Here is a 55,615-nt window from a genome sequence, read left to right on the forward strand (position 1 = left end):
CGACGTCTACATCGGCGTCGACAGCGACACGGTCCTGCACGCGCACGCGTTCGCCGAGCTGCTGGCGCCCATGTCCGCCGACAAGAGCGTGACGGGCGTCACCGGGATGGTGCTGGCCTCCAACTACAAGGTCAACGTCCTCACCCGGCTCATCGAACTGCGGTACGCCAACGCGTTCCTCTACGAGCGCGCCGCGTACTCGGTGCTGCGGAGCGTGCTGTGCTGTTGCGGCTCGCTGGCCGCCTACCGGGGCTGGGTCGCGCACAAGTACCTGGACGACTTCCGCACCCAGACGTTCATGGGGCAGCCCGCGGTGGTCGGCGACGACCGCCGGCTGACGAACTACTGCCTGCTGGAAGGGAAGGTCCTGCTCCAGAGCAGCGCGCTGGCCGAGACCGCGGTGCCGGAACGCATGGGGCACTACCTGCGCCAGCAGTCCCGGTGGAACAGGTCCTTCTTCCGCGAGACGCTCTGGTGCCTCAAGACCTTCCCGTTCCGGCGGCCGGTCGCGTTCGTGCTGTCGTTCATCGAGATCGCGAGCTGGCTGGTCTTCACGGCCACGCTGCTCTACTCGCTGGTGATCTTCCCGCTGGTGCACGGCAGGTTCCTGCTCCCGCAGTACTCCGCGATGATCGTGTGCTTCGGCTATCTGCGTTCGGTCCGCTACCTGGACCTGCCCCGGCCCGGCATCGGCCCGTTCGGAAAGCTGGGGATCTTCATGCTGGCCCCGCTGTACGGCCTCATGCACATCGTCCTGCTGCTGCCCATCCGGGTCTTCTCGCTGATGACCCTCCAGACCGCGAACTGGGGGACGCGCCAGCAGGTCGAGGTCGCGGTCGAGCCGGCGGCGCACGCCGAGCCGGCTCCGCTGCCGCCGCTGCCGCTCCCACCGGAGCCGCGGTACGCGCCACCGGTGACGGCGGAGGGACAGTTCGCGCCACCGCCGGGGCCCGCTGGAGCGCCACCGAACGCGCGGCCCACGGGAGCGCCACCGAACGCGCGGCCCGCTGGAGCGCCACCGAACGCGCGCCCGCGACCCACGGCCGCGGCTCCGACCGCGCCCCAGCCTGTGGTGACCGAGCCGCGGCACCAAGCCGCATTCGAGGAGTTCTGGACACGATGACCCGGGGGAACGAGCATGAGTGACGGCAAGGCGGCCTGGGGGCCACGTCTCCAGGCCCTGGCCGCGGTCGTCGCAGGCGGGCTCCTCGCCGTGGGCACGGCCGTCCATGTGGTCGGCGACTCGGGCGGCCGGACGGTGCGCGCGCAACAGGACTCGGACGCACCCAGACCCGCGACGAAGGGCGCGTCGTCGGCCGTGGACCCGAACACCAGGCTCCCGCGCCGGGGCTGGAAGGTCGTCTGGTCCGACGAGTTCGGCGGCCGGGGCGCACCCTCGCCCGGCAAGTGGTTCATCCAGAGCGGAGACCGCGGCGGCTGGGGCGTGGGCGGGCTCGCCTACTACCACCAGGCCAACGTGCGCAGGAACGGGCGCGGGCAGCTCGTCATCGCCGCGACGAAGGACACCTCCGGCACCAAGTGCTGGTACGGCCGGTGCCAGTACCGGTCCGGCCGGATCCAGACGGCCGGTCACTTCTCGCTGGCGTACGGGCGGTTCGCGGCCCGGATCAAGTTCCCCACCGGCAAGGGGATCTTCCCGGCGTTCTGGCTGCAGAGCCAGCACGCCCGATACGGCTCCAAGCGGTACGCGGAGATCGACATCGCGGAGATCTTCGGGGCCCGGCCGCAGCAGGTGCTCGGCGCCGCCCACCACACCAGGCGGGTGCGCAACCTCACGGCCACGCTGTCCCGGCCGGTCGACTCGGGCTACCGCCTCTACGGCGTCGACTGGAGCCCGACGGAGATCCGGTGGTGGGTCGACGGCAAGGTCTACGGCCGGATGAAGCGCTACCCGGGCTGGTCGTTCGACCAGCCCATGCAGATCATCCTGAACCTGCAGGTCGGCGGCAAATGGCAGGGCCCGCCGGACGCGAGCACGCCGTTCCCGGCCGCCATGTCCGTGGACTGGGTGCGGGTGTACGAGTCCCTCCGGGACTAGGCGGAGAAGGCGCGGCGATGACGGTAGTGATCATTCCTACGTTCAACGAGCGGGAGAACCTGCCGTTGATCGTGAAGCGGGTGCGGGCGGCCACGCCGGACGTGGACGTGCTGGTCGTGGACGACAACAGCCCGGACGGTACCGGCGAACTGGCGGACCGGATCGCCGCGGACGACCCGAAGGTGCACGTGCTGCACCGGACGGCCAAGGACGGGCTGGGCGCCGCGTACATCGCGGGATTCCGGTGGGCACTGGAACGCGGCTACGACGTCATGGTCGAGATGGACGCCGACGGCTCGCACCGGCCGGAGGAGCTGCCGCGGCTGCTCGATGCCCTGGAGTCGGCGGATCTGGTGATCGGGGCACGGTGGGTGCCCGGCGGCCGTGTGGTCAACTGGCCTCGCCACCGTGAGGTCCTCTCACGCGGGGGCAACACGTACGCGCGGCTCATGCTGGGCTTCCACCTGCGTGACGCGACCGCGGGCTACCGGGCGTTCCGGCGGGTGGCCCTGGAGAAGATCGTTCTGGACTCGGTGGACTCGAAGGGCTACTGCTTCCAGATCGACATGGCGCTGCGCGCCGTCCAGGCGGGGCTCACGGTCGTCGAGGTGCCGATCACGTTCGTGGAGCGGACGCACGGGGTCAGCAAGATGAGCGGCTCGATCGTGGCGGAGGCCATGTGGCGGGTCACACAGTGGGCGCTGACCCGCCGCCGGGTGCGGGCCGAGGGGAATTTCGGGCGCTGACGTGGGCGTTTGTGTCCCGGTGGGGGATGTGCGGCAGCGTCTCAAATGGCGGACGGTGTTTCCGTGACGCGGATGGAATCTGTTAGCTTGGCCAGCGTGTTGCGTGAGCTGCTCCTCCTTAGCGGCCGCAGCGGGGGCCTGTAACAGGTCGGCTCCCTCGCTGCGGGACTTTGACGTGGACGTCGGCCGCAGGATCTGAGCAGAGGGAATCGGATGTATCCGCAACAGCAGTCTTCCGGTATGCCGTTCGAGCGTTATCGGCCGTTTGAAGCGATCAAGCTCACGGACCGGACCTGGCCGGACAAGGTGATCACCGAGGCGCCCCGGTGGTGCGCGGTGGACCTGCGCGACGGCAACCAGGCCCTGATCGACCCGATGGACCCCCAGCGCAAGCTGCGGATGTTCGAGCTCCTGGTACGGATGGGCTACAAGGAGATCGAGGTCGGGTTCCCGGCGGCCAGCCAGACCGACTTCGACTTCGTACGGCAGATCATCGAGGAAGGCCGGATCCCCGACGACGTGGTGATCCAGGTGCTGACCCAGGCGCGGCCCGAGCTGATCGAGCGGACCTTCGAGGCCGTACGGGGCGCCAAGCAGGCCATCGTCCACCTCTACAACTCCACCAGCACGCTGCAGCGCCGGGTGGTGTTCGGCCAGGACAAGGACGGCATCACCGCCATCGCGGTCGAGGGCGCCAAGCTGTGCAAGAAGCTGGCCGACGACATGGGCGACACCCAGATCTTCTTCGAGTACTCGCCGGAGTCCTTCACCGGGACGGAGCTGGAGTACGCGGTCGAGGTCTGCAACGCCGTCAACGACGTGTGGCAGCCCACGCCGGAGTGGAAGACGATCGTCAACCTGCCGGCGACGGTCGAGATGGCCACGCCCAACGTCTACGCCGACCAGATCGAGTGGATGAACCGCAACCTGGCCCACCGCGACTCGGTCATCCTGTCGCTGCACCCGCACAACGACCGCGGCACGGCGGTCGCGGCGGCCGAGCTGGGCTACCTGGCCGGGGCCGACCGCATCGAGGGCTGCCTGTTCGGCAACGGCGAGCGCACCGGCAACGTCTGCCTGGTGACGCTGGGCCTCAACCTCTTCACCCAGGGCGTGGACCCGCGGATCGACTTCTCCGACATCGACGAGATCCGGCGGACGGTCGAGTACTGCAACCAGCTGCCGGTCCACGAGCGGCACCCGTACGGCGGCGACCTGGTCTACACCGCGTTCTCGGGCTCGCACCAGGACGCCATCAACAAGGGCTTCGACCACCTCCAGCGCGACGCCGACGCCGCGGGCGTGCCGGTGGACGAGTTCACCTGGGCCGTCCCGTACCTGCCGATCGACCCCAAGGACGTCGGCCGCTCGTACGAGGCCGTGATCCGGGTCAACAGCCAGTCCGGCAAGGGCGGCGTCGCCTACATCATGAAGACCGAGCACGCGCTGGAGCTGCCGCGCCGGCTGCAGATCGAGTTCTCCCAGGTGGTGCAGCGGCACACCGACAGCGAGGGCGGCGAGGTCTCGGCCGACCTCATGTGGGAGATCTTCGAGAAGGAGTTCCTGGTCAGCGGACCCCGCGTGGGCCTGCTCGCGCACCGCGCGACGTCCCGGGTGGACGAGAAGGACGTGCTCAACTGCGACATCCGGATCGACGGGGAGATCCGCGAGATCGAGGGCGTCGGCAACGGCCCGGTCTCGGCGTTCGAGGAGGCCCTCGCCGGAGTCGGGATCAACGTCCGGGTGCTCGACTACAGCGAGCACGCGCTGAGCGCCGGCGGCGACGCCCGCGCCGCCGCCTACGTCGAGTGCGACGTCGACGGCACGACCGTCTGGGGCGTGGGCATCGACGGCAACATCGTCACCGCCTCCCTCAAGGCCATGCTGTCGGCCGTAAACCGAGTGGCTCGTTCTTAATGGCTTTCGCGGCCTCGGGATCCTCGCCTGGCGGCTCGGACCCCGAACCGCAAAAGCGGCGAGTGCGACATCGCTTCGCGATCTTCACGCGAAGCTTCGCTGGCGCTCGCTCCGGCTCAGGTAGCGCACTCGCGGTGCGCGGCAGGGCCGCTGAAGAAGCTTTCCTTGCCCCCGTGGGCTGAGGAATGCGGAGCCCGGTCACAACGGTGTGATCCATGCGTGTGATCGCTGTTCAGACCCGGCCGTGACGACCTCACGGCCGGGTCTGTCGTACTTTCAGGACGGGCGGCCCAGCACGTGGTGGACCAGCTCGCGGAGGGGGCCGTTCAGCTGTGCCTCTCCGACGGTGGCCGTGTCGCCGTCGATGTCGATGTCGTACAGGAACTGGTCGGGAATGCGCCCGGGCGGTGGGACGGCGTCGAGGTCGACACGGTCCACCAGCCGGCGCAGCAGCGGATCGCTCGCGGTGTCGGACTCGCCCCGCGTCTCGATGCCCGCGAAACCGCCGCTGCGGACCACTTTCACCCTCACGCTGTCACCTCGGGTCGTTCGTCACGCCTGGACGCCTACCCCCGACCACGCCTCTTGTATCGCACTGGTCTCGGCTCCGTCGGCCCCGTACAGCTCCGTGGCGGTGGCGATCGTGGCTGCCGCGAAGCCTGCGAAGTTCTCATCCACCTTGATGTTGCCGCCGGTGAGCGTGTCGTACCAGACCCGGCCCGCCTTTTCCCAGGCGTTGCCGCCGATGGCGACGGACGCCAGGTAGAACGCGCGGTTGGGGATGCCGGAGTTGATGTGGACGCCGCCGTTGTCGCGGTGCGTGTCGACGTAGTCGTCCATGTGGCCGGGCTGCGGGTCCTTGCCGAGCCGGGGATCGTCGTAGGCGGTCCCGGGCTCCTTCATCGACCGCAGCGCCTTGCCGTTGACGCCCTCGGCGAGCAGGCCCTGCCCGATCAGCCAGTCGGCCTGGTCGGCGGTGTGCCCCAGGTGCCACTGCTTGACCAGCGACCCGAACACGTCGGAGACCGACTCGTTGAGGGCGCCGGCCTGGCCGTAGTACTCCAGGTTGGCGGTGTACTGCGTGATGCCGTGCACGAGCTCGTGACCGGTGACGTCGAGCGGCCCGGTGAACGCGGTGAACAGCACCCCGTCGCCGTCTCCGTAGACCATCTGACTGCCGTTCCAGAAGGCGTTGTCGTAGTCGCGACCGTAGTGCACCGTGGAGATCATCGGCAGGCCCCCGGCATCGATCGAGTTGCGCCGGTAGGCGGCCTCGAAGAAGTCGAAGGTGACCCCGAGCCACTCGTACGCCCGGTCGACGATCTTGTCGCCGGTGGCCGGCGCGCCCTCGGCGCGGACGGTCTCGCCAGGCAGGACCTCGAGCTGCTGCGCGTCCGCGACCGTTCGGTTGGGGACGAAGTCCTCGGTGGGGGAGGGGGCCTCGACCGGCAGGGTGCGCCGTTCGGTGCGCAATGCCGAGCTCAGCGCCAGGGTGTGGCGGGCGATGTCGCGGAGGGCGGGGTCGTCGGCGTCGCGGACGACCTGCTCCAGCATGTGCGGAGGCACGATGGTGCATCTCATGAACCTACGCTGTCAGGTGGTTGTGATTCAGGCCACAGCTTTGCCGGTTCCTGTGCGACCGGTTGCGGTCACTGACGGTGATGGACGCCACCTGTCCCGGAGTACGGGAGAATGGGCGGGTGACGCTCTACCGGGACGAAGGCATCGTGCTGCGCACCCAGAAGCTGGGTGAGGCCGACCGCATCGTGACGGTCCTGACCCGGCGCACGGGACGCATCCGCGCCGCGGCCAAGGGCGTCCGCAAGACCAAGTCGCGGTTCGGGGCGCGGCTGGAGCCGTTCACCCACGTCGATCTGCAGCTGTACGAGCGGCGGTCGCTCGACCTGATCACGCAGGCCGAGACGCTGCGCCCGTACGGGGAGGGGCTGGTCACCGACTATCCCCGCTACACGGCGGGCACGGCGATGCTGGAGACCGCCGAGAAGCTCACCGCCGAGGAGCGCGAGCCCGCGCTGCGGCAGTTCCTGCTGCTGGTGGGCGCGCTGCGCACGCTGGTGGAGCGTGACCACGATCCCCGGCTGGTGCTCGACGCGTTCCTGCTGCGGTCGTTGTCGGTGGCGGGCTGGGCGCCGGCGCTCGACGAGTGCGGCCGCTGCGGTGACCGCGGCCAGCTGCGCGGCTTCGCGATCGCGGCGGGCGGCGCGGTCTGCGCCCGCTGCCGTCAGCCGGGCGCCGCGACGCCCGCGCCGCCGACGTTCGGGCTGATGCTGGCGCTGCTGCGCGGCGACTGGGAGTACGCCGACGGGAGCGAGCCGCGCCACCGGGTAGAGTGCAGCGGCCTCGTCGCCGCCTACCTGCAGTGGCATCTGGAGCACGGCATCCGGTCGCTCCGGCATGTGGAACGCGACGAGAAGGGAACGAGTTTGCGCAGGGAGAGAGCTTGAGAAGGGCCGTTCAGCCGCCGTACCCGCATCCCGGCGGCGCCCGCCCGCCCGCGATCCCGGCCGATCTGGTGCCCCGGCACGTCGCCATCGTCATGGACGGCAACGGGCGCTGGGCCAAGGAACGCGGGCTGCCGCGCACCGAGGGCCACAAGATGGGGGAGGACTCCCTCTTCGACGTGATCATGGGTGCGATCGAGCTGGGCATCCCCAACCTGTCGGCGTACGCCTTCTCCACCGAGAACTGGAAGCGCTCGCCCGACGAGGTGCGCTTCCTCATGGGCTTCAACCGGGACGTGATCCGGCGGCGCCGTGACCAGCTGCACTCGATGGGCGTGCGCGTGCGCTGGGCGGGGCGGCGGCCGAGGCTCTGGCGCAGCGTCATCAAGGAGCTTGAGGACGCCGAGGAGATGACGCGCCACAACGACGTGCTCACCCTGCAGTTCTGCGTCAACTACGGCGGCCGGGCCGAGATCGCCGACGCGGCCGCGGCCATCGCCCGGGACGTCAAGGCCGGCAAGCTCAACCCCGACAAGATCACGGAGAAGGTCTTCGCTCGTTATCTGGACGAGCCGGGCATTCCCGATGTCGATCTGTTCCTGCGCTCGTCGGGCGAGCAGCGGATCTCCAACTTCCTGCTCTGGCAGTCGGCGTACGCCGAGATGGTCTTCCTCGACACGCTGTGGCCCGACTTCGACCGGCGCCATCTGTGGCACGCCTGCGAGCTCTACGCCAGCCGTGACCGCCGTTATGGAGGGGCCGTCCCCAACTCGGTCGAACCCACGACCATCCGCTAGGAGTCTTTTCCTACCGGCTTTGTTGACTTTTCGGCGCCGCCTGCGTAACTTCGTGCGCATGAGTCGCAACGACCTCACCCTTCGCCGCCACGTGGATCTCTGCCGCGTGGCCGCGTCGTTGTGTTCCGTCACGGGATGACGGCGCCCGGCTCCGGCGAGTCTCTCCGGTGATCCGCTGGGCGTCCCGTCCCGAAGTCCGAGAACGCGTGGTACTCGTCGACAAGGAACCGGTATGTCCCAGCAAACTCTCGTACGCCCGTCCGCCCTGGAGCTGAGCCCGGTGAGCGGCCGGATCGGGGCGGTCGTCTCGGGCGTCGAACTCTCCGGCGATCTCGCGGCGGAGACCGTCGCCGAGATCCGTCTCGCGCTCCTCCGCCACAAGGTCGTCTTCTTCCGGGGCCAGCACCAGCTGGACGCGCGCTCCCAGGCGGCCTTCACGCGGCGGCTCGGGGAGCTCGTCGATCCCGACACGGTCATCCCGTCGCTCGACGCCTGGCACAGCGACGCGACGTTCCTCGACCGGCCGCCGCTCGCCTCGGTCCAGCGCGCGCTGGAGGTCCCCGCGCACGGCGGCGACACCGTGTGGGCCAACACCGTCACCGCCTACGAGGACCTTCCGGTGGAGCTGCGCGACCTCGCCGACCGGCTGTGGTTCCTGCATTCCGCCGCGCACGGCGCGCTGGAGACCAGGCATCCGCTCGTACGGGTACATCCCGAGACCGGCGAACGGGCGATCCTGCTCGGCGGGTTCGCCACCTCGGTCGTCGGGCTGAGCCACCGCGCCGACTCCGAAGCGCTGATCAAGCTCTTCCAGGAGTACGTGACGCGGCTGGAGAACACCGTCCGCTGGCGCTGGGCGGCGGGCGACGTGGCGGTCTGGGACAACCGCGCGACCCAGCACCGCGTGGTCAACGACTTCGGAGACCGGCCGCGCCGCCTGCACAGCGTCACCATCGCGGGCGACGCGCCGATAGCGGTCGGCGACTCGTCCGCCCAGCACTCCGCCTAGGCGGCCCCTGATGTTCGTCGGCCTGACCGGATTGCCGGTCGGCATGCTCGCCGGGGCCGTACTGGCGGTCGCCGCCGGCCTCGCCCGGCTGGGCGCGGACGTCGTCGGCGGCCCGACCTTCCTGCTGCGACTGATGCCGCCACTGGCATTGGTACCGGTCGCCGTCGTTGAGCAGTCCACGGTCATGCTGGTGACGCTGACCGCCGCCGTACCGGTGTACGTCACCACGCGGGCGGCGGTAGGCGGCGCCGACCCCCGCCATCTGGAACTCGCGCGCTCGGTAGGGCTTTCCCGGCGGTCCCTGCTCCGCCGGGTGATCCTGCCGGGCGCGCTCCCCGGCTTCGTCACCGGTATGCGTTTCGCGATACCCGTGGCCTCACTCGTGCTGGTGATCTGTGAACGTCGTTCATGAGCACGTCCGGACGGCGGTGCGCGTGCGCGGCCTGGACCGCCGCTTCACGTCCAGGACCGTCCTGTTCGGCCTGGACCTCGACATCGCACCCGGCGAGTTCGTCGCGGTCCTGGGCGACACGGGCGCGGGCAAGAGCACGCTGCTGCGCATCCTGGCGGGCATGGACCGCGAAACGTACGGCCGGCTCACCCTCCCGGAGCGGCGGGCTTACGTCTTCCCCGACGCCCGCCTGCTGCCCTGGGCGCGCGTCCTCGACAACGTCATACTCGGCCTGAACGACAGGCGGCGCGGGCACCTGGCGCTCGCCGAGGTCGGACTGGCCCATCGCGCCGACGCATGGCCATCGGCGCTGTCCGAAGAGGAAACCCATCGAGTCGCTCTCGCCCGAGCCTTCGTCCGCGATCCCGAACTGCTGCTGCTGGACGAGCCGTTCCGGACCCTGGGCTCACCGGGCCGTCTCCGGATGCGCGAGCTGCTGCGGTTCCTGCTCGCGAAGCACCGCCCCGCCGTCCTGCTGGCCACCCAGGACCCGGACGAGGCGATCGACCTCGCCGACCGCGTCCTGGTGCTGCACGAGGGAGGTCTCGTGCCGGACGGACTCGGCAAGGAGTGAAGCGGAACCGCTCCGCGCCCGCCGCAGCGGACGCGAAGCGGCTCCATGACGCCGCCAGGCCGTTCAGGCGAGCGCGGCGTCGAGGGTGATCTTGGTGCCCGTGAGGGCCTTGCTGACGGGGCAGTTCTCCTTGGCGGTCTGCGCCGCCTTCTCGAAGTCGGACGCCGACAGGCCCGGCACGCTGGCGCGGACCGTCAGGTGGATGCCGGTGATGCCCTCGCCCGGCTGGAAGGTCACGTCGGCCTTCGTGTCGACCTTCTCCGGCGGGGTGCCCGCCCCGGCGAGGCCGTGCGAGAGGGCCATCGAGTAGCACGTGGAATGGGCGGCGGCGATGAGCTCCTCGGGGCTCGTCCTGCCGTTCGCCTCCTCGGCCCGCGACGGCCAGCTCACCTCGAACTCGCCGGCGTTGGAGGAGTCCAGTGAGACCTTGCCCTGGCCGCCCATCAGCGGCCCTTCCCAGTGCGCGTTCGCGGTACGTGTCGTAGCCATGGTCTGATCTTCGCTTATTACCGGCCGGTCGGCGTCATCCGACCCCCGTCTTTCAGCCTGTCCTGGCAGGAGCGGCACAATCCGAGCAGGTTCCGAAGACTTCGACCGTGTGGGTGATCTCTACGAAGCCGTGCTCGGCCCCGATGGCGTCGGCCCACTTCTCCACGGCCGGGCCCTCGACCTCGACCGTGCGGCCGCAGGCGCGGCAGACCAGATGGTGGTGGTGCTCCTCGGTGCGGCAGGCGCGGTAGACGGCCTCGCCCTCGTCCGTGCGGAGCACGTCGACCTCACCGGAGTCGCTCAGCGCCTGCAGCGCCCGGTAGACGGTGGTGAGACCGATCTTGGAGCCGTCCGCGCGCAGATCGGCGTAGATGTCCTGGGCGCTGCGGAAGTTCTCGCAACCGGCCAGAGCCTCCCGCACCGCGTTCCGACGGGCCGTCATCCCCCAAGCACCTCCGCCTCGGCTTCCACGCTGGCCCGGGCCGGTCGATCGGCGGTCGCCGCGACCGTACGGGTCCGCCGGCGTCGCAGGACCGTGCCTGCGACCACCGCGGCCACGAACACCGCCAGCGCCAGCAACACGATCGAGGGCCCCGGCGGCAGATCGTACTCGAACGACCCGGCCAGGCCGGACACCGCCGACAGTACACCGATGCCCATCGCCACGAGCATCGTGCTCTTGAATCCCCGGGTGAGCTGCTGGGCGGCCGCCACGGGCACCACCATCAGCGCGCTCACCAGCAGCAGCCCGATGGCGCGCATCGAGATGACCACGGTGACGGCGGCGGTGGCGGCGATCAGGATGCTGAGAAAGCGCACCGGCAGGCCCGCGGCCCGCGCGACCTCCTCGTCCTGGCAGAGCAGGAACAGCTCGCGCCCGAACAGCGCCACGATGCCGAGGACGGCCACCGCCAGCCCGGCCACCACGTACAGGTCGGTCGCCGACACGCTGCTGATGGAGCCGAAGAGGTACGACTGCAGGCTGGAGCCGCCGTCCTGGCCGTTGGTGAGCAGCACGCCGCCCGCCAGGCCGCCGTAGAAGAGCAGCGCGAGCGCCACGTCCGCGCCGCTGCGGCTGCGGGCGCGGAGCACCTCGATGGCGACCGCGCCGAGCACGGAGACCAGGAGGGCGCCCAGGACCGGTGATCCGCCGGTGAGCAGGCCCAGGCCGATCCCGGTCAGCGCGATGTGGCCGATGCCGTCCCCGAGCAGGGAGAGCTTGCGCTGCACGATGAACGTGCCGACCGCGGGCGCGGTCAGCCCGATCAGCACCGCCATCACCAGGGCGATGCGCATGAAATCGTACTGCAGCATCTCGGTCACGCGACGGTCCTGCTCTCCTTCGAGGGGGCGCTGTCGTGGGCGATGCGGCCGTGGTCGAGGACGACGTTCCGCGTGATGAGGGGCTCCAGCGGCCCCATCTCGTGGGTGACGAGGACCACGGTGCGGCCGGCGACCGCCAGCTCGCGCAGCGTCTGGGCCAGGGCGGCCTGGCTCGCGGCGTCCACGCCGGCGGTGGGCTCGTCCATCACGAACACGTCGGGCTCTCCGGCCAGCGCGCGGGCGATGAGCACCCGCTGCTGCTGCCCGCCCGACAGCAGGTGCGCCGAGTCACGGGCACGATCGGCCAGTCCGACCGCCTCCAGCGCGGCGTCCACCGCGGCCCTGTCGGCGGCCGAGGCCGGGCGCCAGCGCGACTGCCGTGCCACGCGTCCCGACGCCACGACCTCGCGGACGGTCGAGGGAACGCCGCCGCCCATGGGCAGCCGCTGCGGCACGTAGCCGATCCGCTGCCAGTCCCGGAAACGGGCCGGGGCCGCACCGAAGATCGCGGTGCGGCCGGCGGCCAGCGGGATCAGCCCGAGCAGGGCCTTGACCAGGGTGGACTTGCCCGCCCCGTTCGGCCCCGTGACGGCGAGGACGTCGCCGGGCGCGACGGTCAGGTCGATGCCGCGCAGCACCTCGCGCCCTTCGAGCCGGACGTGTCCGCCGGTCATCTCGAAGGGCGCCGAGCGTGCGGCGTAGGGACTCATGCCTTTCATGCGGGTGCCAATGCGGTGCGGAGGGTCTCGAGGTTCTTCTTCATGATCGATATGTAGTCGTCCGAGGAGCCCTTCGCGATGCCCTCGACCGGGTCGAGCACGGCCGTGTGCACCTTGGCCTCGCGGGCGAGGCTCTCGGCGACCTTCGGGCTCACCAGCGTCTCGGTGAAGATCGTCGTGGCGCCGGTCTCGCGGACCTCGTGCGTCAGCTCGGCGATGCGCTTGGGCGACGGCTCGCTCGTCGGGTCGACGCCGGCGATCGAGACCTGCTTGAGGCCGTACCGGTCGGCCAGGTAGGCGAACGCGGCGTGCGCGGTCACGATCGTCTTGCCCTTGGCGGGCTTGAGGCCCGCGCTGAAGCTCTGGTCGAGCGCCGTGAGCTTGCCGGCGAGCGCCTTGGCGTTGGCCTTGTAGTCGGCGGCGTGGCCGGAGTCGGCGGCGGCGAGCCGGTCGCCCAGGGCGGTGGCGATCGTCGCCATGCGGCTCGGGTCGAGCCACACGTGCGGGTCGTAGGTGAGCTCCGCGCCCTCGTGCTCGTGCCCCTCGGCCTCGTGCTCGTGCTCGTCCTCGGCGACGGGGAGCGTCTTGACCACGCTGGCGGCGTCCAGGGACTTGTCCTTGGCGTGCTTGGCGACGGCCTCGTCCATGGCGGGCTGGACGCCCTTCACGTACACGGCGAAGTCGGCGTTCCGCACGTCGGCGATCTGCCGCGCCGTCAGTTCCAGGTCGTGCGGCTCGGCGCCCGGCTTGGTGAGCGTGTCGACCGACACGTGGGCACCGCCGACCTCCCCGGCCAGCCAGGCCATGGGGTAGAACGACGCGACGATCTTGGTCTTGCCGGAGCCGCCGTCCGAGCCGTCGGCGCCGGCGCCGCCGCAGGCGGTGAGGCCGAGCAGCGTGGCGGCGGCGAGGACCGGCAGCGCGAGGGTTCTGAGGAGCTTCGGGGAGGTGAACACACCTCAAGTGTGTACGAAGATGAAAACGGTTGTCAAAACCGGCTAGAACCCGCCTACCACGTGTGCTACCGCGAAGGCCGCCAAAAGCCCCATCGCGACCACCCGCAGGACCCGTCCGGAGGGGTCCAACGCGGGCCAGTTGAGGTAGGCGAACCAGGTCAGGAACACCAGCAGGACGAGCAGTCCCGCCGCGCCGACCCAGCCGTTCCCCCACATGCCGACCACCAGCAGCGCGAAGACCGCGACGAGCAGCACCCAGCGCGGGAGTGTGTGCAGGAACACCACCGGCTTGGCGCTCAACCGCTCCACGGCGCCGCGCATTCCCGGGGTTTCGCTCTCAGTGTCCACGGGGCCAAACGTAGCCTCTCGGCTGGAAGGATGGGCCGATGATCGCTATCACCCGGTACCGCGTGCCGAGCCAGGAGGCCGACGGCTTCGCCGCGCAGATGACCTCCGTGCTCGACGCCCTCGCGGCGAGCCCGGGCTACCTGTCCGGACGGCTGGCGCGCACGGTCGACGACCCCGAGCTCTGGGCACTGGTCACCGAGTGGGACGGCGCCGGGTACTACCGGCGGGCGCTCGGCGCGTACGAGGTCCGCCTGGTCTTCATCCCCCTCGCCGCGATGGCCGTGGACGAACCGGGCGCCTACGAGGTCGTCAGTCAACGTACGGCAGGCTCCGGGAAAGAACCTATCTGAAGCCGTTTCGCTTCTCTCCCGGATGGTGATCAACGCCGCTGACGGGCAGGGCGCCCGGTGCATCGGGGGGAGAAGTGATGCGGCATGCGGCCGTACTCAGTGGACTGCTCGGGGTGGCGGGTGTCGCCTCCTTCGTCACCGGTCTCCAGCCGCCCACCGCGCGGCCCGAGGCCGTCCCGGCCGCCGCGCTGACCCAGGCCCGCACGGCCCAGTACCGCGGCGTGCGGCTCCCCGTACCGGACGGCTGGGACGTGCACCGGCTCGACCTGGACCCGGCGCGGTGCGTCCGGCACGACCGTCGTGCGATCTACCTCGGCCGGCCCGGCCCGCAGCCCGACTGCCCGGCGCGGCTGTTCGGCGGTGCGGAGACGTTGCACATCGAACCGCTCGGCGAAAGGTCCGGGGATGCCGCGTCCGCGCAGCGCCGCCGGACACCGGTCGTCCGGGCCGGAAAGCTGGCGCGCTTCACCGTCCGGGAGAACGTCGGCAACCGGGTGCGGATCGAACTGCCCGAGGTGGGCGCCGTGGTCACGGGCGTGTACGGCGGCGACCCGCTGGCGTTGCAGTCCGTCATCCGGTCGATCCGGCTGGCCGGGAAATGGGTCGCCGAGCCGCCTCCGCGCACGCGCGGCGGCGGCATCGCGCGGGACGAATCCACGGCCGCGACGTTGAACTCGGAGGACAGCGAGTGGACGAAGGGGAAGGGCTTCGACACCTGTACGGCGCCGTCCCTGCGGGCCATGGCGGCCTGGCGCCGCGCGTACCGCATCGCCAACATCTACATCGGCGGCGCGTCGCGCGGCTGTGCGCAACCCAACCTCACCAGGTCCTGGGTACGCGCCGTCCGCCGCATGGGTTACCGGCTGATCCCGACGTACGTCGGGAAGCAGGCGCCCTGCAACATGGACGCCTTCCGAGTGCACTTCAAGGCCGAGGCCGCCGCCCGGGAGGGCCGCCGGGCCGCCGCAGACGCCATCGCGAAGGCGAGGGCGCTCGGCATACCGCCCGACAGGCCGATCTACTTCGACATGGAGTCCTATCCCAGCGGCAAGACCAGATGCCGCCGGGCCGTGCTGACGTTCCTGGACAACTGGTCGCGTTCCCTGGAAGCCCAGAACTACGTGTCCGGCGTCTACAGCAGCGCCTCGTCGGGCGTACGCGACCTCGGGCGGGCCAAAGGAATCACCAAGCCGCAGGCGATCTGGTTCGCGCAGTGGGACAACAAGGCCAAGGCCTACGGCGGCCCGTACCTCCGCAACCGCTGGTGGCACCCGCACCGCCGGATCAAGCAGTATCGCGGCGGCCACAGGGAGAAGCACGGCGGGGTAGCGCTGTCCGTAGACAACAACTACGTGGACGGCCGCGTCTACTGAATCGAGTCGTCACTTTGCGTACTCGCACGTATCCGTGGGGTTGACGTTCGGGTGGCGGTGCCGGTGCCCTAGACTCGGAAACGCTCTTGGAACGCCGGACACGCCGTCGCGGACCGGCCCTTTCGAGGGCGTCACAGCACCGGGGATCACATCTCGCCTTCCACCGCGCCGCCGGGGCGGCGCGCGGGGCGTACGAACAATCCCGCCGACCGCCAGCCGGATGGAGAACGCTCATGGCACGCCGTTCCGACGTGATGGACACGATCGTCAACCTCGCCAAGCGCAGGGGTCTGGTCTACCCGTCGAGCGAGATCTACGGCGGCCTGCGCGCTTCCTGGGACTACGGGCCGCTCGGCGTCGAACTCAAGAACAACGTCAAGCGCCAGTGGTGGAAGTCGATGGTGCAGGGCCGCGACGACGTCGTCGGCCTCGACTCCTGCGTCATCCTCGCCCGGGAGGTCTGGGAGGCCAGCGGGCACGTCCAGGCGTTCGTCGACCCGCTGACCGAGTGCCAGTCGTGCCACAAGCGGTTCCGCGCCGACCACCTCGAAGAGGCCTACGAGGAGAAGCACGGCAGGCCGCCCGCCAACGGGCTGGCCGACATCTCCTGCCCCAACTGCGGCGTGAAGGGCTCGTTCACCGAGCCGCGGATGTTCAACGGCCTGCTCAAGACCTACCTCGGCCCCGTCGAGGACGAGTCCGGCCTGGCCTACCTGCGGCCCGAGACGGCGCAGGGCATCTTCATCAACTACAAGAACGTCGAGCAGTCGGCCCGCCGCAAGGTCCCGTTCGGCATCGGCCAGATCGGCAAGTCGTTCCGCAACGAGATCACGCCCGGCAACTTCATCTTCCGGACGCGCGAGTTCGAGCAGATGGAGATGGAGTTCTTCGTCAAGCCCGGCACCGACGAGGAGTGGCACCAGTACTGGATCGACGAGCGCCTGCAGTGGTACGTCGACCTGGGCATCAACAAGGAGAACCTGCGCCTCTACGAGCACCCCAAGGACAAGCTCTCGCACTACTCCAAGCGCACCGTGGACGTGGAGTACCGCTTCGACTTCGTCGGCAGCGAGTGGGGTGAGCTGGAGGGCATCGCCAACCGCACCGACTACGACCTGGCGACGCACTCCAAGGCCTCCGGGGCCGACCTGTCGTACTTCGACCAGGAGGCCGGCGACCGCTTCGTCCCGTACGTGATCGAGCCGGCGGCCGGGGTCGACCGCTGCACGCTGACGTTCATGATGGACGCCTACGCCGAGGACGAGGCCCCGAACGCCAAGGGCAAGCTCGAAAAGCGCACGGTCATGCGGCTCGACCGGCGGCTGGCCCCCGTCAAGGTCGCGGTGCTGCCGCTGTCGCGCAACGCCGACCTGTCGCCGAAGGCCCGCGACCTCGCCGCGCAGCTGCGCAAGAACTGGAACGTCGACTTCGACGACGCGGGCGCCATCGGCCGCCGCTACCGCCGCCAGGACGAGATCGGCACGCCGTTCTGCGTCACCGTCGACTTCGACACCCTCGACGACGACGCGGTGACCGTGCGCGAGCGCGACACCATGAGCCAGGAGCGCATCGCGATCGGCCAGGTCGAGTCGTTCCTCGCCGCCCAGCTGATCGGTTGCTGATACCGCTGGGCCCGCACACCAGGTGAACGGCCGCGTGGTCACCGGCAAGGTGATCACGCGGCCGTTGTCAGGTGGGAGCGAGGATCACGGGTTGGTGCCGGTCACGTACAGGGATTGGGTGAAGCTGCCGGAGCCGGGAGCGGACTCGCCTAGGAGCTGGTAGGTGGCGTTGACGGTCGCCGTGGACGGGCAGAGGAAGCTGCCGCCCGACTGCCGGTTGACGGTGGCGTTCGAGACGCCGACCTGCGCCTGGGAGTTGGACGTCACCGGGCGGGCGGGATTGTCGCCGTTGAAGCCGTTGGCGGTCAGGTTGCCACCGAAGTAGCAGGTGATCCCGCCGAAGATGTCCACCACGGCCCTGATCTTGAAGTTGGCGATGGTGACGCCGGCGTCCCGGCCGCCGGTGTGGGCGGGATCCCACGTGACGCTGCCGCCGGTCCAGGGCGTGTTCTGCGCGGTGATCGTGGCGCTGGCGGTGCCGGTGCAGGGCCCGCCGTTGGTGTTGAACGTGGCGGACGAGATGCTGAGGGCGGAGCCGTTGGACTGGATCGAGCCGTTCATCACCGACTGGTTGCACGTCCCGTTGCCGATGGACGTCGAGACGCTGGCGTTGCCGAGCAGGGTTGCCCGGACGTTGCCGGCGTAGGGGTCGGCCGTGGCCGAGCCCTTGCGGACGGTCGTGGTGACGGCGGAGGCGGGCGGGGCGGCCACGGCGACGAGCGCGAGGGCCGCGACGCCGATCGTGGCGGTCTGTCTGATGCGTGCCACCGGAAACTCCTTTGTCCGGTTCGGGGGTGGGCATCGTGAAAGTAATTCGTCTTTTACCGGGTCTGCAATGCCTTGTTGAGACCTTGGTCTGGCCGGATTGAGACACCGTGGCGTTTTCCGAGGTGGCGGCGCCCTGTCCGGCTCCGGCGAAAAGGATCAGTGTGGCCGGGCCGTCCGGTAGCGTGGCGGGATCGGACGGCCGGCAGGGACGGGGAGGACGCGCGTGAGCGACGCTCAGCGATCCGTTCCGCCTGCCTGCGAAGATCGCGGGCGGGTCGCCCGGCTGCTCCTCATCGTGCTCGGCGTCCTCGGCTTCGTGGTCCTGCCGGGGGCGGCACCGGTGTCCGGCGGCGCCGCCGTCGGGGTACGCGCCGGCACCGCCGCCCAGCCGGGCCAAGCCGATCTCGGGAGCCGGGGCAAGAGCTCCAAGCCCTGTCCCGTCCGTTCCGACACGGCGGCCATCTCGGCCTCGGCGCGGCAGATCACCGCCGCGCCCGCCCCGGCGCCCGTCGCGGCGGTCCTGCCGCCCGGCGTCGACGTGCGGCCGTCCAGTGTCCTCGCCGGACGTCCGGCCGAGCGGTCCGACTCCGCCGAGTGCGGCCCGCGCGGCCTGCCACGCGGGCGCGCGCCGCCGCTCGCCACGTGATCTGACGACCCTCACCTCAGACCTCGTGGAAGGCCTTTCCTTTGACTCGCGCCAACGTGGTGCGGGCGATCCTGGCGTTCGCCGTGCTCGCCGCATCGCTGTACTTCGCCCTGTCCAAACCAGCCCGCCTCGGCCTCGACCTGCGCGGCGGTACCCAGATCGTGCTTGAAACCCAGGACTCTCCGGGCGCCAAGGCGACCCGGGAGAACACCGACCGTGCCAAGGAGGTGCTGCACCGCCGCGTCGACGCGCTCGGCGTGGCCGAATCGTCGATCACCCGGTCCGGTGAACGGCGGATCATCGTCGAGTTGCCCGACGTCCAGGACCCCCGCCGGGCCGCCGATGTGATCGGCAAGACCGCCCAGCTCACCGCCCACCCCGTCCGCACCAATGACGGCAAGCCCGCGAAGGGCGAGCAGGTCATCGCCGACGAGCAGGGCCAGCCGATCCTGATCGGCCCGGCCGCGCTGACCGGTGACGGCATCGGCTCGGCCGACGCCTCGTTCGACACCCAGAACGCCACCGGCTGGTACGTGACGATCGACTTCCGCGGTGGCGGCGGCAAGGCCTGGCAGCAGGTCACCGCCAAGGCCGCCTGCGCCGCCGGTGACGAGCGGCGCATCGCCATCATCCTGGACGGCAAGGTGATCTCCTCGCCGGGCGTCGTGCAGGACGTGCCCTGCAACGTCGGCATCGCCGGCGGCTCCACGCAGATCACCGGCGACTTCAGCGCGGACGAGGCCAAGGACCTGGCCGCCCTCGTCCAGGGCGGTTCGCTGCCCGTCCCCGTCAAGACCATCGAGCAGCGGGTGGTCGGCCCGACCCTCGGCGACGCCGCCATCGACGCCAGCGCCAAGGCCGCCGTCATCGGCGTGATGCTGACCGGCCTGTTCATCATCGCCGTCTACCGCCTCGTCGGGGCACTGGCGACCATCGCGCTGGCCTGTTACGCGCTGATCTCCTACGCCGCGCTCGTCGCGATGGGCGCCACCCTCACCCTGCCGGGACTGGCGGGCTTCGTCCTCGCGATCGGCATGGCGATCGACGCCAACGTCCTGGCGTTCGAACGAGCCCGCGAGGAATATCAGGAGACCCCCAAACGCGGCGTCCGCACCGCGCTGACCATCGGCTTCTCCAAGGCCTGGTCGGCCATCGCCGACTCCAACATCACCACCCTGCTGGCCGGTGGCCTGCTGTTCTTCCTGGCCTCCGGGCCGGTGAAGGGCTTCGGTGTGACCCTCACCATCGGTGTGCTCGGCTCGCTGATCTCGGCGATGCTGCTGAGCCGCGTCCTCACCGACGCCGCGCTCAGCCGCCGGTTCATCGCCAAGCGTCCCGGTCTCACCGGCCTCGGCTCCACCGGGCGGCTCCGTACCTGGCTGGACCGCCGCAACCCCGACCTGATGAAGCGCCGCAAGCTCTGGCTGGCGATCTCCGGGCTCGCCGTCGTCGTCGCCGCCACGGGGATCTTCTCCAAGGGGCTCAACTACGGCGTCGAGTTCACCGGCGGCCGGCTGGTCGAGTACTCCACGAGCAAGGCCCTCGACATCGACGACGCCCGTTCGGCCGTGGCGAGCGCGGGCTTCCCGCGCGCGGTCGTGCAGACTTCCGGCAAGGACGACATCTCCGTCCGCACGGAGAACCTCAGCAACGCCGAGGTCGTCAAGATCCAGGACGCCCTCGCCGAGAAGGGCGGCCAGACGACCAAGCAACGCGACGAGCTGATCGGGCCGAGCCTCGGCGAGGAACTGCGTCAGAAGGCCCTCATCGCCCTCGGCGTCGCGCTCCTCGTCCAGCTGGCCTATCTGGCCATCCGCTTCCGCTGGAGCTTCGGCGCCGGCGCCGTCCTCGCGATGTTCCACGACGTGATCATTGTGACGGGAGTGTTCGCCTGGCTCGGCAAACCCATCGACGGCGTCTTCCTCGCCGCGCTGCTCACCGTCATCGGCTACTCAGTCAACGACGCCGTCGTGGTCTTCGACCGCATCCGTGAGCTCTGGGGGGCCCAGCCCAAGACCCGCTTCTCCGAGGTCGCCAACCGCGGCGCGCTCCAGACCGTGCCCCGCACGGTCAACACCGGCATGGGCGCCGTCTTCATCTTGGCGGCCCTGGCGTTGCTCGGCGGCGACTCGCTGACCGACTTCGCCCTCGCCCTCCTGATCGGCATCGGTGTCGGCACGTACTCCAGTGTCTTCACCGCGACCCCGCTGGCCATCGAGTTCGAGCGCTTCGTCAAGGCCCCGGCCCCGCGCCCGAAGACGCTCAAGCGTCCGCCCGCCCGCCAGCCCGGCGAGTCCGGCGCCGTCGTCTGACCGCGCGACGAGTCGCGCCAAGCCCGCTCCGTGCTTGGCGCGACTCGGACCGCCTTTATCGGATCCATAACGGCTCGATAGGGCCCCCCGTTAGCTTCGGCGGCATGAAGAGATCAACGGCAACGACCATCATCGCCGCGCTCGCCGCCGCGCCCTTGGCGGTCCCACTGCCCGCCAATGCCGCCGCCCCGGCGCCCGCCGCGCCACCCGCCGCCGAGGCCACCGGCGGCACGGGCGGAAAGCCGCCGCCCAAGGAGCGAATCCTCAAGAACGTCACGTGGGAGCGGCAGAAGCACCTGTGGTACTGCGGTCCGGCGGCCGCGCGGATCGCCTTGACGACGTGGGTCCGGAAGCCGAAGAGCCAGGACAAGCTCGCCAAGGACATGGTCTCGGGGCCCCCGTGGAACCGCCAGACGCCCAACGTCCTGTTCGCGACCATTGCCATGAACAAGGCGCTGGCCGGCAGCGGCAAGGGCAGGCCTTATCGCAGCAGGTTCCTCCACGGTGGCCGCCCGTTCGACTACAGGCGGGCGAAGTTCTTGGCGGACATCAAGCGCACCGTCGGCACCCGGGGCCGAGCGATGGTCATCAACATCCGCTCGACGAAGTCACGCCAGATGATCCGCGCATATCCGAACCGCGATGTCTACCACTACGTGGTGGTGTACGGCTACTCCAGCAACAACCGCATCTACATCGCCGACCCGGCGTCCGGGCTCAAGGATTACAAGGGCGTCCCCAAGAAGTACTCGGTGACCATCTCCCACCTGACCCGGCTCCTGCACGCTGGCGACAAGAAGCACCCCTACCAGTACCTGGACTAGCGAGAAGGATGGAGCGCTTGAGGGCCCAGGGCTTGGCGTCACCGTCTGGTGGCACAGCCACGAGTGGCGACGATAGGGGACGCGGATCGCAAAACGGGCGGTGTTGTGATTTTGTGACCGTTCATCTGGTGATGATCTTGGGGATGCTGGGTGGTCATGTGGGGGTGATCATCTTCTGTCGCTCATGTGCTTCTAGCGACAGGATCCCCCTTGTTCGGAATGTTCGGGCGCGCGGCCGTGGCCGGTGCTCTTGTGGTGGGCGCCGCGGCGCCGGTGGCGGAGGCCGGTGTCGAGCCGGTGGACGTGCAGTTGTTGTCGATCACGGATTTCCACGGGTATCTCCAGCCGGGCAACGACCAGCTGCAGATGCCGGACGGCAGCAAGGTGGCGGTGGGCGGGGCGGCGTACAACGCGGCGCACCTGAAGCGGCTCCGGGAGGGGCGGCGCAACTCGATCCTGTCGGCGGCGGGCGACAGCTTCAGCGGCTGGCCTTTCGAGGTGGACGCGTTCTGGGACGAGCCCACGATCGAGGTGCTCAACAAGTTGGGCGTGCGGTTCTCCACGACGGGCAACCATGAGCTGGACGTGTCGGCGGGGTTCCTCAAGGACCATATGATGCGGGGGCGCTGCTTCGGCAAGGTCGATGTCGACAGCTGCTTCACCGACTCGACGGGACGGCGGTTCCGGGGGGCGAAGTTCCCCTTCTACAGTGCCAACATCGTGGACGCGCGGGGGCGGCTCATTCTGAAGCCGTACAACGTGGAGTGGGTCAGGGGGCCGCGCGGGAGGATTCCGGTCGGGTTCATCAACCTGACGGTGCCGGACACGCCCGTGGGGTCGACGTCCTACCAGCCGGGGCTGCGGTCGTTGCCGATGGTGGAGACGGCCAACAGGTACGCCAAGGAGCTGCGGCGGCGCGGTGTGCGGGCGATCGTGGCGAACGTGCACGACGGGGGTTCGGCGGACGGGGCGGGCTTCAACGGGTGCAAGAACCCGTGGGGGCCGGTCATCGACTTCGCCAAGGCCGCGTCCCCGGAGATCGACGCGATCTTCACCGGGCACTGGCACGCGGGGTTCAACTGCCAGATCGCGGACCCGGCGGGCAAGGTGCGGCCGGTGATCGAGGGGCTCAACCACGGCAAGCTCATCAGCGAGATCGGCCTGAAGCTCGACCCGCGTACGGGCGAGGTGCTCAGGGACCGGACGACCTCGGTCAACCACCCGGTGACGCGGGACATCGCGCCGGATCCCGAGATGAAGCGGATCGTGGATTACTGGAAGGCGCGGGGTGACCGGCGCGCTGGTGAGGTGGTCGCGGAGCAGACGGGTGACTTCACGAGGGCCCTGAACGCGCACGGTGAGAGCACGATGGGCGACCTGGCGGCGGACGTGCAGTACTGGGAGGCCGCACGGAACGGCAAGGTCGACCTTTCGCTGCTGGCCATCAAGCCGGTCAAGGGCTCGGTGGCCGTGGCGCGGGACCTCCCCCAGGGGGACGGGCGGCTCACCTATGGGGAGGCCTGGCCCGCTTATGGGTACGGCAATCCCATTCTCACGGTGACCGTGACCGGCGAGCAGATCCACCAGGCGCTGGAGCAGCAGTGGCAGGGCGGCAAGTTCGCGCCGTTCGCGGTGTCGAAGAACGTGCGCTACCGGTACGACGCGAGCCGGCCCGAGGGCGACCGGGTGGACCCCGAGGACGTGCTGATCGGCGGGAAGCCCCTCGACACCGGGCGGCGTTATCGGCTGGCCGCGCTGGCCTACACGTTGATCGGAGCCGATGGGTATCCGGCGCTGGGCGGCTTCACCGATGCCCGGCGCAACGCGCTGCCCGACCATGAGGCGTTCATCGCCTATGTGAAGGCGCAGAAGAAGATCGCTCCGGCGCCGCTGGAGCGGGTGAACGGCTGAGCGGACGCCGTGGCCGGGGCGGACCCCGGCCACGGCGGTTCAGGCCAGCGGGGGCGGGTTCTGGTCGTCCTCGGCCTGGATCACCTGCATGACCGCGTTGATGAGCGCCAGGTGGGTGAACGCCTGCGGGAAGTTGCCCAGGTGCCGCCCGGTGTGCGGGTCGATCTCCTCCGCGTACAGCTGGAGCGGGCTGGCGTACGAGAGCAGCTTCTCGCAGAGCGCCTTGGCCCGTTCGAGCTCACCGATCATGACCAGGGAGCTCACCAGCCAGAACGAGCAGATGGTGAACGTGCCCTCCTCGGACTCGAAGCCGTCGTCGGTCTCGGTGGCCCGGTAGCGCAGCACCAGGTCGTCCTCCGACAGCTCGTCGGCGATGGCCAGGACCGTCTCGCGGACCCGCTTGTCGTCGGCGGGCAGGAAGCCGAGAAGGGGGATCAGCAGCGCCGAGGCGTCGAGGGCCGTGGCGCCGTAGTGGGCCGTGAAGACACCGCGTTCGTCCAGGGCGTTGGCGAGGACGTCGGCGTGGATCTCGTCGGCCGCCGCCTGCCAGCGCTGGGCCCGCTCGTTGTCGCCGCGGATGCGGGCCAGGCGGGCGCCGCGTTCGGCCGCCACCCAGCAGAACACCTTGGAGGACGTGAAGTGCTGCGGCTCGCCGCGCACCTCCCACATGCCGCAGTCGGGCTGCTGCCAGTTGTCGAGGGCGTCCTCCACCTGCTTGACGACGATCTTCCACAGCCGGTCGTCGAGGCGGTCGCGCTTGCGCACGAACAGGTAGATGGAGCCGATGATGGCGCCCCACACGTCGTGCTGGGCCTGCATGTAGGCCTCGTTGCCGATGCGGACCGGCTTGGCGTTGTCGTAGCCCGACAGGTGGTCGAGCGTCGACTCGGGAAGCTCCTCACGGCCGTCGAGCCCGTACATGATCTGGAGCTTGCCCTCGGCGGCCTCGGCCACGTCGGTGATGAAGTAGAAGAAGTCGTTGGCCTCCCAGTCGTACCCCAGCGTGTAGAACGCCCACAGGGCCATCGTGGAGTCGCGGATCCACGTGTAGCGGTAGTCCCAGTTGCGGTCGCCGCCAGGAGTCTCCGGCAGGGACGTCGTGGCCGCGGCGGCGACCGCGCCCGACGGGGCGAACGTCAGGCCCTTGAGGGTGAGGGCGCTGCGCTGCAGGTGGCTGCGCCACGGGTGGTCGGGGAATCGGCCCCGGTCGAGCCAGTGCTGCCAATGGTGAACGGTCCACACGAGACGTTCGTGGGCGTCCTCGTAGCTGTGCGGCGGCTCGTGCTCGCTCCAGGAGAGGGCGACGAAGCGGGCCTCTCCCTGCTTGAGGAGCGTGCGCGAGGTGGCGAGCGAGCCTTCGAAGCCCACGTTCATGTCGGTGGTGAGGCGCAGCGAGACGCCGTTTCCGCGGGCGACGGCCTCGTGGTAGCCGACACCGGTGTGCTCCCACCGGGCGGGCGCCCGGCCGTAGTCGAAGTTCGGCATGCAGTCGAGCCGGACCTGCACCTGCCCGTTCACGCACCGCACCATGCGCAGCAGCACGTGGTCGGCGTCATAGTCCGTGGGCGCGCGCCGGTGCGTGTGAGATCGCTCCGTCTCGTGGTGCCAGGGGCCCATCAGCAGGGCGTCGGTCACCACCAGCCAGCCGCCGTGGGTCCACCACGTGGTCTCCATCACCATCGTGCCGGGGATGTAGCGCTGGGCCGCGGGCACCTCCACCCCGGCCGGGCCGACGCGGAAGTACCCCGCGTCCCGGTCGAGGATCGATCCGAACACGCTGGGGGAGTCCATCCGCGGCAGGCACATCCACTCGATGTTCCCGCTCGGTGCCACCAGCGCGGTCGTCTCACAGTCGGACAGGAACCCGTAATCGGCTATGGGAGCGAACGGATCCCCCGCCCGGCCTCCGGCGACCATCGGCCTCACAACCTCACCTCCTTGATCCATCATTCCCTCTCCATCGCCATGGGTACGCCATGTGGCTGAGCGGTTTCCGACGTGACTTGTCTGGAATGTCCGCATTGGAATAGACCATTAAAGTGCTTTTGAGCTGCGAAAACGTGCCCCGGTGGCCGGGGCGACGAGCGAAGGGCCACTTCGCGGGTACAGTCCCCGCAAACAGGGCATAGGGCTTCCACGGCCAGGCGGATCGCGGCGCAGCGTTCTCCCGTCCGGGGAGACCCGGCCGTCCGGGGAGACCCGGGCGCCCTGTGCGTGGGTGGAATCGGAGCGTGAAGGAGCTCCTCGTGCCGAAGTTCGTCTATGACTTCACTGAGGGAAACAAGGACCTCAAGGATCTGCTGGGTGGCAAGGGCGCCAACCTGGCCGAGATGACCAATCTCGGCCTGCCAGTGCCGCCTGGGTTCACGATCACAACGGAGGCCTGCAGGTACTACCTCGAGCACGGGACCCTTCCCGAGGGCCTCGAGGCCGAGATCGACACCCATCTGACCGCGCTCGAGAACACGATGGGCAAGCGCCTCGGGCAGGCCGACGACCCGCTGCTGGTCAGCGTGCGCTCCGGGGCCAAGTTCAGCATGCCGGGCATGATGGAGACGGTCCTCAACATCGGCCTGAACGACGAGTCCGTCCACGGCCTCGCCGCCCAAGCGGGGGACGAGCGTTTCGCGTGGGACTCCTACCGGCGCCTGATCCAGATGTTCGGCAAGACCGTGCTGGACATCGAGGGCGACCTGTTCGAGGACGCGCTGGAGGCCGCCAAGGAGCGCAAGGGCACCAAGGACGACGTCGATCTCGACGCCGGCGACTTCCGGACGCTGGTCGGCACCTACAAGGACATCGTGCGCGAGCACGCCGGCCGCGAGTTCCCGACCGACCCGCGCGAGCAGATGAACCTGGCCACGATGGCCGTGTTCGAATCGTGGAACGCCGACCGCGCCATCCTCTACCGCCGCCAGGAGCGCATCCCGGTGGACCTCGGCACCGCGGTCAACATCTGCTCCATGGTGTTCGGCAACCTCGGCATGGACTCGGGCACCGGCGTCGCGTTCACCCGCGACCCCGCGTCCGGCCAGCAGGGCATCTACGGCGACTACCTGCAGAACGCGCAGGGCGAGGACGTCGTGGCCGGCATCCGCAACACCGTACCGCTGGTGGAGCTCGAAAAGATCGACAAGGCGTCGTACGACCAGCTGCTCGGCATCATGGAGACGCTGGAGAACCACTACCTCGACATGTGCGACATCGAGTTCACGATCGAGCGCGGCAAGCTCTGGATGCTCCAGACGCGAGTAGGCAAGCGGACCGCCGCCGCGGCGTTCCGCATCGCCTGCCAGCTGCTCGACCAGGGGCTCATCGACGCCGACGAGGCCGCGCGCCGCGTCACCGGCGACCAGCTCGCGCAGCTGATGTTCCCGCGCTTCGACGCCGCCAAGGCGCGCGCCGCCAAGAAGCTGACCAAGGGGATGAACGCCTCGCCCGGAGCCGCCGTGGGCAAGGTCGTCTTCACCTCCGAACGCGCCGTCGAGTTCGCCGCGCGCGGCGAGGACGTCATCCTCGTCCGCCGCGAGACCAACCCCGACGACCTGTCCGGCATGGTCGCCGCCCAGGGCGTGCTGACCTCGCGCGGCGGCAAGACCTCGCACGCGGCCGTCGTCGCCCGGGGCATGGGCAAGACCTGTGTCTGCGGCGCCGAGGAGCTCGACGTGGACGTCAAGGCCCGCTCGTTCACCGCGCCGGGCGGCGTGACGGTCGGCGAGGGCGACGTCATCTCGATCGACGGCACCTCCGGCGAGGTCTTCCTCGGCGAGGTGCCGGTCGAGGACTCGCCCGTCGTGCGCTACTTCGAAGGCGAGCTGACGACTTCCGACGGCGGCGAGCTCGTCCAGTCCGTGCACCGGATCATGAAGCACGCGGACGAGCGGGCCCGGCTCAGTGTCCGGGCCAACGCCGACAACGCCGAGGACGCCGCGCGGGCCCGCCGGTTCGGCGCGCAGGGCATCGGCCTGTGCCGCACCGAGCACATGTTCCTCGGCGAGCGGCGCCTGCTGGTCGAGAAGCTGATCCTCGCGGAGACGCCGGACGAACGGCAGTCGGCGCTCGACGCTCTCGAACCCCTGCAGAAGCAGGACTTCGAGGACATCTTCACGGCGATGGACGGCCTGCCGGTCACGATCCGGCTCATCGACCCGCCGCTGCACGAATTCCTCCCTGACCTCACCGAGCTCTCGGTCAAGGTGGCCCTCGCCGGTGACAAGGCGGACCCCCAGGACCGAAGGCTGCTCGAAGCCGTCCACCGGCTGCACGAGCAGAACCCTATGCTTGGACTCCGCGGCGTGCGGCTGGGTTTGGTGATTCCTGGCCTGTTCTCGATGCAGGTGAGGGCGATCGCCGAGGCGGCGGCCGAACGCATCGGGGCCGGCGGCGACCCGCGGCCCGAGATCATGATCCCACTCGTGGGCGCCGTCCAGGAACTGGAGGCCGTCCGCGAGGACGCGCTGCGGATCCTGGCCGAGGTCAAGGAGGCGTCGGGCGTCGACGTTCCCGCGCTGATCGGCACGATGATCGAGCTGCCCCGCGCGGCGCTGACGGCCGGGCAGATCGCCGAGGCGGCCGAGTTCTTCTCGTTCGGCACCAACGACCTCACCCAGACGACGTGGGGCTTCTCGCGCGACGACGTCGAGGCGGCCTTCTTCTCGCGCTACCTCGAACTCGGCATCTTCGGCGTCTCCCCGTTCGAGACGCTGGACCGCGACGGCGTCGGCCGCCTGGTGCGGATCGCCGCCGAGGAGGGCCGCAAGACCCGGCCGGGGCTGAAGCTCGGCATCTGCGGCGAGCACGGCGGCGACCCCGACTCGGTGCACTTCTGCCACGAGGTCGGGCTCGACTACGTGTCCTGCTCCCCGTTCCGCATCCCCGTCGCCCGTCTAGAAGCAGGACGAGCAGCGTTGTAGTTCCACGCGCGTGCCGGGCCGGGGACTCGGCTCGGGTCCGGCACGTGAAAGCCGGCGGACCGAGGTGAGGTACACGCCACGCCGGTGGTTGTGAACTTCAGGCAGGTGGCGGACCATCTAACCTAACGTGTCCGATGCGATGACGTTGGAAGTGGAGTTGCCCGAAACCGAGCGTTCGGAGGAGCCGGAGGACCGCTCTGACGAGCGTCCCGGCACCGGGCGGAAGCGCGGGCGCCGGCCCCGGCCGCGCTGGTTCGTCCTGACGATGAGCGTGGTCCTCGGTCTGGTCGCGATCGTGGTGCTCACGCCGCTCGCGGTGGGCTGGCGGGTCTGGTACCAGGCGCGCCAGGACGAACGCCCCACGTCGGACGCGATCATCGTGCTGGGCGCCGCCCAGTACAACGGCGTGCCGTCCCCGACGCTGAAGTGGCGGCTGCAGCACGCCCTGGACCTCTACCGGGCCGGGGTCGCGCCGCGCATCGTCACCGTCGGGGGCAAGCAGCCGGGAGACAACTTCACCGAGGCCGCGTCCGGCCGCCGCTGGCTGGTCGACAAGGGCGGGATGCCCGCCGACCGCGTGATCGCGGTGCCCGTGGGCCGGGACACGCTGGAGAGCATGAAGGCGGTCGGCCGGGAGTTCAGGAGGCTCGGCCTGGACTCCGGCGTGATCGTCACCGACCCGTGGCACGGCCTGCGCTCCAAGCGGATGGCCGAGGACAACGGCATCGAGGCGGCGGCCTCGCCGACGCGCAGCGGCCCCAGCGTGCAGACGCGTGACACGCAGCTCCAGTACATCGTCCGCGAGGCCGGCGGCTACCTGTCCTACGTCCTGCTCGGCAAGAGCTGGAAGCCGCCGAGCGAGACCATCAAGGGCAGTACGCCGCCCGATCCTTCGTGATCCCCCCGGGATGCCGCGCGGCTTGCATACCCTGGTGACGATGAACGCGTATTCAGCCCATGACCGGGAACGATGGGCTCCGGAGCCGGCCAAGCGGCGTGACCGCACGGCGTTCGAGCGCGACCGCGCGCGTGTGCTGCACAGCGCCGCCCTGCGGCGGCTGGCGGCCAAGACGCAGGTGGCCTCGCCCGGCTCGGACGCGGCGGCCGACAACGTGCAGAGCCTGCGGACACGGCTCACGCACTCGCTGGAGTGCGCCCAGGTCGGGCGCGAGCTGGGCAAGTCGTTCGGCTGCGATCCCGACCTGGTCGAGGCCGCCTGCCTGTCGCACGACATCGGGCACCCGCCGTTCGGCCACAACGGCGAGACCGCCCTGGACGTGGTCGCGCGCGACTGCGGCGGCTTCGAGGGCAACGCGCAGAGCCTGCGCGTCCTGACCCGGCTGGAGCCGAAGTCGTTCGCCCAGGACGGACCGCCCCTCCACGGCCGCAGCGTCGGGCTCAACCTGACCCGCGCCGCGCTCGACGCCTCCATGAAGTACCCCTGGCCGCAGTCCGAGGCCGTGAACGGCAAGTTCGGGGTGTACGAGGACGACGCCGACGTGGCCCGCTGGGTGCGCGAGGGCGTCGTCGAGCGGCAGACCTGCTTCGAGGCGCAGGTGATGGACTGGAGCGACGACGTCGCCTACTCCGTGCACGACCTGGAGGACGCGCTCGTCGCCGGGCACATCGACTTCGTGCGGCTGGCCGACCCCGCCGAGCGGCGCCTGGTCGCCGCCACGGCGATCAAGCTCTACTGCGACGACGCCGACCTGGCCGAGCTGGAGGAACGGTTCGCCGAGCTGCTGGCCGAGCCGTACTGGCCGGACCGCTACGACGGCACGCCGCGTTCGCTGGCCGCCCTCAAGAACCTCACCAGCACTCTGATCGGCCGGTTCTGCCTGGCCGCCGAGGACGCCACCCGGGCGCGCTACGGCGACCGGCCGCTGACCCGCTACGCCGCCGACCTGATCGTGCCGCGGGCCCAGCGCCTGGAGTGCGCGCTGCTCAAGGGCGTCACCGCGCACTACGTCTGGATCAGCCACGAGGAACGGCGGGCCCGGCAGCGCGACCTGCTCGTCGAGCTCGCCGAGCTGATCCGCGCCGGCGCGCCCGGCACGCTCGACCCCACCTTCCGCAGCGCCTATCTGGAGGCCGCCGACGACGCCGGGCGGCTGCGCGCGATCGTCGACCAGATCGCCTCGCTGACCGACGCCTCGGCGATCGCCCGGCACCGGCGCCTCACGGGCGCTCGCTGATCGGACCGGGCCGGCCCGCCGCCGATCGGTCCGGAGTGTGCCCCCTTGTCTCCTTGGGAAGGCCGCTGTAGGGATAGCAAGAACGACGCGGTGCCCAGCGACTGGAGGTCGCCATGCCCGAGGAGACGTTCGTCATCGTCGGCGCGAGCCTGGCCGGAGCCAAAGCGGCGGAGACCCTGCGGGAGGAGGGGTTCGGGGGACGGGTCGTGCTCATGGGGGAGGAGATCGAACGTCCCTACGAACGCCCGCCCCTGTCCAAGGGCTTCCTGCTGGGGCAGGAGCCGCGGGACAAGGCGCACGTCCATCCGGCCGACTGGTACGACAAGCACGACGTGGAGCTGCGGCTCGGCACGACCGTCGCCCGCATCGACCGTTCCGCGAAACAGGTGTGGCCCACGGGCGGGGAGCCGATCGCCTACGACCGCCTGCTGCTGGCCACCGGTGCGTCGCCGCGCCGGCTGGACGTTCCAGGTTCGAAGTTGCAGGGCATCCACTACCTGCGGTCGATGGCCGACGCGGCGAGGCTGCGGGAGGCCATCGCGCACGGCGGGCGCCGGGTCGTGGTGGCCGGGGCGGGCTGGATCGGCCTGGAGACGGCCGCTGCCGCCCGCACCTACCGCAACGACGTGACCGTCATCGAACCGGAGCCCACCCCGCTGCACCGGGTCGTCGGCCCCGAGGTCGGCGAGATCTTCGCCGGGCTGCACCGCGCGCACGGCGTCGACCTGCGCCTTGACCAGGGCGTCGCGGGCTTCTGGGGCGCCGGTCAGGTGTCGGCCGTGGTCACCTCGGGCGGCGCCGAGATCCCGGCGGACGTGGTGATCGTGGGCATCGGCGTGCGGCCCAACACGGCGCTGGCGGAGGCGGCGGGCCTGGAGGTGTCCGACGGCGTCCTCGTCGACGCGTCGATGCGCACGTCCGACCCCGACATCTTCGCGGCGGGCGACGTCGCGGCGGTCTCCCACCCGGCGCTCGGCAGGCGCGTGCGGGTGGAGCACTGGGCGAACGCCCTGGACGGAGGCCCGGCCGCCGCCCGCGCGATGCTGGGTCAGGACGTCTCGTTCGACAAGATCCCGTACTTCTTCAGCGACCAGTACGAGCTCGGCATGGAGATGGCCGGGCTGTCCGCGCCGGGGGAGTACGACGAGGTGGTCTTCCGCGGGGACCGCGACGAGCTGGAGTTCGTCGCGTTCTGGCTCTCCGGCGGCCGGGTCGTGGCGGGCATGAACGTCAACATCTGGGACGTCACCGACGACATCCAGGCGCTGATCCGCGCGGGCCGGCAGGTCGACCGGGACCGGCTCACCGACGCCAAGATCCCGCTGAGCGAGGTCTGAGGCCTGCCGCCCGGCGACGGGTCCGCCTACAGTCGGTCGGATGGCGATCCTGACGGCCGGTGACCGGCTGCGGCGGGCCCGGGTGGCGGTCACGGTCGTCTTCCTGGCGCACGGCATGATCGGGACGGCGTGGGTCGCGCGCATTCCGCAGATCAAGGAGGACCTGGGCCTGAGCGCGGGATCGCTCGGGGTGGCCCTGCTCGGCGCGCCGCTCGGGGTCGTGGCGGCGGTGCGGCTGGCGGGGCGGGTCGTCGGCCGCTGGGGGAGCCGGGCGACGACCGTGGCCGCCGGGGCGGTCTGCGCGCTGGCGCTCGCGCCGCTCGGCATCGCCTGGAACCTGGGGACGCTGATCGCGGCGCTGATGCTGCTCGGCGGCTCGCTCGGCATGATGGACGTGGCCATGAACGCGCAGGGCGTGGTGGTCGAACGGGGATACGGCCGCCCTCTCATGTCCGGTCTGCACGGTGCCTACAGCGTCGGAGGCCTCCTCGCGGCCCTCGTCGGGTCCGCTGCCGCGCACACGGGCGTGCCCGTACCGGTCCACCTGGCCCTGGCGGCGGTCATCCTGGCGGCCGTGGTGGCAGCGGCGGGGCGATACCTGCTGGATCCCTCGGCCGATCTGCCGCTCGACGCGGACGCCGACACCGCCGGCGAGGCGGGGAGCCCGGCGCGCGGCAGCCGATGGGTCCTGGCGTCGCTGGGGTTCATCGGGCTCTGCTCGTTCATGGGTGAGGGCGGGATGGCCGACTGGAGCGCGGTCTACCTGCGGGAGACCTTGGACACCGGCCCGGGTGTCGCGGGGCTCGGGTACGCGGGATTCGCGGTCGCCATGGCCGTGGGACGGATCGGGGGAGACCGGGTGGTGGCCCGTTTCGGGCCGGTCCGGGTGCTGCGGGCGGGCTCTGTGATCGCCTCGGCCGGTCTCGGGCTGGGGCTCCTGGCCGGGCATCCGGCGGCGGCGTTGGCCGGTTTCACCCTGTTCGGCCTCGGCGCGGCCTCGGTGGCGCCGGTCACGTTCAGCGCGGCGGGCAATCTGCCGGGCGTGCCCGCCGCCACGGGGATCTCGCAGGTGACGGCGGTCGGCTATCTGGGGCTGCTCGGGGGACCGCCGCTGATCGGCTTCGTGGCCCAGGCCGTGGGCCTCACATGGGCACTGGCCATCCCGGCACTGCTGATCGGAATGATCATGTTCCTCGCGCCCGCCACCGCGACGGCACGGCGCTGATCCCGGGCGGTGCTCCGGTCGCGCGGGGCTCGTCCCGGGGGCTGATCGCGAGCGGTGTTGATCTCATTTTGGCGTAGGTGGCCTGGGCATATAGGGCGCTCCGGTAAGGTCTGGGCGAGTGAGCACCATGCAGCGGTCAAGGCCGATCAGAACGGCCGTGACCGCCACCCCCCACCGCACGTTCCTGCGTGAGCTGCTGAGCTTCGGGTTCGTGGGGTTCGTCGGCACGGTGATCACGATCGGCGGCGCCAACCTGCTGCGGCACTGGCTCGGCGGCGGCCCGGTGACCAGCGTGGTCGTGCCGACCATGGCGTCCACCCTGTTCTCCTACCTCGCCAACCGCTTCTGGACGTTCCGGGAGCGCGACAGCGACGGTTCCGGCCGCGAGGTCGTGATCTTCTTCGCGCTGAACGGCGTCGGGATGTCGATCCAGGTGCTGATCACCGGCTTCACCTACTACACGCTCGGCCTGACGGGCGGGATCGCCTACAACGTCGCCCTGCTGGCCGGCCTCGGGCTGGGCTCGGCGTTCCGCTACTGGTCGTACCGCAAGTGGGTCTTCACCCCGGCGACCGCCTGACCGGGCCGTACGACGCCGTGAGCGCCCGCCTCGACACCGAGTGGACCGAGCACCGCCCCGCGGTGTTCGGCGCCGCGTACCGCATCACCGGCAGCGTCGCCGACGCCGAGGACGTGACGCAGGACACCTGGCTGCGCGCCGCCTCCCGGGAGTCCCTCGACGACATCCGCGACCTGCGCGCCTGGCTGATCACGGTCGCCGCGCGCCGCGCGTACGACGTGGTGACCTCCGCCCGCGCCCGGCGGGAGAGCTACGTGGGGCCCTGGCTGCCCGAGCCGCTGCTCACCGGGCCGGACGCCGCCCAGCCGGTGCTGGTCGACGACACGGTCGGCACGGCGATGTTGCTGGTGCTGGAGGAGCTGTCGCCGCCCGAACGGGTCGCGTTCGTCCTGCACCAGGCCTTCGAGGTGCCCTACGAGCGGATCGCCGAGGTGCTCGGCAAGTCGCCCGCCGCCTGCCGCCAGCTGGCCTCCCGGGCCCGTCGCAAGGTCGCCGCGACGGGTGAGCCCCGCGCGTCCGGTCGTGCGTCGCGGGCCGAGAAGCAGCGGCTGGTCGCGGCCTTCCGCGCCGCGTACGAGTCGGGCGATGCCGCCGAGCTGATGGCGCTGCTCGACCCGGACGCCATCTACGTCACCGACGGCGGCGGCAAGGAGTTCGCCGCCCGCAAGGTCATGGCCGGCGCCGCGCGCATCGTGGCGATCATGCTGCGGGTGTCGGCCAAGCTGACGCCGCGCCTGGTCCCGGCCGACGTCAACGGCGAACCGGGCCTGATCCACGTCCGGAACGGCCGGGCGTTCGCGGTCGACACGTTCGAGTTCGAAGGCGGCCGCATCACCGCCGTCCGCCGCGTCCTCAACCCCGACAAGCTCGCGGGCATCCGGGCCCGCGGACGCTGAACGGCAACGGGAAGGGCCTCCGGCGGTCAGACCGCCGGAGGCCCCTCACAGGTGATGCGTCGTGCCGAACGTCAGTCGAAGTAGTTCGGCTGGGTCTGCGCGTTCAGCTCGGAGAGCCACACGCGCTTGCCCTTGTCGGTCCGCCGGTCCCGGATGTCGATGACGTCCAGGCCCTTCTGGATGTCGTTGGAGTAGATGTAGCCGTTGTAGTAGTACGCCGACCACGAGCCCGCGAGGACGATCTTGTCGTCGTACAGCGGGCCGCGCTCGAACCAGCCGATCTCCTTCGGCTTGCGCGAGTCGGTGAAGTCCCACACCGAGATGCCGCCCTGGTACCAGGCCTGGACCATGATGTCCTTGCCCCGCACCGGGATCAGGCTGCCGTTGTGGGCGACGCAGTTCTCGGTGTCGGTGTTGGCGCGCGGAATCTTGTAGTAGCTGCGGAACTCCAGCTTGCGCTTCTTGCCCTTGCCGACGATGTCGTAGATGGCGTTGGCGCCCTTCTGCATGCCGATCGTGGCGTTGCAGGTGGCGGTGGAGCCACCACCGAGCTCGTCGGTGAAGACGACCTTGTTGGCGCGGTTGTTGAACGTCGCCGAGTGCCAGAACGCGAAGTTCTTGTCGTCGCGGACGCTGTGGATCGTGCGCGGGTTCTCCCGGTCGGTGATGTCGAACAGCACACCGTCGCCCATGCAGGCCCCGGCCATGATGTTCTTGTCCGGGTACGCGGTGAGGTCGTGGCAGCCGGTGGTGTCACGGGTGCCCTCGGGGTAGGGCAGGCCGTCACCGGGGTTGCCGCCGTCCGGGAAGAGCACCGGCTCGGCCACCACGGCGGCGGCGGACGGCTTCTTCAGCGGCACCTTGATGATCGAGATCAGGTCGTGCGGCGGCTGGCAGTCCGGGTAGGTCTTGTCCGGGAAGTACGACGACACGTAGATGTACGCGGTGCCGCGCTTGCCGGGGACCATCGTGTTGGTGTGCGAGCCGCACTTGGTCTCGACCGCCTTGACGTACTTCGGCGCGGCCGGGTTGCTGATGTCGAAGATCTTGATGCCCTCCCACGAGGACTTCTCCGTGACGGGCGCGGGCACCGCCGAACAGGAGTCGTTGCTCATGGAACGGTCCGTTGACAGGAACAGCAGATTGTCCGCGACCGTGATGTCGTTCTGGGCACCCGGGCAGTGCACGACCGTGACGACCTTGGGCTTGGACGGCCTGCTGATGTCGTAGACCGTGAAGCCCTCGTAGTTGCCGCCGTAGGCGTACTTGCCCTTGAAGGCCCAGTCGGAGCCGTAGGCCGACTCCGCGGCCATCGGTCCCTGCTTGGGAATGTTCGCCAGATGGTGCATGTTCGAGCTCTTGGCGATCTGGTCGCGGCCCGGGATGTCGGCCGGGGCCGCGGTCGCGGACGTCGGTGCGACGAGCGCGGTGGAGACCGCCACGACCAATGCCGCAAGGCCGCTGATCGCTGCCCTGCGTCTGGTCCTGCGTTTGAGGACTGGCGCCACCCTGACTCCTTTACACGTACTGCCCCCGTTGATATGTCTTGATCATCGGAGTATGGGCGCTGCCCGGGGTTTTGACCAGACCTGGGGGCATCTGTGAGCATCTCGAGATCTAAGCCCCTTTTGCCGTGCGGCCCTGAGTGGATACGGTCCGGCTATCGGAGCAGCTTGGAGGATCGTTGATGCGACACCGGATCGCGGTGATGGCGGCGACAGCGACGTTGGCCGTCAGTGGCCTGGCCGGATGCGGCGGAGGCGACGACGACAAGCCGGACGCCGGCCCGAAGCAGACGGTGCTGCAGCCCGGACGTCCCGGTGAGCCGAACAAGACCGCCCTCCTCGGCCCCTCCCAGGCCAAACCGCCCACGGACGCCGAGGTCAAGTTCGTCCAGATGATGATCCCGCACCACGAGCAGGCGGTCGAGATGTCGGTGCTCGCGCCCAAGCAGGCGTCCAGCACCAAGGTGAAGGCGCTGGCCGACCGCATCGACAAGGGCCAGGCGGGCGAGATCTCGGTCATGCAGTCGTGGCTGAAGCGGATGGGCAAGTCCACCGCCGGCTCCGGCGGCGGGCACGGCGGGCACGGGGGTCACGGCGGCAAGCAGGACCCGCACGCGGGCATGCCCGGCATGGCGACGCCGGACCAGATGAAGCAGCTGCGGGAGGCGCAGGGCGCCGCGTTCGACAAGCTCTTCCTGCAGCTGATGATCACTCACCACCAGGGCGCGCTGACCATGGTCAAGGACGTCCTGGACAAGGGCACCGACGTCACCGTGCAGGAGATGGCGCGGGAGGTCCAGTCCACCCAGATGGCCGAGATCAACCGCATGAGGGACTTGCTGGAGGCCTGAGCACGCCGCGCCCGTTCAGGCGGTGCCGCGGACGAGGGCGATGAGCCGGTCGAGTACGTGCCGGCCGCCGGCCCGCAGGCCGTCGTGCTCGTACTCGTTGGTCACCCAGGCGCGCAGCCCGCGGATCGTCGCCGCCGTCTCCATCGACAGGCCGTGGTCGACGTACATGTCGTCGTGGTAGACGGCCGCGGCGACCGGGACGTCGTTGCCGCGCAGCCGGGCCGGGTCGTACAACATCGGCCACGAGTCGCGCTCGGCGAGCAGGTCCGCCGTCTCGCGCAGCGGGCGCAGCGACGGGTCGTGCTCGAACATCCAGGGATAGATCATCTCGCCGGTGAACGACAGCGGCCGTTCGTCCGGGTCGAACTCCGGGAACTCGCCGCGGATCCGCCCGGCGGCCCAGCGGGTCGCCGAGCCCCGGCCCTGCGCGTAGATCGCCTCGTGCAGGAGCGCGTAGAGCGGCGCCGCGGTCAGGCTCAGCCGCCGTTCGACCTGGGCCAGGAACGTGTCGGTGAGCTCGGGGCCGTCGAGGCCGTCCTCGAAGGCGTCCTCCAGCAGGTAGTGGAGCCGGTGGCCGCCCGCCCCGGCGCCGAGCGCCAGGCCGAGGGACTGGAACGCCGGGACGGTCAGCCGCGTGCCGTTCGGCAGCCGTACGTCGTGGTCGCGCAGCCGGTCGGCGATCCGGGCCGCGAGCGCCGCGTCGCCCGGGTAGCGGGCGTGGTGCTCGCGGTTCTTGGCGGCGACCCGCGGATAGGTGGCGCGGTAGACGTCGTCCGCCGTGGCCGTCAGGCCGGGCAGGCCGCCGGCGATGAACACCTCGCGGAGGCCCTCCGGCGCGAACGACAGGTAGGTCGTGGCGCAGAATCCGCCGAAGCTCTGCCCCAGCACGCTCCACGGCGCGCCGCCGGCCAGCTCGCGCCGGATCAGCTCGGCGTCCAGCACGATCGAGTCGGCGCGGAAATGCGCCAGGTAGCGCGCCTGCGCGGCGGCGTCGCCGATCCGTGCCAGCGAGCGCCGGTGGGCGGGGGTCGAACGACCCGTGCCGCGCTGGTCGAGCAGGAGCACGCGGTAGTCGTCGAGCGCACGGTCGAGCCAGCTCTCCCGGCCGACCGGGCGGGGCGCGCCGTTGCCCGGGCCGCCCTGCAGGAACAGCAGCCACGGCAGGTCCGCCCGTTCCGCCTTGTCGGCGGCGACGACCTCCCGCGCGAACACCTCGATCCGCGCCCCGCCGGGATCGCCGTGGTCGAGCGGAACCGCGAAGCGGTGGTCGGTCAGGACGGTGCCGGCGTGGCGGAAGGAACTCATGATCCGATTCTGCTGGAGAGCGCCGGCGAAAGCGCGGAACGATCTCTGTCACACGGCCGGTGGCCACGTCGTCTCCCTGCCGACAGACCGCCCGACAAGGAGAGACGATGACGCAGCGCATGCGCCTGAACGAGACCGCGCCCGAGGCGTACGAGGGCTTCATGCAGGTCCACAGGGCCATCAAGAACGGTCCGCTGACGACGAAACTCCAAGAACTGATCAAGATTCGCGCGTCGCAGCTCAACGGCTGCGCGTTCTGCGTGGACCTGCACATCCGCGACGCCCGGCGGTCCGGCGAGCCCGAGGACCGGATCAACCACCTGACGGTCTGGCGGGAGTCGCCGCTCTACGACGACGCCGAACGCGCGGCGCTGGCCTACACCGAGGCCGTCACCCGCCGCGAGCCGGTCACCGACGAGCTGTGGGCGACGTTGACCGGGCTCTTCGACGAGACGGAGCTCGCCAACGTCGTGGCGCTCGTCTCCTTGATCAACGCCCTGAACCTCTTCGGGGTGCCGCTCAAGATGCGCCCGCCGAACCGCCTGGCCGCCGTCTGACCAGACCGAACCCGGCCCGGCGCGGTGACGCGCAGGGCCGGGCCCAGCAGACCTCTCCAGCCGCCCTAGCGGCCGGCGGGGGTGATCTTCTCGGTCTGGGTGACGGCCCGCGCCAGGGTGCCGGGCAGGTCCTGGCCGGTGATCTGCGAGAAGATCACGTGGTCGACGCCCCGCTCGGCGAGGCGGCCGACGGTGTCGGCGGCCTGGTCGGCGGACGGCGCGTCTCCGGGCAGGAACGTCAGGCAGGTCTTCTCGATCTCGGCGTAGTCGCGCCCCTCGCGCTCGCAGTGCTCGCGCAGCACGTCGAGCTTGTGCGGCAGCTCGTCGGAGTCGAAGAGGTTGCAGGCGTCGGCGTACTTGGCGACGAACCGCAGCGTCTTCTTCTCACCGCCGCCGCCGATCAGGATCGGCGGGTGCGGGCGGCGGACCGGCTGGGGCGAGTTGAGCGGCCGTTCGAGCCGGTAGTGCTCGCCCTCGAACGGCTTCTCGTCGCCCGCCCACATCTGCTTGGCGATGCGGAGGGTCTCCTCAAGCCGTTCGAACCGCTCGGCGGTCGGCGGGAACGCGATCCCGAGCCCGCGCGACTCCTCGTCGTTCCACGCGGCGCCGATGCCCAGCCAGGCGCGGCCGCCCGACAGCACGTCCAGCGTCGTCACGGTCTTCACGAGGACGCCCGGATGCCGGTAGGTCACCCCGGTGACCATGGTGCCGAGTGTGATCCGTTCGGTGACGCCCGCCGCGTACGAGAGGGCCGAGTAGCCCTCCAGCATCGGCTCCTCGGCCGGGCCGACGACGGCGATCTGGAAGAAGTGGTCCATCACCCAGAGCGAGTGGAGCCCGCCCTGGTCGGCCTCGCGGGCGATCCGGCCGAACTCCGGGCCGATCCGCTCCGGCCCGCCGGAGAACGTGAAGCTGGGGATCTGTAGTCCGATGCGCATGCTGCCTACTCTGCTTGCTGGAGCGCACTCCAGGTCAAGCACTCTCAGCCGGCCGTGTCGAGCCGCTCGCGCAGTTCGGCGTCCAGCTTGAGGTCCGCGGCGGGCAGCAGCTCGTCGAGCTGGGCGACCGAGCTGACCCCGACGATGGGCGTGATCGGGTGGTCGCCGCCCATCAGCCAGGCGAGCACGACCTGGTTGGGGGTGGCGCCGAGCTCGCCGGCCACGGCCCGCAGCGCGGCGAGGCGGGCGGCGGTGCCCGGGTGGTCGTACGCCGCGTGCAGCGGCCGGTCCGCGCGCGTGTAGGCGCCGTTGATCAGCGCGGTGTACGCCCACAGGGTCAGCCCCTCGGCGCGCGCGTAGTCGAAGAGCTCGTCGTTGGCGTGGTAGTGGGCGCTCTCCTCGAACGCGATGCCGGGACGGGGGAGCAGGTAGGAGTAGCGGTACTGGAGTTCGGTGTAGCCGGGCCGGCCCAGGGCGCGCGCCCGCTCGACGCGCCACACCGCGTGGTTGCTGACGCCGAGGCGCCCGACGTCGCCGTTCGCGACCAGCTCGCCGAACGCGCCCATCGTCTCCTCAAGGGGCACGGTCCGGTCTTCGAGGTGTGCCCAGTAGACGTCGATGTGGTCGGTGCCGAGGCGGCGCAGGCTGGCCTCGGCGGCGGCCCTGATCGCTTTGGCCGACAGGCCTTCGGCGTTCTCCAGCCCGGTGCCGGGGGCCTTCGGCTGCGCTCCGGCCTTGGTGCCCAGCACGATGTCGTCGCGGACGCCGCGCGCGGCCAGCCACCGGCCGATGAGCGCCTCGCTCTCGCCGCCGGTGGCGCCCTCATGCCAGAAGGAGTAGCAGTTCGCGGTGTCGATCATGCTGCCGCCCGCCTCGTGGAACCGGTCGAGGACGGCGAACGAGGCGGCGTCGTCGAGGGTGGTGCCGAACGGGATGGTGCCCAGAGCGATGTTCATGGGCGATCACTCTGCATTCTGGAGCGCGCTCCAGGTCAAGCACCGAGGGTCAGTCTCGCGGCTCCGTCGTCGCGAGTTCGCGGACGAGGGCGGCGAAACCGGTGACGAGCGGGTTGGTCGTGGTCACCGGCGCGCAGATCGCGATGCGCAGCGGCGGGATGTCGGGGATGGGCCGCCAGGCCAGGTCGGGACGGCTGTAGTGCGAGGTCATCGACTCGGGGCTGATGCAGATCGCCGTGCCGGAGGCGACGTGTTCGAGCATCTCCTCCACGTTGTCGTTCGTAGGGCCCCAGATCGGCTCGCCGCCGCCCGGCCGCGGGTTCACCGCCCACCAGTCCACCCAGTCCCGGGGCGCCTGCCGGGTCCACACGATCGGCTCGGCCGCGAGGTCGTGGATGGATACGGTGTCGCGGCCGGCCAGCGGGTGCCCGGCCGCGAGGCCCGCCCAGCGCCGTTCGACGCGGACGACCTCGATGTGCAGGCCCGCCGTGCGCGCAGGCAACCACACGAACGCCACGTCCACCAGACCCTCGTGCAGGGCCGTGACCTCGCCACCCCAGTCGAAACGTTTGGGCTCGACGGTGACGTCCGGATGCCGCTTCATGAACTCGGCGTACGCTCGGGTGCCCAGCGCTCCGGCGCCGGAGGCCGCGAAGCCCACGCGCAGGATCCGGGACCGGGCCGCCGCCACCACGCGGGCCGTCCGCTGTGCCGCCTGCCAGTCGGCGATCAGTTGCCGGGCCGCCGGGAGGAACGCCTCGCCCGCCGGGGTCAGGAGGACCTCGCGGCCGGTGCGCTCGAAGAGCGGGGTGCGCAGGTCGGCTTCGAGCTGCCGGATGCGGCGGCTGAGCGAGGGCTGGGACACGAAGAGCCGTTCGGCGGCGCGCGTGAAGTTGAGCTGGTCGGCGAGCTCGACGAAGTACCGAAGCGTACGCGTGTCGACGTCCAACGAGGCCTCCGGTGCCATGCGTTTACTGCATAGGTGCAGGTCTTGGACTTCGCTGCAGCAGCCTAGTTGCCTTAAGGGCATGACCGACATCTCACGCAACACCCTGCTTCGTGCCGGTGGTGTCTCGGCCGCCGCGCTCGCCCTCGGCGCCACCGCCGCCCCGGCGGCTGCCGCGACCGGCCGTGAGCACCCGAATGTGAAGCTGATCCGCGACTACTACGCCGCGTACGCCGCGGGAGACATCGCCGCGCTGCGCAATCGTTTCTTCGCGCCCGACATCGTGTGGACGATCCCGGGTCATCACCCGCTCGCCGGTACCAAGCGAGGGGCGGACGAGGTCATCGCGTTCTTCGAGCAGCTCGCCCGCGCCGGGATGAAGGCCGAGCCCATCTTCCTGGCGGCGGACGGGGACTGGGTCGTGGACCTGCACCGGGGCTGGAGCACGACGCCGGAGGGCCTCGACCAGCTGTGGGCGCTCGCGTTCCGCATCAAGAACCGGCGCATCGTCGAGGCGGTCAACTACCCGGGCGACCAGCACGCCGCCGACGCCTACTTCTGGCGTGTCTACCCGCTGGCGCCGATCCCGAGGCGGCTTGCCCGATGAGCGCGCCCAGCAGACGCAGCGTCCTGGCGACGGGCGCCGGAGTCCTCGGAGCGGGCATGGTGAGCACACCGGCTGCGGCAGCCGCGCCAAGCGAACGGCGCTTTGACGGCAAGACCGTCCTGTTGACCGGCGGGACGTCGGGCATCGGCAAGGCGACCGCGTACGCGCTGGCACGCGAAGGAGCCCGGGTCTTCTTCTGCGGTCGCCGCGCCGCGCTCGGCCGCCGGAACGAACAGGAGATCCGGGCGTCCGGCGGCGAGGCGACCTTCCACCGCGCGGACGTCGGCATCGAGTCCGAGGTGTCGGCGTTCGTCGCGGCGTGCGTGCGGCGGTACGGCCGGATCGACATCGCCGTCAACAACGCCGGCATCGAGACACCGCGCGCGGCGCCGCTGCACGAGCAGCCGGCCGAGGACTTCGACGCGGTCTGGCGGACGAACGCGCGCGGCGTCTTCCTGTGCATGAAGCACGAGCTGCCGCACATGCTCCGGCGCGGACGCGGCGTCATCGTCAACACCGCGTCGATCTCGGCGGAGGTCGGCTTCGCCACCATCGCCCCGTACAACGCCAGCAAGCACGCCGTCGCGTCGCTCACCAAGGTCGCGGCCCTCGAATACGCCGCCAGGAACATCCGGATCAACGCGGTCGCGCCGGGCGCGGTCGACACCCCGATGCTGGAACGCGCCGCCAAGGCGTTCGGCATGACCTACGAGCAGATCGCCGAGGGCTATCCCGTGAAGCGGATCATCCGGGCCGAGGAGATGGCGCGGGTCATCATGTGGCTCGCGTCCGATGAGGCGGGCGCCGTCGTCGGCACCGATCTCGACGCCTCCGGCGGCTACCTGACGGGCTGATCCGGCGCCCGGGCTCAGGCACGCCCATTGACCTGGAGCGCACTCCAGGTGGAATGCTAAGCGCGTGAGCTTCTACTCCCCGGGTGAGACCGCCGAGAAGAGCGGCTTCAGCATCGACACCCTGCGCTACTACGAGAAGATCGGCCTGCTGTCCGACATCGCGCGCAACGCGGCCGGGCGGCGGGTGTTCACCGACGACGACCTCGCGTGGCTGCACATGCTGCGCTGCCTGCGCGAGACGGGCATGCCCATCGCGGAGATGCTGCGGTTCTCCGAGCTGGCGCGCGGCGGCGAGGAGACGTTCAAGGAGCGGGTCGAGCTGCTGGAGGCCCACGACCGGCGGGTCGAAGAGCAGATCGCCGTGCTCCAGACGCAGCAGAAGCACATCCAGTGGAAGATCGGTTTCTACCGGAGCCTCGCCTAGCCGGACGTGGTCAGCGCGCCACCGGGTCGACGCGGCGGCCGGCGCTGTCGAAGACCAGCAGGCGGTCCAGGTCCACGGCCAGGCGCACGTCGTCACCCCGGTCGGGGCGCGGGCCGGTGGTGATGCGGAAGATGAGGTCCGTGCGGCGGTGGTGGCCGGTGCGTTCGGGCTCGGGTTCGGGTTCGGGCGCGGGGCGGCCGAAGAAGGCACGGATGCGGGAGGGCTGGACTGGAGGGGGAGGCTGGACGGGACGCTGGGTGAACTCGGCGGGGTCGACGGAGGGGATGCCCGCCTCGGCGTAGGCAAGCCATTCGTGCCCGTGGAATTCGAGTGCCCGCACCTGGCCGACGAGCTGCTGGCCGGCCGGTTCGTCGGTGGCGGTGAGGGCGTCGGCGCGCACTCCGATCGTGACGGGGGCGCCGTGGTGGCTGATGAGAGCCGACGCCCGGGGGTCGTCCCAGGCCAGGGTCAGGCGCTGGGGACCCAGGTCCAGGACCACGCCCTGGTCTTGGACGGCCCACGCCGTCGCCCGCAGGAGGTTGATCGGGGGAGAGCTGAGGAACGCGGCGACGAAGACCGTGGCCGGGTCGTGGTAGATCTGCTCCGGCGTCCCCACGTCCTCAAGGACGCCCTCGCGCAGAACGGCGATGCGGTCGGCCATCGTCATGGCCTCGACCTGGTCGTGCGTCACGTACACCGTGGTCGCGCCGGTCGCGCGGACGAGGGCGGCGATCTCGACGCGCAGTTCGGCGCGCAGGCCGGCGTCCAGGCTGGAGAGCGGCTCGTCCATGAGGAACAGGGACGGCTCGCGGATCAGGGCGCGGCCCATGGCCACGCGCTGGCGCTGGCCGCCCGAGAGGGTGCCGGGCAGCCGGTCGAGCATGGTGTCCAGGCCCAGTGCGCGGGCCAGCTCGCGGACCTTGGAGCGGGCCTCCTCCGGATCGTTCCTGGTGATCTCCAGCGGGAACATCATGTTGCCGCGCACGCTGCGATGCGGGTAGAGCGCGCCGTTCTGGAAGACCATCGCCACGTTGCGGTCGCGCGGCGAGAGCTCGTTGGCCACGGAGCCGCCCAGCCACAGGTCGCCCGAGGTGATCTCCTCCAGGCCGGCGATCATGCGCAGCACCGTGGACTTGCCGCAGCCGGACGGGCCGAGCAGCACGAACAGTTCCCCGTCCTCGATGCGCAGGCGGAGATCGTGGACCGCGTGCTGGCCGCCCGGATAGATCTTGTTCACGCCGTCGAGCACAACGTCCGTCATCCGGTCCCCCTGGGATGTGACGGGGATTACATCCTGCCGATCCCATCGTGGACATGCCGGTTTGTCCAGGGGTTTCAAACTTGAACAATCGTGGCAAAGTCAGGGGGATGTCTGACAAACCCATTTACGAGGCGTTCGCCGCCGAGTATGCCGACCACGTCGTTGACAGCCCCCACAACGCCCTTTACGACCGGCCGGCGGTGCTGGGTCTGGCCGGGGACGTACGCGGGCTCACCGTGCTGGACGCGGGTTGCGGGGCAGGGCTGTACGCGGCGGAGCTGCGGCGGCGCGGCGCGCGGGTCATCGCGTTCGACCAGAGCCCGACGCTGGTGGAGCTCGCGCGCGACCGGCTCGGCACGGACGGGGAGCTGCGCGTCCACGACCTCGCCGAGCCGCTGCACTGGCTGAAGGACGGCTCGGTCGATCTCGTCGTGCTCGCGCTGGCGCTGCACTATGTGGACGACAGGGTGGCGATGCTCCGGGAGTTCCGGCGGGTGCTGAGGCCGGAGGGCGCGGTGGTCGTCTCGACCCATCATCCGATGGCGGACTGGCAGGAGTTCGGCGGCTCATACTTCACCGTCGGCGCGGTGGAGGTGTCGCTGAGCTCGGAGAGCCACTGGCCCGTGCGGGTCTGGCGGCGGCCGTTGACGCACGTCTTCGGTGAGTTCCGCGCGGCGGGCTTCGTGGTGGACGAGCTTCTGGAGCCCCGGCCGCACGCGGAGATGGCCGCGCGTTACCCGGACGACTACGCCGAGCTGGAGGAGGCACCCGCGTTCATCGCGTTCCGGCTCCTGCCAGCGCCTCTCCCCGAGTAAGGCTGCGGCGCAGCTCGGCGGAGTCGCCGGCCATGGCCACGACGAGGACGCCCGGACCGGCGAGCGGCAGGACGGCCAGGGCGTCGCCGGTCCACGCCTCGTGACACAGGCCCGGCGCGACCAGCAGGACGCTGCCGGCCGCTCCGGCGTCGCCGAGCACCCCGCCGAGGATCGACGGGTCGTCCAGGCGCAGCTCGTGACGCAGGAGCGGAGCGCCGCCGAGGGTCACGTCGAAACGGCTGGTGTGCCTGCCGGGCAGCTCCAGATGCCGTCCGAGGATCAGCTCCTCGTACCAGCGCAGCGTGGCGCCGTCGGCGAGCTCGATGGCGGCGACGGAACGGTGGTGGCAGCCGGCCGCGGCCACGGTCGGCTCCGGGGCGAAGTCGAGGTGGCCACCTGAGGCCACCGTGGCCCGGACGGTCATCCGGGACTCGCCGTCGCCGGGCAGCGCGAGCGTCGTGGCGGCGGACCGTATCGCCAGGCGCGCGTCCGGCCCGACCCGCACGGTGACCTCGAAGTCGTCGCCGCCGAGCGGACCGGCCGCCGCCCCGACCAGGTAGAGCGCCTCGGCGGTCTCACGCAGCGCCAGCGGCCCGTCGGAACGCAGCCTGGTCAGGCGTGTCCGGCCGCCCGCGTCACGTTCGGCGGACGCGGCGGCGCGGGCGACGTAGCCACGGCTCACGAGACCGCCGCGGTGCTGTGGAGCACCGACCGCACCCAGTCCGCGACCTCGGGGGCGCCGGGCCGCTCGCGCAGGGACGTGAACGCCACCGGCCGTCCGTCGCGGACCCGGGACGCGTCGCGGGCCATCAGGTCCAGGTCGCTGCCGACCAGCGGGGCCAGGTCGGTCTTGTTGATGACCAGCAGATCGGCCGCCGCCACGCCGAGACCGCCCTTGCGGGGCACGTCGTCACCGCCCGCGACGTCGAGCACGAAGATCTGCCGGTCCGCCAGGCCCTGGCTGAAGAGGGCCGTCAGATTGTCGCCGCCGCTCTCGATGATGATCAGGTCCAGGCCGGGATGGCGTTCCTCCAGTGCCTCGACGGCGTCGAGGTTGGCGGAGATGTCGTCGCGGATCGCGGTGTGCGGGCAGCAGCCGGTGCGCACGGCGGTGATCCTCTCGTCCGGCAGCACCGCGTTGCGCCGCAGGAAGTCGGCGTCCTCGGTGGTGTAGATGTCGTTGGTCACGACGGCGAGGCCGAGTTCGCCGCGCAGCGCCCTGCACAGGGCGGCGGTGAGCGCGGTCTTGCCGCTGCCGACCGGGCCGCCGATGCCCAGGCGCAGCGCACGGCCGTGCGCGGGCGCGGCCGTGTGCGGGTCGTGGTCGTGAACGGCTCCCATGGGGCCTCCAGGTCGCGGTCGGGATTCGAAGAGGGGTCAGGATTCGAAGAGGCGCGGCTCCGCGCGCAGGTGCAGCTCCGCGTAGAGATCGAGAACGGGTGCGGACGACGCTGGGAGCGCCGCCCAGTCGCCGGTCGCGGCGGCGGCCTCGGCGGCGATCTCGTCCACCGCGGGCGCGAGCTCGGCCAGGGTCCGGTGCACGGCGAGGGGATCGAGACCGAGCAGCCGCACGGCGGCGGACGCGGGCCCGGTGATCGCGCCGCAGGCGGTGATGGACGCCGCGTCGCGGGGCGTTCCGCCGCCCGCCGCGGCCGAGGCGCCGAGCACGATCGGGTGGTGCGGCTCGCGTACGGCCGCGGCGAGCGTGTCGAGCGCCGGGTGCGTCCAGGTCGTACGGGCGGCACGGAGCAGGGAACGCCCTTGGGCGCGGGACGCCCGGCGCTGGGCGGGCGAGGGTGTACGGGCGTCGGCCTCCGCGTCGAGCCGTTCCCAAGCATGGTCGCAGGTCTGGGCATGCGCGCAGGCCGCCGCCGCCAGCCCCGCGGCGGTCAGGCCGGACGTCGCCAGCCGTCCGCGCAGGAACACGGCCAGCCCGGCGACATCCTTGACCGCGCCGGCGGTGACGGCCGGCTCCAGCCCGCCCGAATGCGCATGGCCCCCGGCGGGCAGCCGCGAGTCGGCGAGGAGCAGCAGGTGCGCCTTCATCAGAACAGGAAGTACCGCTGGGCCATCGGAAGTTCCGTGGCGGGCGCGGGCTCCACCTCGTCGCCGTCGATCGTCACGGTGAACGTGTCCGGGTCGACGTCGATGCGGGGGAGCGCGTCGTTCAGCGGCAGGTCCGCCTTGGTGAGGCGGCGCGTGTTCTTGACCGGGACGAGAGCGCGCCGCACGTCGACGCGCGAACCGAGGTCGTCGTCCAGCGCGGCCTGCGAGACGAAATGCACCGAGGTCGCGGCGGCGACGGCCGGGACGGCGCCGAACATCGGCCGGGGCAGCACGGGCTGGGGCGTGGGAATCGAGGCGTTGGCGTCGCCCATCGCGGCCCAGGCGATCACGCCGCCCTTCAGCACCACGTGCGGGCGCACGCCGAAGAAGGCCGGGTCCCACAGGACGAGGTCGGCCAGCTTGCCGGGCTCGACGGAGCCGACCTCGTCGTCGAGACCGTGCGCGATCGCCGGGTTGATCGTGTACTTGGCGACGTAGCGGCGGGCGCGCAGGTTGTCGGCGGCTCCATCACCGGCGAGCGTGCCACGGCGCCTCTTCATGGCGTGCGCGGTCTGCCAGGTCCGGATGACCGTCTCGCCGACGCGGCCCATGGCCTGCGAGTCCGAGCCGATCATCGAGATCGCGCCGAGGTCGTGCAGGACGTCCTCGGCAGCCATCGTGGTCGGGCGGATCCGGGACTCGGCGAACGCCAGGTCCTCGGGCACCGACGGGTTGAGGTGATGGCACACCATCAGCATGTCGAGGTGCTCGTCGAGGGTGTTGACGGTGTGCGGGCGCGTCGGGTTGGTGGACGACGGCAGCACGTTGGGATGCGCGGCGACGGTGATGATGTCCGGGGCGTGGCCGCCGCCCGCGCCCTCGGTGTGGTACGCGTGGATGCCGCGGCCCCCGATCGCCGCCAGCGTCGACTCGACGTACCCGGCCTCGTTCAGGGTGTCGGAGTGCAGCGCCGCCTGGACGCCCGACTCCTCGCAGACGCGCAGGCACGCGTCGATGGCGGCGGGCGTCGTGCCCCAGTCCTCGTGCAGCTTGAAACCGGACGCCCCGGCGCGCAGCTGCTCCCAGAGGGCGTCCTCGCTGACGGTGTTGCCCTTGCCGAGCAGCGCCACGTTCACCGGCCAGGTGTCGAGCGCCTCCAGCATGCGGTGCAGGTACCAGGCGCCGGTCACGGTCGTGGCCTTGGTGCCCTCGGCCGGGCCGGTGCCACCGCCGACGAGCGTGGTCACCCCCGCGCCGAGCGCCTCGCCGAGCAGTTGCGGACAGATCAGATGGACGTGGGAGTCGACCGCGCCCGCGGTCAGGATCTTGCCGTTGCCCGCCAGCACCTCGGTGGACGGGCCGATGACGAGGCCCGGATGCACCCCGTCCATGGTGTCGGGATTGCCCGCCTTGCCGAGCGCCACGACGCGGCCGTCGCGGATGCCGACGTCCGCCTTGACGACGCCCCAGTGATCGAGCACGACCGCACCGGTGACGACCAGGTCGAGCGCGCCCTCGGCGCGCGTCGTCCGGGCCTGGCCCATCGACTCTCGGATCACCTTGCCGCCGCCGAACACCGCCTCGTCGCCCGCGCCCGCGGGGCCGCGGCTGCGGTCCTCGGTCACCTCGATCAGCAGGTCGGTGTCGGCGAGCCGGACGCGGTCACCGGCGGTCGGGCCGTACAGCTCGGCGTAGCGCGCCCGCGACAGCTCAGTCATCGAGGGGTCCCGCCTTCTCCGGCCGCAGGCCGGGTACGACGCGGGCACCGGCCAGCGGAACGAGGGAGACCTCGCGGGTCATGCCGGGCTCGAAACGGACGGCCGTACCGGCGGGAACGTCCAGACGGCGCCCCCAGGCGGCCTCGCGGTCGAAGTCCAGCGCCCGGTTGGCCACGGCGAAGTGGTAGTGCGAGCCGACCTGCACGGGCCGGTCGCCGGTGTTGACCACGGTGACGGCGACGCGCGGCCGGCCCGGGTTGAGCTCGACCGGGTCGGTACCGGCGACGATCTCACCCGGGATCACGGGATCGGCCTGTGCACGGTGACGAGCTTGGTGCCGTCGGGGAACGTCGCCTCGATCTGGACGGAGTCCAGCATCTCCGGGATGCCCTCCATGACGTCGTCACGGGAGAGGACGGTGCGGCCCGACTCCATGAGCTCGGCCACGGTGCGCCCGTCGCGGGCGCCCTCCAGGATGTGCACGGCGATGACGGCGGTCGCCTCGGGATGGTTGAGCCGCAGTCCGCGTGCCCGGCGGTCCCGGGCCACCTGCGCGGCCACATGGATCAGCAGGCGCTCCTGCTCGTGGGGGGTGATCAGCACCCTCGCACGCTAACCCCGCCGCGACCGGCGGCGGAACGGCCCGGCCCGCGCTTTAACAGGCATTTCACAAGCCTGTGTCGCCCGAAACACGCCCGTCACATCCGGCTCACCGCGCGGGGTCTCGACAACCGGGGCACAGGCGATCAATGTGGCGTCCACCCGCCTGGAGACAAGGAGATCCATGTCCGAGCTCCCATCGACCACTCCGGCTCTCACCTCCCTCACGCGCCGCGCGTTCCTCGGCCGGACCGGCGCCGGGGCCGCCCTGATCGCGGGCGGCCTCGCCGCCGGCGGCGGCTCCGCCGTCGCCCGCACCGCCTCACCGGTCATCGCGCCCGCCGACCTCGACCCGCTCGCCCTCCTGAAGCGGATGCTCGCGTTCGACACGCAGAACTTCGGCGACGGCGGCGTCACCCGGCCGCACGCCGAGATGCTCAAGGCCGTGTGGGACGCCGCCGACGTCGCCGCGGAGATCATCCCGACCCCGAAGAAGGACAACGTCCATCTGGTGGCCCGCGTCCGCGGCACGACGAGCGCCCCGCCGCTCCTGCTGCTCGGTCACTCCGACGTCGTTCCGGTGGAACGGTCGAAATGGAGCGTCGACCCGTTCGCGGGCGTGGTGAAGAACGGTGAGATCTACGGTCGCGGCGCGCTGGACATGAAGGGCGCCAACGCCGCGTTCATCGCCGCTCTGCTCCGCCACCTGGGCGAGAAGGGCCGCTTCGACCGCGACATCATCGTCCTCACCGACTGCGACGAGGAATCGGGCCCGTACGGCTCCCGCTGGCTCGCCGAACACCACTGGAACAAGATCGACGCGGGCATGGTGCTCACCGAGGGCGGCTGGTTCCTGGCCCAGAAGGACCGCACGACGCCCATGCTCATCACCGTCACCCGCCAGGACAAGGTCTACTTCAACCTCGACCTGGTGGCCGACGGCACCGCGACCCACAGCTCCAAGCCCAATCCCGACTCGGCCATCGCCAAGCTCTCGCGCGCGGTCGCCGAACTCGACGGCTGGCTCGCCCCGGTCACGCTCACGCCGGTCACCCGCGAGTACTTCGCGGCGCTGGCCCGCGCGACCGGTGACCGCCCGTTCAGGCGCGCCATCGAACTGCTGCTTTCCGCCAGGTCCGCCGCCTCCCGGGAACGGGCCGCCGCCCTCGTCGTCAAGCGCAGTTCCTATCCCTGGCTGCACCGCGCCCTTCTCCGCACGACGCACGCGTTCGTGATCGAAGATGCGGGCTACAAGGAGAACGTCATCCCGTCCTCGGCGACCGTCCGCGTCAACTGCCGGGGCGTTCCCGGCGGGCAGCGTCCGCGCGACTTCCTGGCGCAGGTCCGCCGCAGGCTCGCCGACCGCGACGTCCGGGTCACGCTGGTCGGCAACTCCGGCGAGACCGAGGAGGCGGCCCTCAAGCGCCTGGACGAGACGTTCGCCAGGCCGCCCTCGTCCATCGACAGCCCGCTCTTCACCGCGATCAAGGACGCGGCGGGCAAAACCTATCCGGGAGCGACGTTCGCCCCCGCTCTCTTCGAGGCGGGCACGAGCCTGTCGCCCTGGACCTCCCGGGGCGTCCCCGGCTACGGCGTCTACCCGTACGTTCTGGACAACGACCAGCTCATCGGCATGCACGGCAACGACGAACGCATCTCGGTGGCCGCGCTCCGCCAGGGCACCGAGTTCATGTACCGCCTCTTCGAGCGCTTCAGGGTCTGATCCTGCGCCCGATCGACGGGTAGTCCTCCACGATCCCGTCCGGGCCGAAGACGATGTCGGCGGTGAACCCGTCGCTCGCGAAGTTGACGACGCCCCGGCGGACGTGCCGATACGTCTGCCGGGACGGCGTCACGGCCAGATCCGGCACCGACACCCACGCCATCAGGAACGTGCCCTCGCCCTCGTCGAGAAAGCCGCCCCGCAGCACCGGCATCGTGTTGGTCAGCGGCGACAGCCCCAGGTCGCAGTCGAGGGCCCCCGTCAACGCCGTCGCGTCCCCGCCCGGCGGCGGCAGGTCCACCCGCCCCTCCGCCTTGGCGTTGACGGTCCATTCGCCCTCCGGCCGGTTGACCAGCTCCAGCGACCGCCGCCAGCCGTCCCCGGAGGCCTCCACCAGCAGCCGGGCCGTGACCCATCTCTCACCCGTGGTCAGCTCGTACTCCAGCCGATAGGGCAGCGGATCTCCCCCAATGGCCGACCCCGTGGCCCGCAGCCGCCCCTCACCGAGATCCACCTCGGCCAGCTCGGCCCCTTCGGGCTTGACCCAGACGATAGAGATCATGCCCACACGTTAGCCCCGGCACCTCCGGCACAGGCAGTGAGCGGGGGGTACGTGTTCTGACGTGATGCGCCGGATGTCGTGGGGCGAGATTAGACTCGCCGCCGTGGCAGGCCGGATTCGTAATGAGGACATCGCGCTCGTACGGGAGCGATCACCCATCGCCGAGGTCATCGGCGAGCACCTCCAGTTGCGGAGCGCGGGCGGGGGCAACCTCAAGGGACTGTGCCCGTTCCACGAGGAGAAGTCGCCGTCGTTCAACGTCACGCCCGCCCGCAATCTCTACTTCTGCTTCGGCTGCGGCGTCGGCGGCGACGTCATCAAGTTCGTCCAGGAGATCGATCACCTGTCGTTCTCGGAGGCGGTCGAGCGGCTGGCGGCCAAGGCCGGCATCCAGCTGCGGTACGAGGAGGGCGGCTTCACGCCCCGGCAGGACGGGGGGCAGCGGGCCCGGCTGATCGAGGCGCACAAGGCGGCGACGGAGTTCTACACCGAGCAGCTCGCCGGCGCCGAGGCGATCATCGGGCGGAAGTTCCTGTCGGAGCGGGGCTTCGAGGCCTCGGACGCGGCGCACTTCGGGGTGGGATTCGCGCCCCGGGAGTGGGAGGGGCTGGTCCGGCACCTGCGCGGCCGCGGCTTCGCCGACCGGGAGCTGGTCGCGGGCGGCCTGGCCAAAGAGGGCCGGCGCGGGCCGATGGACCGCTTCCGGGGGCGGCTCATGTGGCCGATCCGCGACCTGAGCGGCGACGTGATCGGCTTCGGCGCGCGCAAGCTCTACGAGGACGACGACGGCCCGAAGTACCTCAACACCCCCGAGTCGCCGATCTTCCACAAGAGCTCGGTGCTCTACGGCGCCGACCTGGCCAAGAAGGAGATCGCACGGCGGCGGCAGGCCGTGGTCGTCGAGGGCTACACCGACGTGATGGCCTGCCATCTGAGCGGCATCCCGACCGCCATCGCCACCTGCGGCACGTCCTTCGGCGACGACCACATCAAGATCCTTCGGCGGCTGCTGATGGACCAGGACGAGTTCCGCGGCGAAGTGATCTTCACCTTCGACGGGGACTCGGCCGGGCAGAAGGCGGCGCTGCGCGCGTTCGCCGACGAGCAGAAGTTCGTGACGCAGACGTTCGTGGCCGTGCAGGCGGACGGGCTCGACCCGTGTGACCTGCGCATCCGTCAGGGCGACGCGGCCGTGCGAGATCTGGTGGCGTCGCGGCAGCCGCTGTTCGAGTTCGCCGTGCGCAGCGCGATCTCCCAGCACAACCTCGACACCGCCGAGGGCCGGCTGGCCGCGCTGGACGCGGCGGCGCCCGTGGTAGCCAAGATCAAAGACCGGGCGCTGCGGCAGATGTACGCCGTCAGCCTCGACCGGTGGCTCGGCATCATGGACGAGCAGTTCGTGCTGCGGCGGGTGCGCGAGCTGGCGGCCCGCGAGCACGGCCGCCGCAACGGGCGCCCCGCCGGGGACAACGGGGCGGGCGCGGGCGCCGCCGCCGAGCGGCCCGCCTACGATCCGAACGATCCCGACGTGCAGCGCGAACGGGAGCTCCTGAAGATCGCGGTGCAGCGGCCCGCGCTGCTCGGCCCGCTCTTCGACGGCGTGCCGGCGGACGTGTTCATCGCGCCGCCCCACGCGGCCGTCCGGGAGGTCATCGCCGCGGCGGGTGGGGCCGCTGTGGTGTCAGGGGAGGCCGAATGGGTCGCGCTGCTCCATGAGCACGCCCCGAACGACCAGGTCAAAGGCCTGATCACGCAACTCGCGGTGGAACCGACACGGTCCGCACATGAATCGGACGACCGTTATGCCGCAGATCTTCTCGCCCGTATTCAGGAACGCCAGCTCACCCGCATGATCGCCGACGTGAAATCTAAACTCGGACGGCTGAATCCGGTCGAGCAGGGCGAAGAGTACAACAAGCTCTTCGGCGATCTTGTTGCGCTTGAGCAGCAGAGACGGGAGTTGCGCGAGCGAGGCCTTGGGTCCCAGTAAGTCAAGAGACCGCAAAATGGGTCCTGTGATCTAGGGCCTCGGTGACGCAGACTGTCCCCGTGGGCCCTTCGGTGCTGCCTAGCGAGGCGCCATCGGTTGATCAGGTGGCAGACCTGGTCGCACGTGGCAGAGAACGCGGCGGTGTGACCGTCGATGATGTCGCTGCTGCGCTCGATCGCTCCGACTTGCCGGACGATTCGCTGGAACGAGTCGTCCGGATGCTCGCAGAGCAGGGGGTAGAGGTTCTCGAGTCCCAACAGGAGACCGAGGACGTCACGCGAGCGGACGAGGGAGACCTCGGCAAGCGGGCGCCGACGAGCGACCTGGTAAGGATCTACCTGAGAGAAATCGGTCGCGTACCGCTTCTCACGGCAGAAGATGAAGTCGAACTAGCGAAATCGATTGAGGCGGGACTGTTCGCCGAGGAGAAGCTGGCGCACACCGCCATCCTCTCCCGGATGGAACAGCTCGACCTCGAACTGCTCGCCCGCGATGGAGTGCGGGCGAAGCAACGCCTGATCGAAGCCAACCTGCGCTTGGTGGTGTCGATCGCCAAACGGTACGTGGGGCGAGGAATGCTCTTCCTCGATCTGATCCAGGAGGGGAATCTCGGACTCATCCGCGCGGTCGAGAAATTCGACTACACCAAGGGATTCAAGTTCTCGACCTACGCCACCTGGTGGATTCGCCAGGCGATCACGAGAGCGATCGCCGACCAGGCCCGGACGATCCGCATTCCGGTGCACATGGTGGAGACCATCAACAAGCTGGTCCGGGTGCAGCGTCAGCTCCACCAGGACCTAGGCCGGGAACCGACGCCCGAAGAGATCGGCCTGGAGATGGGCCTGTCGCCCGTCCGGGTCGTGGAGATCCAGCGGATCGCCCAGGAGCCGGTGTCCTTGCAGTCGCCCATCGGAGAGGAAGACTCCGACCTGGGTGACTTCATCGAGGACGCGGACGCCGTGGTGCCGATCGAGGCCGCGGCGTTCATCCTGCTCCAGGACCAGCTCGAGGACATCCTGGGGACGTTGTCCGATCGGGAGCAGCGCATCATCCAGCTGCGCTTCGGCCTGACCGACGGGCATCCGCGGACTCTCGAAGAGGTCGGCCGCGAGTTCGGCGTGACACGCGAACGCATCCGCCAGATCGAATCCA

General features: G+C 70.5%; 55 protein-coding genes (2 of these 55 only partly in view). 32 read left to right on the forward strand and 23 right to left on the reverse strand.

The annotated features are described in order from the left end of the window. From ABD333_RS02880 to leuA, 4 genes are all read left to right on the forward strand, one after another. Nucleotides 1-1,123 carry the 3' portion of a glycosyltransferase gene (locus tag ABD333_RS02880; protein ID WP_344537375.1) on the forward strand. Its footprint begins 491 nt before the window's first position, so 1,123 of the gene's 1,614 nt are visible here — the last part of the coding sequence; the start codon falls outside the window, past its left edge; it ends in the stop codon at nt 1,121-1,123. 15 nt (nt 1,124-1,138) lie between these two features. Further along, nucleotides 1,139-2,059 carry a glycoside hydrolase family 16 protein gene (locus tag ABD333_RS02885; RefSeq protein WP_344537377.1) on the forward strand — a complete coding sequence of 307 codons (921 nt, stop codon included), beginning with the start codon at nt 1,139-1,141 and terminating at the stop codon, nt 2,057-2,059. A gap of 17 nt (nt 2,060-2,076) precedes the next feature. Next, on the forward strand, nt 2,077-2,805 hold the full coding sequence (locus tag ABD333_RS02890) for a polyprenol monophosphomannose synthase (protein ID WP_344537379.1): 729 nt from the start codon (nt 2,077-2,079) through the stop codon (nt 2,803-2,805). Nucleotides 2,806-3,018: 213 nt separating this feature from the next. After that, entirely contained in the window at nt 3,019-4,722 is a 1,704-nt protein-coding gene (gene leuA / locus ABD333_RS02895; RefSeq protein WP_344537381.1) for a 2-isopropylmalate synthase, read from the forward strand. A 276-nt stretch (nt 4,723-4,998) separates the two neighbouring features. On the opposite strand, the gene ABD333_RS02900 is transcribed toward leuA, so the two are convergent. After that, a complete protein-coding gene (locus ABD333_RS02900) occupies nt 4,999-5,253 on the reverse strand; it encodes a protealysin inhibitor emfourin (RefSeq protein ID WP_344537383.1) in 255 nt (84 codons plus the stop codon). Nucleotides 5,254-5,274: 21 nt separating this feature from the next. Next, complete coding sequence (locus ABD333_RS02905) at nt 5,275-6,303, reverse strand: M4 family metallopeptidase (RefSeq protein WP_344537385.1); 1,029 nt, start codon at nt 6,301-6,303, stop codon at nt 5,275-5,277. A 119-nt stretch (nt 6,304-6,422) separates the two neighbouring features. Between ABD333_RS02905 and recO the strand changes: the two genes are divergently transcribed. From recO to ABD333_RS02930, 5 genes are all read left to right on the forward strand, one after another. Next, nucleotides 6,423-7,187, forward strand: coding sequence for a DNA repair protein RecO (gene recO, locus ABD333_RS02910; RefSeq protein ID WP_344537387.1), 765 nt, complete (start codon nt 6,423-6,425; stop codon nt 7,185-7,187). After that, entirely contained in the window at nt 7,184-7,981 is a 798-nt protein-coding gene (locus ABD333_RS02915; RefSeq protein ID WP_344537389.1) for an isoprenyl transferase, read from the forward strand. The genes recO and ABD333_RS02915 overlap by 4 nt, the downstream gene beginning before the upstream one ends. A gap of 232 nt (nt 7,982-8,213) precedes the next feature. Further along, complete coding sequence (locus tag ABD333_RS02920; protein WP_344537390.1) at nt 8,214-8,990, forward strand: TauD/TfdA dioxygenase family protein; 777 nt, start codon at nt 8,214-8,216, stop codon at nt 8,988-8,990. A 10-nt stretch (nt 8,991-9,000) separates the two neighbouring features. After that, nucleotides 9,001-9,402 carry an ABC transporter permease gene (locus ABD333_RS02925; RefSeq protein WP_344537392.1) on the forward strand — a complete coding sequence of 134 codons (402 nt, stop codon included), beginning with the start codon at nt 9,001-9,003 and terminating at the stop codon, nt 9,400-9,402. After that, complete coding sequence (locus ABD333_RS02930) at nt 9,386-10,015, forward strand: ABC transporter ATP-binding protein (RefSeq protein WP_344537394.1); 630 nt, start codon at nt 9,386-9,388, stop codon at nt 10,013-10,015. Before ABD333_RS02925 ends, ABD333_RS02930 begins: the two co-directional genes overlap by 17 nt. 63 nt (nt 10,016-10,078) lie before the next feature. On the opposite strand, the gene ABD333_RS02935 is transcribed toward ABD333_RS02930, so the two are convergent. From ABD333_RS02935 to ABD333_RS02960, 6 genes are read right to left on the reverse strand one after another with little or no spacing between them, the layout of a single operon-like run. Beyond that, nucleotides 10,079-10,504, reverse strand: a complete 426-nt coding sequence (locus tag ABD333_RS02935; protein WP_344537396.1) for an OsmC family protein — start codon at nt 10,502-10,504, stop codon at nt 10,079-10,081. A 52-nt stretch (nt 10,505-10,556) separates the two neighbouring features. Next, nucleotides 10,557-10,946: a Fur family transcriptional regulator gene (locus tag ABD333_RS02940; RefSeq protein WP_344537398.1), complete on the reverse strand. Its 390-nt coding sequence runs from the start codon at nt 10,944-10,946 to the stop codon at nt 10,557-10,559. Continuing rightward, nucleotides 10,943-11,827, reverse strand: a complete 885-nt coding sequence (locus ABD333_RS02945; protein WP_344537400.1) for a metal ABC transporter permease — start codon at nt 11,825-11,827, stop codon at nt 10,943-10,945. The genes ABD333_RS02940 and ABD333_RS02945 overlap by 4 nt, the downstream gene beginning before the upstream one ends. Beyond that, the gene (locus ABD333_RS02950) at nt 11,824-12,537 is read right to left on the reverse strand and encodes a metal ABC transporter ATP-binding protein (protein ID WP_344537401.1); all 714 of its coding nucleotides are present in this window, start codon (nt 12,535-12,537) and stop codon (nt 11,824-11,826) included. Before ABD333_RS02950 ends, ABD333_RS02945 begins: the two co-directional genes overlap by 4 nt. A 5-nt stretch (nt 12,538-12,542) precedes the next feature. Beyond that, on the reverse strand, nt 12,543-13,502 hold the full coding sequence (locus tag ABD333_RS02955; protein ID WP_344537403.1) for a metal ABC transporter substrate-binding protein: 960 nt from the start codon (nt 13,500-13,502) through the stop codon (nt 12,543-12,545). A gap of 42 nt (nt 13,503-13,544) precedes the next feature. Then, nucleotides 13,545-13,850, reverse strand: coding sequence for a DUF6703 family protein (locus ABD333_RS02960; RefSeq protein ID WP_344537404.1), 306 nt, complete (start codon nt 13,848-13,850; stop codon nt 13,545-13,547). A 38-nt stretch (nt 13,851-13,888) separates the two neighbouring features. Between ABD333_RS02960 and ABD333_RS02965 the strand changes: the two genes are divergently transcribed. From ABD333_RS02965 to ABD333_RS02975, 3 genes are all read left to right on the forward strand, one after another. Then, nucleotides 13,889-14,200, forward strand: a complete 312-nt coding sequence (locus tag ABD333_RS02965; RefSeq protein ID WP_344537405.1) for an antibiotic biosynthesis monooxygenase family protein — start codon at nt 13,889-13,891, stop codon at nt 14,198-14,200. Between the two features lie 77 nt (nt 14,201-14,277). Beyond that, nucleotides 14,278-15,573: a DUF1906 domain-containing protein gene (locus tag ABD333_RS02970; protein WP_344537407.1), complete on the forward strand. Its 1,296-nt coding sequence runs from the start codon at nt 14,278-14,280 to the stop codon at nt 15,571-15,573. Between the two features lie 233 nt (nt 15,574-15,806). Beyond that, on the forward strand, nt 15,807-17,195 hold the full coding sequence (locus tag ABD333_RS02975; protein WP_344537409.1) for a glycine--tRNA ligase: 1,389 nt from the start codon (nt 15,807-15,809) through the stop codon (nt 17,193-17,195). Between the two features lie 84 nt (nt 17,196-17,279). Here the strand turns inward: ABD333_RS02975 and ABD333_RS02980 are convergent, their stop codons facing one another. After that, nucleotides 17,280-17,963, reverse strand: a complete 684-nt coding sequence (locus ABD333_RS02980; protein ID WP_344537411.1) for a hypothetical protein — start codon at nt 17,961-17,963, stop codon at nt 17,280-17,282. Between the two features lie 223 nt (nt 17,964-18,186). On the opposite strand from ABD333_RS02980, the gene ABD333_RS02985 reads away from it, so the two are divergent. From ABD333_RS02985 to ABD333_RS03000, 4 genes are all read left to right on the forward strand, one after another. Beyond that, nucleotides 18,187-18,609, forward strand: coding sequence for a hypothetical protein (locus ABD333_RS02985; RefSeq protein WP_344537413.1), 423 nt, complete (start codon nt 18,187-18,189; stop codon nt 18,607-18,609). Nucleotides 18,610-18,650: 41 nt separating this feature from the next. After that, on the forward strand, nt 18,651-20,921 hold the full coding sequence (gene secD / locus ABD333_RS02990) for a protein translocase subunit SecD (protein ID WP_344537415.1): 2,271 nt from the start codon (nt 18,651-18,653) through the stop codon (nt 20,919-20,921). 104 nt (nt 20,922-21,025) lie between these two features. Further along, nucleotides 21,026-21,745 (forward strand): C39 family peptidase, encoded by a 720-nt coding sequence (locus ABD333_RS02995; protein ID WP_344537416.1) that lies wholly within the window; start codon nt 21,026-21,028, stop codon nt 21,743-21,745. 219 nt (nt 21,746-21,964) lie between these two features. Beyond that, a complete protein-coding gene (locus ABD333_RS03000) occupies nt 21,965-23,656 on the forward strand; it encodes a bifunctional metallophosphatase/5'-nucleotidase (protein ID WP_344538821.1) in 1,692 nt (563 codons plus the stop codon). A 39-nt stretch (nt 23,657-23,695) separates the two neighbouring features. Here the strand turns inward: ABD333_RS03000 and ABD333_RS03005 are convergent, their stop codons facing one another. Continuing rightward, nucleotides 23,696-25,573 carry a glycoside hydrolase family 15 protein gene (locus tag ABD333_RS03005; RefSeq protein WP_344538823.1) on the reverse strand — a complete coding sequence of 626 codons (1,878 nt, stop codon included), beginning with the start codon at nt 25,571-25,573 and terminating at the stop codon, nt 23,696-23,698. A 329-nt stretch (nt 25,574-25,902) separates the two neighbouring features. Between ABD333_RS03005 and ppdK the strand changes: the two genes are divergently transcribed. From ppdK to sigJ, 7 genes are all read left to right on the forward strand, one after another. Continuing rightward, nucleotides 25,903-28,569 carry a pyruvate, phosphate dikinase gene (gene ppdK, locus ABD333_RS03010; RefSeq protein WP_344537418.1) on the forward strand — a complete coding sequence of 889 codons (2,667 nt, stop codon included), beginning with the start codon at nt 25,903-25,905 and terminating at the stop codon, nt 28,567-28,569. Nucleotides 28,570-28,708: 139 nt separating this feature from the next. Beyond that, the gene (locus ABD333_RS03015; RefSeq protein ID WP_344537419.1) at nt 28,709-29,467 is read left to right on the forward strand and encodes a YdcF family protein; all 759 of its coding nucleotides are present in this window, start codon (nt 28,709-28,711) and stop codon (nt 29,465-29,467) included. Between the two features lie 40 nt (nt 29,468-29,507). Beyond that, nucleotides 29,508-30,764, forward strand: coding sequence for a deoxyguanosinetriphosphate triphosphohydrolase (locus ABD333_RS03020; RefSeq protein WP_344537421.1), 1,257 nt, complete (start codon nt 29,508-29,510; stop codon nt 30,762-30,764). 113 nt (nt 30,765-30,877) lie between these two features. After that, complete coding sequence (locus ABD333_RS03025; protein WP_344537422.1) at nt 30,878-32,101, forward strand: NAD(P)/FAD-dependent oxidoreductase; 1,224 nt, start codon at nt 30,878-30,880, stop codon at nt 32,099-32,101. Between the two features lie 40 nt (nt 32,102-32,141). After that, nucleotides 32,142-33,326 carry an MFS transporter gene (locus ABD333_RS03030; protein ID WP_344537424.1) on the forward strand — a complete coding sequence of 395 codons (1,185 nt, stop codon included), beginning with the start codon at nt 32,142-32,144 and terminating at the stop codon, nt 33,324-33,326. 157 nt (nt 33,327-33,483) lie between these two features. Further along, entirely contained in the window at nt 33,484-33,906 is a 423-nt protein-coding gene (locus tag ABD333_RS03035) for a GtrA family protein (RefSeq protein WP_344537426.1), read from the forward strand. Next, nucleotides 33,879-34,802, forward strand: coding sequence for an RNA polymerase sigma factor SigJ (gene sigJ, locus ABD333_RS03040; protein ID WP_344537428.1), 924 nt, complete (start codon nt 33,879-33,881; stop codon nt 34,800-34,802). Before ABD333_RS03035 ends, sigJ begins: the two co-directional genes overlap by 28 nt. A 71-nt stretch (nt 34,803-34,873) precedes the next feature. On the opposite strand, the gene ABD333_RS03045 is transcribed toward sigJ, so the two are convergent. Beyond that, nucleotides 34,874-36,310 carry an LVIVD repeat-containing protein gene (locus ABD333_RS03045; RefSeq protein ID WP_344537430.1) on the reverse strand — a complete coding sequence of 479 codons (1,437 nt, stop codon included), beginning with the start codon at nt 36,308-36,310 and terminating at the stop codon, nt 34,874-34,876. A gap of 179 nt (nt 36,311-36,489) precedes the next feature. Between ABD333_RS03045 and ABD333_RS03050 the strand changes: the two genes are divergently transcribed. After that, nucleotides 36,490-37,158, forward strand: coding sequence for a DUF305 domain-containing protein (locus ABD333_RS03050; protein ID WP_344537431.1), 669 nt, complete (start codon nt 36,490-36,492; stop codon nt 37,156-37,158). A 15-nt stretch (nt 37,159-37,173) separates the two neighbouring features. On the opposite strand, the gene ABD333_RS03055 is transcribed toward ABD333_RS03050, so the two are convergent. Next, entirely contained in the window at nt 37,174-38,463 is a 1,290-nt protein-coding gene (locus ABD333_RS03055) for an alpha/beta fold hydrolase (protein WP_344537432.1), read from the reverse strand. A gap of 107 nt (nt 38,464-38,570) precedes the next feature. Here ABD333_RS03055 and ABD333_RS03060 point away from each other — a divergent pair, with 107 nt between their 5' ends. Further along, nucleotides 38,571-39,020 carry a carboxymuconolactone decarboxylase family protein gene (locus ABD333_RS03060; RefSeq protein ID WP_344537433.1) on the forward strand — a complete coding sequence of 150 codons (450 nt, stop codon included), beginning with the start codon at nt 38,571-38,573 and terminating at the stop codon, nt 39,018-39,020. Nucleotides 39,021-39,085: 65 nt separating this feature from the next. Here ABD333_RS03060 and ABD333_RS03065 read toward each other — a convergent pair whose 3' ends face one another. The 3 genes from ABD333_RS03065 to ABD333_RS03075 are packed head-to-tail and all read right to left on the reverse strand — an operon-like array spanning nt 39,086 to nt 41,881. After that, nucleotides 39,086-39,958 (reverse strand): LLM class F420-dependent oxidoreductase, encoded by an 873-nt coding sequence (locus tag ABD333_RS03065; protein ID WP_344537434.1) that lies wholly within the window; start codon nt 39,956-39,958, stop codon nt 39,086-39,088. A gap of 44 nt (nt 39,959-40,002) precedes the next feature. After that, entirely contained in the window at nt 40,003-40,914 is a 912-nt protein-coding gene (locus ABD333_RS03070) for an aldo/keto reductase (protein WP_344537436.1), read from the reverse strand. A 49-nt stretch (nt 40,915-40,963) separates the two neighbouring features. After that, nucleotides 40,964-41,881, reverse strand: coding sequence for a LysR family transcriptional regulator (locus ABD333_RS03075; RefSeq protein WP_344537437.1), 918 nt, complete (start codon nt 41,879-41,881; stop codon nt 40,964-40,966). A 61-nt stretch (nt 41,882-41,942) separates the two neighbouring features. Here ABD333_RS03075 and ABD333_RS03080 point away from each other — a divergent pair, with 61 nt between their 5' ends. The 3 genes from ABD333_RS03080 to ABD333_RS03090 all read left to right on the forward strand — a co-directional run bounded on the left by ABD333_RS03080 (nt 41,943) and on the right by ABD333_RS03090 (nt 43,745). Beyond that, nucleotides 41,943-42,467 carry a nuclear transport factor 2 family protein gene (locus tag ABD333_RS03080; protein ID WP_344537439.1) on the forward strand — a complete coding sequence of 175 codons (525 nt, stop codon included), beginning with the start codon at nt 41,943-41,945 and terminating at the stop codon, nt 42,465-42,467. Next, entirely contained in the window at nt 42,464-43,321 is an 858-nt protein-coding gene (locus ABD333_RS03085) for an SDR family NAD(P)-dependent oxidoreductase (RefSeq protein WP_344537441.1), read from the forward strand. The genes ABD333_RS03080 and ABD333_RS03085 overlap by 4 nt, the downstream gene beginning before the upstream one ends. Before the next feature lie 64 nt (nt 43,322-43,385). Further along, the gene (locus ABD333_RS03090) at nt 43,386-43,745 is read left to right on the forward strand and encodes a MerR family transcriptional regulator (protein ID WP_344537443.1); all 360 of its coding nucleotides are present in this window, start codon (nt 43,386-43,388) and stop codon (nt 43,743-43,745) included. Between the two features lie 10 nt (nt 43,746-43,755). Here the strand turns inward: ABD333_RS03090 and ABD333_RS03095 are convergent, their stop codons facing one another. Then, nucleotides 43,756-45,006 carry an ABC transporter ATP-binding protein gene (locus ABD333_RS03095; RefSeq protein WP_344537445.1) on the reverse strand — a complete coding sequence of 417 codons (1,251 nt, stop codon included), beginning with the start codon at nt 45,004-45,006 and terminating at the stop codon, nt 43,756-43,758. Between the two features lie 107 nt (nt 45,007-45,113). On the opposite strand from ABD333_RS03095, the gene ABD333_RS03100 reads away from it, so the two are divergent. Continuing rightward, complete coding sequence (locus tag ABD333_RS03100; protein ID WP_344537447.1) at nt 45,114-45,821, forward strand: class I SAM-dependent methyltransferase; 708 nt, start codon at nt 45,114-45,116, stop codon at nt 45,819-45,821. Here ABD333_RS03100 and ABD333_RS03105 read toward each other — a convergent pair. Genes ABD333_RS03105 through ABD333_RS03130 form a run of 6 tightly spaced genes read right to left on the reverse strand, consistent with a single transcriptional unit; the run spans nt 45,781 to nt 50,188 of the window. Continuing rightward, the gene (locus ABD333_RS03105; protein ID WP_344537449.1) at nt 45,781-46,503 is read right to left on the reverse strand and encodes an urease accessory protein UreD; all 723 of its coding nucleotides are present in this window, start codon (nt 46,501-46,503) and stop codon (nt 45,781-45,783) included. The genes ABD333_RS03100 and ABD333_RS03105 overlap by 41 nt on opposite strands. Beyond that, entirely contained in the window at nt 46,500-47,162 is a 663-nt protein-coding gene (ureG, locus tag ABD333_RS03110) for an urease accessory protein UreG (RefSeq protein WP_344537451.1), read from the reverse strand. The genes ABD333_RS03105 and ureG overlap by 4 nt, the downstream gene beginning before the upstream one ends. 36 nt (nt 47,163-47,198) lie before the next feature. Then, complete coding sequence (locus ABD333_RS03115; protein WP_344537453.1) at nt 47,199-47,867, reverse strand: urease accessory protein UreF; 669 nt, start codon at nt 47,865-47,867, stop codon at nt 47,199-47,201. Further along, nucleotides 47,867-49,585 (reverse strand): urease subunit alpha, encoded by a 1,719-nt coding sequence (locus ABD333_RS03120; protein WP_344537455.1) that lies wholly within the window; start codon nt 49,583-49,585, stop codon nt 47,867-47,869. The genes ABD333_RS03115 and ABD333_RS03120 overlap by 1 nt, the downstream gene beginning before the upstream one ends. Beyond that, complete coding sequence (locus tag ABD333_RS03125; RefSeq protein WP_344537457.1) at nt 49,578-49,889, reverse strand: urease subunit beta; 312 nt, start codon at nt 49,887-49,889, stop codon at nt 49,578-49,580. Before ABD333_RS03125 ends, ABD333_RS03120 begins: the two co-directional genes overlap by 8 nt. Beyond that, nucleotides 49,886-50,188: an urease subunit gamma gene (locus ABD333_RS03130; RefSeq protein WP_344537459.1), complete on the reverse strand. Its 303-nt coding sequence runs from the start codon at nt 50,186-50,188 to the stop codon at nt 49,886-49,888. The genes ABD333_RS03125 and ABD333_RS03130 overlap by 4 nt, the downstream gene beginning before the upstream one ends. Before the next feature lie 181 nt (nt 50,189-50,369). Between ABD333_RS03130 and ABD333_RS03135 the strand changes: the two genes are divergently transcribed. Continuing rightward, nucleotides 50,370-51,908, forward strand: coding sequence for a M20/M25/M40 family metallo-hydrolase (locus ABD333_RS03135; protein WP_344537461.1), 1,539 nt, complete (start codon nt 50,370-50,372; stop codon nt 51,906-51,908). Here ABD333_RS03135 and ABD333_RS03140 read toward each other — a convergent pair. Further along, nucleotides 51,898-52,470, reverse strand: coding sequence for a putative glycolipid-binding domain-containing protein (locus ABD333_RS03140; RefSeq protein ID WP_344537463.1), 573 nt, complete (start codon nt 52,468-52,470; stop codon nt 51,898-51,900). The two genes, ABD333_RS03135 and ABD333_RS03140, sit on opposite strands and share 11 nt — an antisense overlap. 103 nt (nt 52,471-52,573) lie before the next feature. Here ABD333_RS03140 and dnaG point away from each other — a divergent pair, with 103 nt between their 5' ends. After that, nucleotides 52,574-54,460, forward strand: coding sequence for a DNA primase (dnaG, locus tag ABD333_RS03145; protein WP_344537465.1), 1,887 nt, complete (start codon nt 52,574-52,576; stop codon nt 54,458-54,460). A gap of 71 nt (nt 54,461-54,531) precedes the next feature. Then, nucleotides 54,532-55,615, forward strand: the 5' portion of a protein-coding gene (rpoD, locus tag ABD333_RS03150) for an RNA polymerase sigma factor RpoD (RefSeq protein ID WP_151564750.1). 62 nt of this gene lie beyond the right edge of the window; the window shows 1,084 of its 1,146 coding nt (coding positions 1-1,084); the start codon lies at nt 54,532-54,534; its stop codon lies off the right edge, out of view.

It is taken from the genome of Actinomadura fulvescens (genome assembly GCF_039533225.1).
Classification (GTDB): Bacteria; Actinomycetota; Actinomycetes; order Streptosporangiales; family Streptosporangiaceae; genus Spirillospora; species Spirillospora fulvescens.

What these genes read in the sequence shown, in the direction of transcription:
- ABD333_RS03005 (WP_344538823.1), bottom strand. Translation starts at nt 25,573, where the DNA reads ATGGTCGCCGGAGGCCGGGCGGGGGATCCGTTCGCTCCCATAGCCGAT.
- ABD333_RS03075 (WP_344537437.1), bottom strand. Translation starts at nt 41,881, where the DNA reads ATGGCACCGGAGGCCTCGTTGGACGTCGACACGCGTACGCTTCGGTAC.
- ABD333_RS03135 (WP_344537461.1), top strand. Translation starts at nt 50,370, where the DNA reads ATGTCCGAGCTCCCATCGACCACTCCGGCTCTCACCTCCCTCACGCGC.
- ABD333_RS03080 (WP_344537439.1), top strand. Translation starts at nt 41,943, where the DNA reads ATGACCGACATCTCACGCAACACCCTGCTTCGTGCCGGTGGTGTCTCG.
- ABD333_RS02890 (WP_344537379.1), top strand. Translation starts at nt 2,077, where the DNA reads ATGACGGTAGTGATCATTCCTACGTTCAACGAGCGGGAGAACCTGCCG.
- ABD333_RS02905 (WP_344537385.1), bottom strand. Translation starts at nt 6,303, where the DNA reads ATGAGATGCACCATCGTGCCTCCGCACATGCTGGAGCAGGTCGTCCGC.
- ABD333_RS03050 (WP_344537431.1), top strand. Translation starts at nt 36,490, where the DNA reads ATGCGACACCGGATCGCGGTGATGGCGGCGACAGCGACGTTGGCCGTC.
- ABD333_RS03120 (WP_344537455.1), bottom strand. Translation starts at nt 49,585, where the DNA reads ATGACTGAGCTGTCGCGGGCGCGCTACGCCGAGCTGTACGGCCCGACC.
- ABD333_RS02965 (WP_344537405.1), top strand. Translation starts at nt 13,889, where the DNA reads ATGATCGCTATCACCCGGTACCGCGTGCCGAGCCAGGAGGCCGACGGC.
- leuA (WP_344537381.1), top strand. Translation starts at nt 3,019, where the DNA reads ATGTATCCGCAACAGCAGTCTTCCGGTATGCCGTTCGAGCGTTATCGG.
- ABD333_RS03030 (WP_344537424.1), top strand. Translation starts at nt 32,142, where the DNA reads ATGGCGATCCTGACGGCCGGTGACCGGCTGCGGCGGGCCCGGGTGGCG.
- ABD333_RS02925 (WP_344537392.1), top strand. Translation starts at nt 9,001, where the DNA reads ATGTTCGTCGGCCTGACCGGATTGCCGGTCGGCATGCTCGCCGGGGCC.
- ABD333_RS02975 (WP_344537409.1), top strand. Translation starts at nt 15,807, where the DNA reads ATGGCACGCCGTTCCGACGTGATGGACACGATCGTCAACCTCGCCAAG.
- ABD333_RS03015 (WP_344537419.1), top strand. Translation starts at nt 28,709, where the DNA reads ATGACGTTGGAAGTGGAGTTGCCCGAAACCGAGCGTTCGGAGGAGCCG.
- ABD333_RS02970 (WP_344537407.1), top strand. Translation starts at nt 14,278, where the DNA reads ATGCGGCATGCGGCCGTACTCAGTGGACTGCTCGGGGTGGCGGGTGTC.
- ABD333_RS03085 (WP_344537441.1), top strand. Translation starts at nt 42,464, where the DNA reads ATGAGCGCGCCCAGCAGACGCAGCGTCCTGGCGACGGGCGCCGGAGTC.
- ABD333_RS03025 (WP_344537422.1), top strand. Translation starts at nt 30,878, where the DNA reads ATGCCCGAGGAGACGTTCGTCATCGTCGGCGCGAGCCTGGCCGGAGCC.
- ABD333_RS03000 (WP_344538821.1), top strand. Translation starts at nt 21,965, where the DNA reads ATGTTCGGGCGCGCGGCCGTGGCCGGTGCTCTTGTGGTGGGCGCCGCG.
- ABD333_RS03095 (WP_344537445.1), bottom strand. Translation starts at nt 45,006, where the DNA reads ATGACGGACGTTGTGCTCGACGGCGTGAACAAGATCTATCCGGGCGGC.
- ABD333_RS02920 (WP_344537390.1), top strand. Translation starts at nt 8,214, where the DNA reads ATGTCCCAGCAAACTCTCGTACGCCCGTCCGCCCTGGAGCTGAGCCCG.
- ABD333_RS03020 (WP_344537421.1), top strand. Translation starts at nt 29,508, where the DNA reads ATGAACGCGTATTCAGCCCATGACCGGGAACGATGGGCTCCGGAGCCG.
- ABD333_RS02995 (WP_344537416.1), top strand. Translation starts at nt 21,026, where the DNA reads ATGAAGAGATCAACGGCAACGACCATCATCGCCGCGCTCGCCGCCGCG.
- ABD333_RS02885 (WP_344537377.1), top strand. Translation starts at nt 1,139, where the DNA reads ATGAGTGACGGCAAGGCGGCCTGGGGGCCACGTCTCCAGGCCCTGGCC.
- ABD333_RS03065 (WP_344537434.1), bottom strand. Translation starts at nt 39,958, where the DNA reads ATGCGCATCGGACTACAGATCCCCAGCTTCACGTTCTCCGGCGGGCCG.
- ABD333_RS03115 (WP_344537453.1), bottom strand. Translation starts at nt 47,867, where the DNA reads ATGAAGGCGCACCTGCTGCTCCTCGCCGACTCGCGGCTGCCCGCCGGG.
- ABD333_RS03055 (WP_344537432.1), bottom strand. Translation starts at nt 38,463, where the DNA reads ATGAGTTCCTTCCGCCACGCCGGCACCGTCCTGACCGACCACCGCTTC.
- ABD333_RS03070 (WP_344537436.1), bottom strand. Translation starts at nt 40,914, where the DNA reads ATGAACATCGCTCTGGGCACCATCCCGTTCGGCACCACCCTCGACGAC.
- ABD333_RS03060 (WP_344537433.1), top strand. Translation starts at nt 38,571, where the DNA reads ATGACGCAGCGCATGCGCCTGAACGAGACCGCGCCCGAGGCGTACGAG.
- ABD333_RS03100 (WP_344537447.1), top strand. Translation starts at nt 45,114, where the DNA reads ATGTCTGACAAACCCATTTACGAGGCGTTCGCCGCCGAGTATGCCGAC.
- ABD333_RS02950 (WP_344537401.1), bottom strand. Translation starts at nt 12,537, where the DNA reads ATGAGTCCCTACGCCGCACGCTCGGCGCCCTTCGAGATGACCGGCGGA.
- ABD333_RS02935 (WP_344537396.1), bottom strand. Translation starts at nt 10,504, where the DNA reads ATGGCTACGACACGTACCGCGAACGCGCACTGGGAAGGGCCGCTGATG.
- ABD333_RS02940 (WP_344537398.1), bottom strand. Translation starts at nt 10,946, where the DNA reads ATGACGGCCCGTCGGAACGCGGTGCGGGAGGCTCTGGCCGGTTGCGAG.
- ABD333_RS03140 (WP_344537463.1), bottom strand. Translation starts at nt 52,470, where the DNA reads ATGATCTCTATCGTCTGGGTCAAGCCCGAAGGGGCCGAGCTGGCCGAG.
- ureG (WP_344537451.1), bottom strand. Translation starts at nt 47,162, where the DNA reads ATGGGAGCCGTTCACGACCACGACCCGCACACGGCCGCGCCCGCGCAC.